Origin of the sequence: Xanthomonas campestris pv. asclepiadis, assembly GCF_020784175.1 — a bacterium.
Taxonomy (GTDB): Bacteria; Pseudomonadota; Gammaproteobacteria; order Xanthomonadales; family Xanthomonadaceae; genus Xanthomonas; species Xanthomonas campestris_D.
This window is the reverse complement of record NZ_JAJGQM010000019.1, coordinates 1-57,671: the sequence shown is the minus strand read 5'-3', so window position 1 is coordinate 57,671 and position 57,671 is coordinate 1. Positions and strand designations below refer to the sequence as shown.

43 protein-coding genes, 2 other RNA genes, 1 pseudogene and 1 riboswitch (1 of these 47 running past the window's edge) are annotated in these 57,671 nt (G+C 66.2%); of the genes and pseudogenes, 24 read left to right on the top strand and 22 right to left on the bottom strand.

Annotation, left to right across the window (positions count from 1 at the left end):
• A protein-coding gene (locus tag LL972_RS10825) for an NADP-dependent malic enzyme (protein ID WP_228327606.1) crosses the window boundary here: on the bottom strand, positions 1-572 show its 5' end (the start). Its footprint begins 1,738 nt before the window's first position; only the first 572 of its 2,310 coding nucleotides appear in the window; the start codon lies at positions 570-572; its stop codon lies beyond the left edge, outside the window.
• 198 nt (positions 573-770) lie between these two features.
• The gene (locus tag LL972_RS10820) at positions 771-2,117 is read right to left on the bottom strand and encodes a dicarboxylate/amino acid:cation symporter (RefSeq protein ID WP_228327605.1); all 1,347 of its coding nucleotides are present in this window, start codon (positions 2,115-2,117) and stop codon (positions 771-773) included.
• A gap of 286 nt (positions 2,118-2,403) precedes the next feature.
• Here LL972_RS10820 and LL972_RS10815 point away from each other — a divergent pair, with 286 nt between their 5' ends.
• The 5 genes from LL972_RS10815 to LL972_RS10795 all read left to right on the top strand — a co-directional run bounded on the left by LL972_RS10815 (position 2,404) and on the right by LL972_RS10795 (position 11,829).
• Positions 2,404-3,576: an OprO/OprP family phosphate-selective porin gene (locus tag LL972_RS10815; RefSeq protein ID WP_228327604.1), complete on the top strand. Its 1,173-nt coding sequence runs from the start codon at positions 2,404-2,406 to the stop codon at positions 3,574-3,576.
• A gap of 225 nt (positions 3,577-3,801) precedes the next feature.
• Positions 3,802-6,447: a hybrid sensor histidine kinase/response regulator gene (locus LL972_RS10810; RefSeq protein ID WP_228327603.1), complete on the top strand. Its 2,646-nt coding sequence runs from the start codon at positions 3,802-3,804 to the stop codon at positions 6,445-6,447.
• Positions 6,448-6,752: 305 nt separating this feature from the next.
• The gene (locus LL972_RS10805) at positions 6,753-7,589 is read left to right on the top strand and encodes a DUF1460 domain-containing protein (protein ID WP_228327602.1); all 837 of its coding nucleotides are present in this window, start codon (positions 6,753-6,755) and stop codon (positions 7,587-7,589) included.
• Between the two features lie 345 nt (positions 7,590-7,934).
• A complete protein-coding gene (locus LL972_RS10800; protein WP_228327601.1) occupies positions 7,935-10,055 on the top strand; it encodes a TonB-dependent receptor in 2,121 nt (706 codons plus the stop codon).
• A gap of 703 nt (positions 10,056-10,758) precedes the next feature.
• Positions 10,759-11,829, top strand: a complete 1,071-nt coding sequence (locus tag LL972_RS10795; protein WP_228327600.1) for an aldo/keto reductase — start codon at positions 10,759-10,761, stop codon at positions 11,827-11,829.
• A 107-nt stretch (positions 11,830-11,936) separates the two neighbouring features.
• On the opposite strand, the gene LL972_RS10790 is transcribed toward LL972_RS10795, so the two are convergent.
• From LL972_RS10790 to LL972_RS10775, 4 genes are all read right to left on the bottom strand, one after another.
• Positions 11,937-12,575 (bottom strand): response regulator, encoded by a 639-nt coding sequence (locus LL972_RS10790; RefSeq protein ID WP_024938967.1) that lies wholly within the window; start codon positions 12,573-12,575, stop codon positions 11,937-11,939.
• A gap of 193 nt (positions 12,576-12,768) precedes the next feature.
• Positions 12,769-13,818, bottom strand: a complete 1,050-nt coding sequence (locus LL972_RS10785; protein WP_228327599.1) for an ABC transporter substrate-binding protein — start codon at positions 13,816-13,818, stop codon at positions 12,769-12,771.
• Positions 13,818-15,203 (bottom strand): sensor histidine kinase, encoded by a 1,386-nt coding sequence (locus tag LL972_RS10780; RefSeq protein ID WP_228327598.1) that lies wholly within the window; start codon positions 15,201-15,203, stop codon positions 13,818-13,820. The genes LL972_RS10785 and LL972_RS10780 overlap by 1 nt, the downstream gene beginning before the upstream one ends.
• The gene (locus LL972_RS10775) at positions 15,196-15,900 is read right to left on the bottom strand and encodes a response regulator (protein WP_228327597.1); all 705 of its coding nucleotides are present in this window, start codon (positions 15,898-15,900) and stop codon (positions 15,196-15,198) included. The genes LL972_RS10780 and LL972_RS10775 overlap by 8 nt, the downstream gene beginning before the upstream one ends.
• A gap of 242 nt (positions 15,901-16,142) precedes the next feature.
• Between LL972_RS10775 and LL972_RS10770 the strand changes: the two genes are divergently transcribed.
• The 3 genes from LL972_RS10770 to phbB all read left to right on the top strand — a co-directional run bounded on the left by LL972_RS10770 (position 16,143) and on the right by phbB (position 19,800).
• The gene (locus LL972_RS10770; RefSeq protein WP_228327596.1) at positions 16,143-17,336 is read left to right on the top strand and encodes an OprO/OprP family phosphate-selective porin; all 1,194 of its coding nucleotides are present in this window, start codon (positions 16,143-16,145) and stop codon (positions 17,334-17,336) included.
• Between the two features lie 238 nt (positions 17,337-17,574).
• Positions 17,575-18,903 carry a CitMHS family transporter gene (locus LL972_RS10765; RefSeq protein WP_228327595.1) on the top strand — a complete coding sequence of 443 codons (1,329 nt, stop codon included), beginning with the start codon at positions 17,575-17,577 and terminating at the stop codon, positions 18,901-18,903.
• Between the two features lie 156 nt (positions 18,904-19,059).
• Positions 19,060-19,800 (top strand): acetoacetyl-CoA reductase, encoded by a 741-nt coding sequence (gene phbB / locus LL972_RS10760; protein WP_228327594.1) that lies wholly within the window; start codon positions 19,060-19,062, stop codon positions 19,798-19,800.
• A gap of 4 nt (positions 19,801-19,804) precedes the next feature.
• Here phbB and LL972_RS10755 read toward each other — a convergent pair.
• A non-coding RNA gene (locus LL972_RS10755) (sX9 sRNA) lies at positions 19,805-19,880 on the bottom strand.
• Between the two features lie 308 nt (positions 19,881-20,188).
• Between LL972_RS10755 and LL972_RS10750 the strand changes: the two genes are divergently transcribed.
• A complete protein-coding gene (locus LL972_RS10750; RefSeq protein ID WP_228327593.1) occupies positions 20,189-21,220 on the top strand; it encodes a LacI family DNA-binding transcriptional regulator in 1,032 nt (343 codons plus the stop codon).
• Positions 21,221-21,364: 144 nt separating this feature from the next.
• Here LL972_RS10750 and LL972_RS10745 read toward each other — a convergent pair whose 3' ends face one another.
• The gene (locus tag LL972_RS10745; RefSeq protein ID WP_228327592.1) at positions 21,365-22,684 is read right to left on the bottom strand and encodes an MFS transporter; all 1,320 of its coding nucleotides are present in this window, start codon (positions 22,682-22,684) and stop codon (positions 21,365-21,367) included.
• Between the two features lie 267 nt (positions 22,685-22,951).
• Between LL972_RS10745 and LL972_RS10740 the strand changes: the two genes are divergently transcribed.
• Both LL972_RS10740 and LL972_RS10735 read left to right on the top strand, forming a co-directional pair.
• Positions 22,952-25,408: a TonB-dependent siderophore receptor gene (locus LL972_RS10740; protein WP_228327591.1), complete on the top strand. Its 2,457-nt coding sequence runs from the start codon at positions 22,952-22,954 to the stop codon at positions 25,406-25,408.
• Positions 25,409-25,442: 34 nt separating this feature from the next.
• The gene (locus tag LL972_RS10735) at positions 25,443-27,362 is read left to right on the top strand and encodes an alpha-amylase family protein (RefSeq protein ID WP_228327590.1); all 1,920 of its coding nucleotides are present in this window, start codon (positions 25,443-25,445) and stop codon (positions 27,360-27,362) included.
• Between the two features lie 473 nt (positions 27,363-27,835).
• Here LL972_RS10735 and LL972_RS10730 read toward each other — a convergent pair whose 3' ends face one another.
• The 3 genes from LL972_RS10730 to rsgA form a co-directional block, all read right to left on the bottom strand.
• Positions 27,836-28,516, bottom strand: coding sequence for a type 1 glutamine amidotransferase domain-containing protein (locus tag LL972_RS10730; protein ID WP_228327620.1), 681 nt, complete (start codon positions 28,514-28,516; stop codon positions 27,836-27,838).
• A 238-nt stretch (positions 28,517-28,754) separates the two neighbouring features.
• Complete coding sequence (locus LL972_RS10725) at positions 28,755-30,017, bottom strand: flavohemoglobin expression-modulating QEGLA motif protein (protein ID WP_228327589.1); 1,263 nt, start codon at positions 30,015-30,017, stop codon at positions 28,755-28,757.
• A 2-nt stretch (positions 30,018-30,019) separates the two neighbouring features.
• The gene (rsgA, locus tag LL972_RS10720) at positions 30,020-31,111 is read right to left on the bottom strand and encodes a ribosome small subunit-dependent GTPase A (RefSeq protein ID WP_104648796.1); all 1,092 of its coding nucleotides are present in this window, start codon (positions 31,109-31,111) and stop codon (positions 30,020-30,022) included.
• 152 nt (positions 31,112-31,263) lie between these two features.
• Between rsgA and LL972_RS10715 the strand changes: the two genes are divergently transcribed.
• The 3 genes from LL972_RS10715 to LL972_RS10705 are packed head-to-tail and all read left to right on the top strand — an operon-like array spanning position 31,264 to position 33,887.
• Positions 31,264-32,535 carry a pyridoxal phosphate-dependent aminotransferase gene (locus LL972_RS10715; RefSeq protein ID WP_228327588.1) on the top strand — a complete coding sequence of 424 codons (1,272 nt, stop codon included), beginning with the start codon at positions 31,264-31,266 and terminating at the stop codon, positions 32,533-32,535.
• Positions 32,536-32,537: 2 nt separating this feature from the next.
• The gene (locus LL972_RS10710; RefSeq protein ID WP_228327619.1) at positions 32,538-33,158 is read left to right on the top strand and encodes an SGNH/GDSL hydrolase family protein; all 621 of its coding nucleotides are present in this window, start codon (positions 32,538-32,540) and stop codon (positions 33,156-33,158) included.
• A gap of 57 nt (positions 33,159-33,215) precedes the next feature.
• Positions 33,216-33,887, top strand: coding sequence for a methyltransferase (locus LL972_RS10705; protein ID WP_228327587.1), 672 nt, complete (start codon positions 33,216-33,218; stop codon positions 33,885-33,887).
• A gap of 34 nt (positions 33,888-33,921) precedes the next feature.
• Here LL972_RS10705 and LL972_RS10700 read toward each other — a convergent pair.
• The 3 genes from LL972_RS10700 to LL972_RS10690 all read right to left on the bottom strand — a co-directional run bounded on the left by LL972_RS10700 (position 33,922) and on the right by LL972_RS10690 (position 37,753).
• Positions 33,922-33,997: non-coding RNA, sX9 sRNA (locus tag LL972_RS10700), on the bottom strand.
• 486 nt (positions 33,998-34,483) lie between these two features.
• Complete coding sequence (locus LL972_RS10695; protein ID WP_228327586.1) at positions 34,484-36,673, bottom strand: TonB-dependent siderophore receptor; 2,190 nt, start codon at positions 36,671-36,673, stop codon at positions 34,484-34,486.
• 288 nt (positions 36,674-36,961) lie between these two features.
• Positions 36,962-37,753 carry a polysaccharide deacetylase family protein gene (locus tag LL972_RS10690; protein WP_228327585.1) on the bottom strand — a complete coding sequence of 264 codons (792 nt, stop codon included), beginning with the start codon at positions 37,751-37,753 and terminating at the stop codon, positions 36,962-36,964.
• 45 nt (positions 37,754-37,798) lie between these two features.
• Here LL972_RS10690 and grxD point away from each other — a divergent pair, with 45 nt between their 5' ends.
• Together grxD and LL972_RS10680 are read left to right on the top strand one after the other, a co-directional pair.
• The gene (gene grxD, locus LL972_RS10685) at positions 37,799-38,725 is read left to right on the top strand and encodes a Grx4 family monothiol glutaredoxin (RefSeq protein WP_228327584.1); all 927 of its coding nucleotides are present in this window, start codon (positions 37,799-37,801) and stop codon (positions 38,723-38,725) included.
• A 220-nt stretch (positions 38,726-38,945) separates the two neighbouring features.
• Complete coding sequence (locus LL972_RS10680) at positions 38,946-39,815, top strand: hypothetical protein (RefSeq protein ID WP_228327583.1); 870 nt, start codon at positions 38,946-38,948, stop codon at positions 39,813-39,815.
• A gap of 275 nt (positions 39,816-40,090) precedes the next feature.
• On the opposite strand, the gene LL972_RS10675 is transcribed toward LL972_RS10680, so the two are convergent.
• A complete protein-coding gene (locus LL972_RS10675) occupies positions 40,091-40,651 on the bottom strand; it encodes a DUF924 family protein (protein ID WP_228327582.1) in 561 nt (186 codons plus the stop codon).
• A 140-nt stretch (positions 40,652-40,791) separates the two neighbouring features.
• On the opposite strand from LL972_RS10675, the gene LL972_RS10670 reads away from it, so the two are divergent.
• The 6 genes from LL972_RS10670 (at position 40,792) to LL972_RS10645 (ending at position 46,597) form a co-directional block, all read left to right on the top strand.
• Positions 40,792-42,192 carry an amidohydrolase gene (locus LL972_RS10670; RefSeq protein ID WP_228327581.1) on the top strand — a complete coding sequence of 467 codons (1,401 nt, stop codon included), beginning with the start codon at positions 40,792-40,794 and terminating at the stop codon, positions 42,190-42,192.
• Positions 42,189-43,469 (top strand): amidohydrolase family protein, encoded by a 1,281-nt coding sequence (locus LL972_RS10665; RefSeq protein WP_228327580.1) that lies wholly within the window; start codon positions 42,189-42,191, stop codon positions 43,467-43,469. The genes LL972_RS10670 and LL972_RS10665 overlap by 4 nt, the downstream gene beginning before the upstream one ends.
• Before the next feature lie 139 nt (positions 43,470-43,608).
• Positions 43,609-43,863, top strand: a complete 255-nt coding sequence (locus LL972_RS10660; RefSeq protein ID WP_228327579.1) for a hypothetical protein — start codon at positions 43,609-43,611, stop codon at positions 43,861-43,863.
• Complete coding sequence (locus LL972_RS10655; protein ID WP_228327578.1) at positions 43,860-44,276, top strand: DUF2809 domain-containing protein; 417 nt, start codon at positions 43,860-43,862, stop codon at positions 44,274-44,276. Before LL972_RS10660 ends, LL972_RS10655 begins: the two co-directional genes overlap by 4 nt.
• A 144-nt stretch (positions 44,277-44,420) precedes the next feature.
• Positions 44,421-44,747 (top strand): hypothetical protein, encoded by a 327-nt coding sequence (locus LL972_RS10650; protein WP_228327618.1) that lies wholly within the window; start codon positions 44,421-44,423, stop codon positions 44,745-44,747.
• A 248-nt stretch (positions 44,748-44,995) separates the two neighbouring features.
• The gene (locus LL972_RS10645) at positions 44,996-46,597 is read left to right on the top strand and encodes a rhamnogalacturonan lyase B N-terminal domain-containing protein (RefSeq protein ID WP_228327577.1); all 1,602 of its coding nucleotides are present in this window, start codon (positions 44,996-44,998) and stop codon (positions 46,595-46,597) included.
• Positions 46,598-47,060: 463 nt separating this feature from the next.
• Here LL972_RS10645 and LL972_RS10640 read toward each other — a convergent pair whose 3' ends face one another.
• Positions 47,061-47,876, bottom strand: a complete 816-nt coding sequence (locus LL972_RS10640; RefSeq protein WP_228327576.1) for a GH12 family glycosyl hydrolase domain-containing protein — start codon at positions 47,874-47,876, stop codon at positions 47,061-47,063.
• 479 nt (positions 47,877-48,355) lie between these two features.
• Between LL972_RS10640 and LL972_RS10635 the strand changes: the two genes are divergently transcribed.
• Positions 48,356-49,300: a DegV family protein gene (locus LL972_RS10635; protein WP_228327575.1), complete on the top strand. Its 945-nt coding sequence runs from the start codon at positions 48,356-48,358 to the stop codon at positions 49,298-49,300.
• A 1,341-nt stretch (positions 49,301-50,641) separates the two neighbouring features.
• On the opposite strand, the gene LL972_RS10630 is transcribed toward LL972_RS10635, so the two are convergent.
• From LL972_RS10630 to LL972_RS10605, 6 genes are all read right to left on the bottom strand, one after another.
• Complete coding sequence (locus LL972_RS10630; RefSeq protein WP_228327574.1) at positions 50,642-52,222, bottom strand: CocE/NonD family hydrolase; 1,581 nt, start codon at positions 52,220-52,222, stop codon at positions 50,642-50,644.
• A 336-nt stretch (positions 52,223-52,558) separates the two neighbouring features.
• Positions 52,559-53,533, bottom strand: a complete 975-nt coding sequence (gene thiL, locus LL972_RS10625; protein WP_228327573.1) for a thiamine-phosphate kinase — start codon at positions 53,531-53,533, stop codon at positions 52,559-52,561.
• A 110-nt stretch (positions 53,534-53,643) separates the two neighbouring features.
• Complete coding sequence (gene nusB / locus LL972_RS10620) at positions 53,644-54,123, bottom strand: transcription antitermination factor NusB (protein WP_228327572.1); 480 nt, start codon at positions 54,121-54,123, stop codon at positions 53,644-53,646.
• The gene (gene ribH / locus LL972_RS10615) at positions 54,120-54,584 is read right to left on the bottom strand and encodes a 6,7-dimethyl-8-ribityllumazine synthase (protein WP_228327571.1); all 465 of its coding nucleotides are present in this window, start codon (positions 54,582-54,584) and stop codon (positions 54,120-54,122) included. The genes nusB and ribH overlap by 4 nt, the downstream gene beginning before the upstream one ends.
• 254 nt (positions 54,585-54,838) lie before the next feature.
• Positions 54,839-55,978, bottom strand: a complete 1,140-nt coding sequence (ribB, locus tag LL972_RS10610; RefSeq protein WP_228327570.1) for a 3,4-dihydroxy-2-butanone-4-phosphate synthase — start codon at positions 55,976-55,978, stop codon at positions 54,839-54,841.
• Complete coding sequence (locus LL972_RS10605) at positions 55,975-56,577, bottom strand: riboflavin synthase (RefSeq protein WP_228327569.1); 603 nt, start codon at positions 56,575-56,577, stop codon at positions 55,975-55,977. The genes ribB and LL972_RS10605 overlap by 4 nt, the downstream gene beginning before the upstream one ends.
• Before the next feature lie 162 nt (positions 56,578-56,739).
• A riboswitch (FMN riboswitch) is annotated at positions 56,740-56,918 on the bottom strand.
• Positions 56,919-57,135: 217 nt separating this feature from the next.
• On the opposite strand from LL972_RS10605, the pseudogene LL972_RS10600 reads away from it, so the two are divergent.
• Positions 57,136-57,600: pseudogene (locus LL972_RS10600) on the top strand (hypothetical protein); the annotation flags it as partial.
• Positions 57,601-57,671 lie beyond the last annotated feature (71 nt).

Genomic DNA, 57,671 nt, shown 5'->3' with positions numbered 1-57,671 from the left:
AGCTTGACCTCTTCGATCTTCTTGCCGGTGACCACCAGTGCGTTGAGCACGGCGGCGCCGACGATGATCGCGGTGCCGTGCTGGTCGTCATGGAACACCGGGATGTTCATGCGCTCGCGCAGCTTGCGCTCGACGATGAAGCACTCCGGCGCCTTGATGTCTTCCAGGTTGATGCCGCCGAAGGTCGGCTCCAGGCTGGCGATGATGTCGACCAGCTTGTCCGGGTCGTTCTCGTTGATCTCGATGTCGAACACGTCGATGCCGGCGAACTTCTGGAACAGCACGCCCTTGCCTTCCATCACCGGCTTGGAGGCCAGCGGGCCGATATTGCCCAGGCCCAGCACCGCGGTGCCGTTGGTGATCACCGCCACCAGATTGCCGCGCGCAGTGAGCTCGCTGGCCTGGGTGGGTTCCTCGACGATCGCCTCGCAGGCGAAGGCCACGCCCGGCGAATACGCCAGCGACAGGTCGCGCTGGGTCAGCATCGGCTTGGTCGCGGTGACCTTGATCTTGCCGGCCGGCTGCTGGCGGTGGTAGTCGAGGGCGGCCTGTTTGAAGTCGTCGTTGGACATCGGCGTTGTGGGTCTCGAAGGCGCAGGAGGGCTGAATTCTACCCCCCTGCCTGAACATGGGCCTGTCGCGCAGCTGTCGCGGCGGCAGGAAGATCGCATGCCACAACGCGTCATGCATTGCGGCCGGTGCTGACTGGATGTGGAAACGGCCCTGCATCCCGCCGGCAGCGCCGACGGAATACAGGGCCGTAGGAAGCATCAGCGCGCGCTGATCGGGGCGACGACGTCGGTCGAGGCCACCGGTGCCTGCAGCGGCGGCGAGCCGCCATCCAGCACCAGCTTGAGCTGATCGCGGTCCAGCGCATTTTCCCAGCGCGACACCACCACCGTGGCGACCGCGTTGCCGATGAAGTTGGTCAGCGAGCGGCACTCGCTCATGAAGCGGTCCACGCCCAGGATCAGCGCCATGCCGGCCACCGGCACGTCCGGCACCACCGACAACGTGGCGGCCAGGGTGATGAAGCCGGCGCCGGTCACGCCGGCCGCACCCTTGGAGCTGAGCATCGCCACCGCCAGCAGGGTGATCTGCTGACCCAGGGTCAGGTCCACGTTGGTGGCCTGGGCGATGAACAAGGCGGCCAGGGTCATGTAGATGTTGGTGCCATCCAGGTTGAACGAGTAACCGGTCGGCACTACCAGGCCCACCACCGACTTCTCGCAGCCGGCCTTTTCCATCTTCTCCATCAGCGAGGGCAGCGCCGACTCCGATGAGGAGGTGCCCAGCACCAGCAGCAACTCGGCCTTGAGATAGCGGATCAGCTTGAGCACCGAAAAGCCGCACAGACGGCAGACGATGCCCAGGATCACCAGCACGAAGAACAGCGAGGTCAGGTAAAACGAGCCCACCAGCCAGGCCAGGTTGACCAGCGATTCCACCCCGTACTTGCCGATGGTGAAGGCGATCGCACCGAATGCACCGATCGGCGCGGCCTTCATCAGCATGTGCACCAGGCGGAACACCGGCGCGGTCAGCGCTTCCAGAAAGCTCAGCACCGGGCGGCCACGCTCGCCGACCAGGGCCAGCGCGATGCCGAACAGCACCGCCACGAACAGCACCTGCAGGATGTTGCCATCGACGAACGCGCTGACCAGCGTGGCCGGGATGATGTCCATCAGGAAGCCGACCAGGCTCAGCTCGTGCGACTTCTGCACGTAGGTGTTGACCGCGCTCTGATCCAGCTCGGCCGGGTTGATGTTCATGCCGGCGCCGGGCTGCACCACGTGCGCCACGATCATGCCCACGATCAACGCCAGCGTGGAGAAGAACAGGAAGTAGGTCATCGACTTGGCGAAGACCCGGCCCACCGTCTTGAGGTGGGTCATGCCGGCGATGCCGGTGACGATGGTCAGGAAGATCACCGGGGCGATGATCATCTTCACCAGCTTGATGAAGGCATCGCCCAGCGGCTTGAGGCTTTCGGCGAAGGCCGGCTCGAAGTGGCCCAGCAGGGCACCTAGGACGATCGCCACCACTACCTGGAAGTACAGCTGACGGTAAAACGGGACGGGCGCCGGCAAGGGGCCGGCAGGCTTGCTGATGTGCATGACGCCACTCCGAGGGAACATAGAGGGGGCCTGAGCAGGCACCCGGTGCGGGCATTCTGGCCGTACGTCACAGCCCGAGCCGATAGCCCATTGGTACTACGCACTGTCCCCGGGCTGAACGTCGCCTTACACTTCAGCCGCGCCACCACCGGCCGTTAATTTCGTTTAACGCAGACACCGATTCCTGTGTTGTTGGCCGTCCGGAACCTGCGCGCTTGCTGAAGCTGTTCAGTGCGACCGCCATGGCAGGACGCCCGGCCCCTTCTCCTTGCCGAAGACCACACCTATGCGCCTCAATCCGCTCGTTCTCGCGTTGGCCATCGCCGCCGCGCCCGCTGCCGCCAATGCGGCCACCTCGCTGGAAAACTGGCCAACCAAGTACACCTTCGGTGATGGCACCGAGCTCGGCCTGACCGGCAACTACGCCTACGACGACAACAACTTCTCCGGCGACGACCGCCTGGAAGACCGCACCGATTTCCGCCGCAAGGAATTCGGTGCCACGCTCAAGAAGAAGGGCGTCTACGACGCCATGGTGTATTTCGACTTCGAAGCCAAGCTGTGGCTGGACGTGTTCTTCCGCGTCGAGACCAAGGCCCTGTTCGGCCAGGATTACGGTCGCGTGCGGATGGGCTACATGAAGGTGCCGGTGGGCCTGGAAGCGGTGCAGAGCTCGCGTGCGGGCAGCTTCATGGAACTGGGCCTGCCGGTCCAGGCGGTGTTCCAGGGCCGTCGCACCGGCGTGGAATGGACGCTGGAGCGCCAGCAGTATCTGCTGCAGGCCGGCGCGTACGGCGGCAAGGATCTGCAGGGCGACAACCCGGGCACCACCCAGGCCGTGCATGCCGCCTGGACCCCGTTCAAGGCCGAAGGCGACGTGCTGCATCTGGGCCTGGCCGGCTCGGTGGAAAACCCGCGCGGCTTCAGCGACGGCCGCGGCGTGTCGTTCAGCCCGCGCGTGCGCCTGCGTGCCCGCCCGGAGGCCGGCCTGACCGACGTGCGCCTGATCGACACCGGCACCATTCTCGATGTGGACCACGTGATCCGCGCCGGCGTGGAAGCGGTGTGGATCCACGGCCCGTTCTCGCTGCAGAGCGAAGCGCTGCGCGCCGAGGTGGCGCGTAACGACAACCTGCCGCATTACATCGCGCAGGGCCAATACCTCTACGGCACCTGGACGCTGACCGGCGAATCGCGCACTTATGCCGGCGGCGTCCCGGGCAACATCAAGCCGGCGCACGACTACGGCGCGGTCGAGCTGACCGCCCGCTACAGCCGCCTGGACCTGGAAGACAACCGCGTCAGCGGCGGCCGCCAGCACGACACCACCATCGGCGCCAACTGGTACCTCACCAGCCACTTCAAGTTCCAGGCCAACTACAGCTGGGTGGATGCCACGCGCAACGGCGTGCATGAAACCCCGCACGTGATGGAGTTGCGCGCGCAGGTGCAGTTCTAAGGCTGATTGCGCAGAGGTGACCCGGGCCGTGTCGGCCGCGCGTTGCCTTCGCCTGACCGCTTCAACGCGGTAAGGCGGCAACCCAACCCAGCGCACGTGCCCCTGCGGCCGCCTCCTTTCGGGGATGCGGCCGCAGGCGTTTGTGGGTGCGGCCGTGTCGGCGCCTGGCGCGGGCCCTGTGCCGCCAGCTCCACGATGCAGCGGCGCACCGCCATACTTGTCGGCATGTACGCCTCGCAACGCCGCCGTCTGCTGCTCACCCTGACCATCGTGTTGGGCGGCATGCTGGTGGCCATGCTGGCGGCCGGGCACTTTGTCGAACAGAACGCCCTGCACGAGGAAAGCGCCACCGTGCGGCGTCAGCTGCGCCTGTACGCGCAGGCCCTGCAGCAACGCATCGATCGCTATCGCACCCTGCCGCAGATCCTGGCGCTGGACCCGGAACTGCGCGCGGCCGTCTCCGGTTCGTTGTCGGCCGCGCAGGTGGAGCGGCTCAATCGCAAGCTGGAGCGCGCCAACAACGTCACCCAGGCGTCCACGCTGACGCTCATCAACCGCGACGGCATTGCATTGGCTGCCAGCAACTGGCGCGCGGCGCGCAGCAACGTGGGCGTGGACTACGCCTTCCGCCCGTATTACCAGCAGGCACTGTCCAACGGCAGCGGCAGTTTCTACGGCATCGGCATGACCACCAGCGAGCCGGGCTATTTCCTGTCGCAGGCCATCGTCGACGCCGACGGCCAGGTGCAGGGCGTGGTGGTGATCAAGATCGCGCTGGCAGCGCTGGAACGCGAGTGGCTGCAGACCCCGGACATCGTGCTGGCTTCCGACGCGCACGCGGTGGTGTTCCTGGCCAGCCGCCCGCAGTGGCGCTATCGCATGCTGGCACCGCTGAGCCTGCGCGACCGCAGCGAATTGCGCAGCACCCACCAATACGCCGACCAGGGCCTGCTGCCGCTGCGGCGCCGGCTGATCGAGCAGACCGGCAACGGTGGCGTGCTGGCCCAGGTCAGCGACCCACCGCTCGCCGGCCCGGTGCTGTGGCAGACCCTGGAGGTGCCCGAAAGCGGCTGGCGCCTGCATCTGCTGCACGACACCCGCGCCAGCGCGGCGGCCGGCCGCGCCGCGGCGATCGCCGCGGCCGGTGCGTGGTTGGCGTTGGCGCTGCTGTGGTTGTTCGTGCAGCAGCGGCGGCGCCTGTCCGCACTGCGCCAGCGCAGCCGGCACGAGCTGGAAACGCTGCTGCAACAACATGCCGAAGAGCTGCGTACCGCGCAGGATGGGGTGGTCACCGCCGCGCAACAGGCCAATGCCGGCCTGAGCCGCAGCCTGGAACACCTGCCGCAGGGCGTGGTGGTGATCGACGAGGCGCTCAATCTGGTGGCGTGGAATTCGCGCTATGTGGAGCTGTTCCGCTTCCCGCCCGAACTGCTGAAGATCGGCCGGCCGATCGAAGACCTGTTCCGCTTCAACGCACGCCGCGGCCTGCTCGGACCGGGGCCGATCGAAGCGGCAATCGAACGCCGCCTCAATCATCTGCGCAGCGGCAAGCCGCATATGCGCGAGAGCGAGAAGGAAGACGGCACCGTGCTGGAAATTCGCGGCAATCCGCTGCCCGATGGCGGATTCGTCACCAGCTATGCCGACATCACCAGCTACAAGAACGCCGCGCGCGAACTGCGTTCGCTGGCCGATGCGCTGGAACACCGCGTGGCCGAACGGACCCGCGACCTGGCTGCGGCCAAGCGCGAGGCGGAGAGCGCCAATCGCTACAAGACCCGCTTCGTCGCCTCGGCCGTGCACGACCTGCTGCAACCGCTCAACGCCGCGCGCATGTTCGTCTCGGTCCTGCGCGGACAGGTGCGCGAGGCCGGCAGCGCGCGCGTGGTCGACAACATCGAAGGCGCACTCGCCGCGCAGGACGCCATCCTCAACAGCCTGCTGGACATCTCGCGGCTGGAGGCCGGCAGCCTGAAGACCCAGGTGCGCGATTTCGCCATCGCCCCGCTGCTGGAAACGCTGGCCCGCGAGTTCGGCATCCTGGCCGAAGACCGCGGCCTGGTGCTGGACTGGGTGCCCACCTCGGCGGTGGTATTGAGCGATGAAAACCTGCTGCGGCGCATCCTGCAGAACTTTTTATCCAACGCCATCCGCTATACCCCGCGCGGGCGCGTGCTGATCGGCTGCCGCCGTCGCGGCGGCTGGCTGCGCATCGAAGTGCATGACCAGGGGGCCGGCATTCCCGAGGCCTTGCAGGAAGAGATCTTCGAGGAATTCCGGCGCCTGGACGACGGCGTGGCCAATGACCGCGGCGCCGGTCTGGGCCTGGCCATCGTCGAGCGCATCGGCCGCCTGCTCGGCCACCGCATCGGCCTGCGGTCCACCCTGGGCAGCGGCAGCGTGTTTTCGGTGACCGTGCCGCTGGGCGAACGCGCTGCGATCGTCAGGCAATTACCACCGCCCACCACCACCGCGGAAAACGCCAACGACCCGATCCTGCACGGCTGCCGCGTGTGGTGCGTGGACGACGACCCGCGCGTGTGCGAGGCCAGCCGCGCCCTGCTGCAGCGCTGGGAATGCCGCGTGGACTTTGCCGGCGGCCCCGACGAGGCATTGGCCGCCGCCAACGCCGACGAGGTGCCGGAGCTGCTGTTGCTGGACGTGCGCATGGGTGAGCACTACGGCCCCATGTTGCTGCCGCAGTTGGTGCAACGCTGGCAACGCGAACCGCGCGTCATCCTGGTCACCGCCGAACCCGACCCGGCGCTACGCGAACACGCGCTTGACCTGGGCTGGGGATTCCTGACCAAGCCGGTGCGCCCGCCCGCGCTGCGCGCATTGGTCACCCAGATGTTGCTGCGGCGCGGGTGAGTTGCGCAGTCGGCAGCATCGACAGGCAGGAAAGGGCTGCGTTGGGTGTGTCGCGACGCTTCCGGCCTGCTTGCCGCCGAGAGGCCGCATGATGGCGCGCCGTGCTGCACGCCTCCCATGCGGCGATTTCCTGGCCGTGCAGGGTCTGGCGAGTTTCGCCGGATCGTTTCAGCGTACCGAAGTGCGTGCTGCCTCAAGCGCGCGTTGGCGATGGCGCTACAGTGCGTGTGTCCATTGCTGCCCACGTCTGCATCGTGCACAGCTCACCTGCCGATGTTTCTCCCCCGGAAACTTGTGGAGCCCTCATGTTCAGGCCTGCCTCCGTGATGTTGACCGCGTTGCTCGCCGCAGGTTGCGCGGCGGAGATGCCCGTGCAGGCGTCCACGCCATCGGCGACCGTGCCGCCCTCCGGCCCGGTGCGCGCTGACATGGACCCGTACACCTTGCAGACCCTGGACCGCGTGCTGCACCAGGCATCCACGCATCGCGGCGTGAGTCCGGGGCATCTGATCAAGCTGCTCTCGGCGGAATTTCTCGGCACGCCGTATCAGGCCAACATGCTGCAGGGCTCGGCCACCGTGCCGGAGCGGCTGATCATCGACTTCAGAGGCCTGGATTGCTTCACCTATCTGGACTATGTCGAAGCGGCGCGCCACGCCCATTCGCAGCAGGATTTCGTCGATCGCGTGGTCCTCACCCGCTACGTCGATGGCGTCATCGGCTTCACCTCGCGCAAGCACTTCTTTTCGGACTGGGTCGCACGTTCCTACCCGCTTGCCGACGACATCACCGCAACGCTCAGCCCCAGGGCCGTGAGCGTGGACAAGACACTCAACCTCAAAGCCGACGGCAGCAACTATCTGCCCGGATTGCCGCTGGTGCAGCGGTCCATCACCTACATCCCCGCCGCCGATGTGGACAGCACGGTGGTCCGGCAACTGCGCACCGGCGACTATGTGGGCAGGTACTCGCCGGCGCCCGGGCTGGATGTCAGCCATGTCGGCATCTTCGTCATGACCGACCGGGGCCCGGTGTTGCGCAATGCCTCATCGCGCCCGGAAAACGAAAAGGTCGTGGACTCGCCGTTCATGGAGTACGTCGCCCGCACGCAGGGCATCGTCGTCTACAGGGCCAGGCCCTGATCCCGGTCGCGATGCGGGCAACCGCCAGTCCGGCGGCAGGCATCGTCTCGATCCGCTCCGTTAGTGCATTGCCGGAGCCACACCGTGTCGGTGGGCGTGGGCGCCCATCTCTCGCTGCAGCGCGCACTGGGTGAACGTGTGATGCCAACGCAGCGTGCGGATCTGCACGATCGCCGCTGAGCGATCGCATGGATGTCGGCGCGACGCCGGCACTCGCGTACCCAGCCGGCAGCGTGCCGGGCACCCGGGCGACTGCACCTGCTACACTATCGAGAACGATTCCCATTTGATTTTGCGTAGCGGAGCATGTCGCGTGCTCCGTCAGCGCCTTGGAGTTCTTACTCGATGAAGCTTTCCGCCCATGGATCGGCCGGCATGCCGTTCGTTGCCACCCTCTGCCTGTTCGCCTCCGCCACCGCTTCCGCACAATCGGACGTCACAGACACCCTGGACACAGTGGTGGTCGCCGCCTCGCGCTCCAACATGACCGTGGCCGAGTCGCCGCAGACGGTGCTGATCATCGACAAGGCGCAGATCCAGCAGCAGTTGACGATCTCCAGCAATTCGTCCGACGTGCTCGCCAACCTGATTCCCTCGTACACGCCCAGTCGCGGCAAGATGAACGGCAGCGGCGAAACCCTGCGCGGGCGCACGCCGTTGATCCTGATCGACGGCGTGCCGCAGTCCAACCCGATCCGCCCCACCGGGCGCGAAGCACACACCATCGACTATGCAATGGTCGAGCGCATCGAAGTCATCCAGGGTGCCAATGCCATCAACGGGCTGGGTGCCACTGGCGGCACCATCAACATCATCACCCGGCGCCCGCAGGACGGCTCGCTGAATCAGCACATCGACGTGCAGGCCACCGCGCCCACGTCCGAGACGCGTGCGGAAACCACCAGCGGCGAGACGCGTTACCGCGTGGACGGCCGCACGGACAAGCTCGATTACCTGTTCTCGGCCAGCTACAGCGACCAGGGCCTGTATGTGGACGGACAGGGCCGGCCGATCGGCGCCGACAACACCCAGGGCGACCTGATGACGTCCAAGAGCTACGACGTACTGGCCAAGCTCGGCTACGCGCTCACCGACGCGCAGCGCCTGAGCGTCAGCGTCAACCGCTACCGCATCAAGAACGACAACGACTACATCGGCATCGCCGGCAACCGTGCGCAAGGCCTGCCCACCACCTCGGTGCGCGGCACCCCGCAAGGCACCGCGCCCTGGAACGATGTGCTGACCTCCAGCCTGTCGTACACCCATGACGACCTTGCCGGCATGCAGCTGAGCGCGATGGTGTTCAACCAGGAGTTCGAAGGGCTGTTCGGCGCCGACAACTCGTCCACGTTCCAGGATCCGCGCATCGCATCGGTCGGCACGCTGTACGACCAATCGCGTTCGGTCGCCTCCAAGTGGGGCAGCAAGATCAGCCTGACCAGGGACGATCTGCTCGACAACCGGCTCAAGCTCACCGGCGGCGTCGACCTGCTGGCCGACACCGGCAAGCAGGATCTCTACGGCACCGGGCGTACCTATGTGCCCGAATCGGACTACCGCAACCTGTCGCTGTTCGTGCAGGGCGAATACAAATTGCTGCCCGAGCTGACCCTGCATGCCGGTGTGCGCCGCGAAGAAGCCGAGTTGAAGATCGACAGCTACCAGACCCTGTGGCGCTACAACCGGGTTGATGTCGAAGGCGGTACGCTCGACTTCAACCAGAGCCTCTACAACGCCGGCCTGGTCTACACGCCGGTCGAGGGTGTGAGCGTTTTCACCAGCTATTCCGAAGGTTTCGGCATGCCGGACGTGGGCCGCGTGCTGCGCGCGATCAACACGCCAGGCACGCGCGTGGCCAGCCTGAGCACGCTGGAGCCGATCCTGACCAAGAGCGTGGAAGCGGGCACCCGCCTCACGCGTGGCGCCTTCGATGCGGACCTGAGCTACTTCCAGTCCAACTCGGACCTGGGCACGCGCGTGGTGCCGATCAACGGCGCCTTCATGATGAGCCGCGAAAAGACCCGCGTGCAGGGCGTGGACGCCAGCCTGGGCTATCGCCTGGATGCGGCACATCGCCTGCGCCTGTCCTACGCCTACACCCGTGGCCGCTACGACAGCGATAACGATGGGCAGCTGGACGCACGCCTGGATGGGCTCAACGTGGCGCCCAACCGGGTGATCGCCTCGTGGTCGGCGCAGTGGACGCCGAAGTTCTCCTCGTTCGTGCAGGCCCAGCATGCCTTCAGCCAATCCTTCGACGAGGCCGACAAGCGCTTCAGCGGCTACACGCTGGTGGATGCGACCTTCAACTACGCGCTGCCGCGTGGCGCAGTGCGCATGGGTGTGTCCAACCTGTTCGACAAGCAGTACATCACCTACTACTCGCAATCGGCCCTGGTCGAACCGCTGCGCTACTTTGCCGGGCGTGGCCGCACCATTACGCTGGGGTATTCGCTGGATTTCTGATGGCGTGGCGTGATTGTCAGCAGCGCGCGCGATACGTCTGCGCAAGCGTGCTGCTGCGCATGGATGCCGATTCGTCGCGTCGTTTATATGCAGTCAACAGCCTAGTCTGTCGAGGGCGCGGTGCCCTCGCCGCTTGCAGGACACGCCGTGAATCCGTCCGTGGAGGCTCGGTGGCGGCATCCATGCCGCCACACGGTCCCGCAATCGGCGAGGACACCGCACCAGACAGTTTGCCGGCTGCTTTATTGAAAACCATGCACACCGACCATCTCGAAGGGTCCTTGCCCGCCCATCGTCGCGGGACCTTGAGCGGCATGGATGCCGCGCCAGAGCCTTATCTGTTCGGATTCTGGCAGTTTGGGCGTCGAGAGCCGGCGTGTCCCGCGAGGGTAGGCAGGCAAGGGCCCTGCAGCGCAGTCGCGGATATCAGCATCTTGGTCGCTCAATCGCCACCCCAGAAAGGCGCATCTGCGCCCGCTGCGCGCGTGTTCGTTGGCGCCCTGCAATCGACGCGGCAGCGCCCCACGCAGATCGAATCAAACGCTGCGATGCATGCGGCTGCGGCTGCGGCTACGTGACGATGCTGCGTTGACGATCCGGAGGATCGGGCAAGGATGCCGGATCACCAGGCTCACGCCGACCCGGCGGCCCGCGGCACAGTGCATTGCACGACGCACAACGCCACTATCGGGAGACACACCGCATGAGTCAGACACTGTCGCTGGACCACTATCGCCTGCTTGGCCGCTCCGGGCTGCGCGTCTCGCCGCTGTCGCTGGGCACCATGACCTTCGGCGAAGCCTGGGGCTGGGGCGCGGATGCGGGCGAAGCCAGGCGCATCTTCGATGCCTATGCAGACCGCGGCGGCAATTTCATCGACACCGCGGTCAACTACACCAACGGCGGCGCCGAGCGCATTCTCGGGACGCTGATCAAGGACCGCCGCGAGCGCTTCGTGCTGGCGACCAAGTTCACCATGGCGCGCGATGCGGACAACATCAATTCCGGCGGCAATCATCGCCTCAACCTGATCCGCTCGGTCGAGACCAGCCTGCGCCAGCTCCACACCGACCGCATCGACCTGCTGTATCTGCACGCCTGGGATTTCACCACCTCGCCGGACGAAGTGATGCGCGGGCTGGAGCATCTGGTGCAGTCGGGCAAGGTGCTCTACCTCGGCATCTGCAACACCCCGGCCTGGCGCGTGGCGCAGTTGCAGACACTGGCCGATCTGCGTGGCTGGTCGCCGCTGGTGGCGTTGCAGATCGAATACAGCCTGGTCGAACGCAGCGTCGAACACGAGTTGCTGCCGATGGCACGCGAACTGGGCCTGGGCGTATTGCCTTGGTCGCCGCTGGGCGGCGGCATCCTGACCGGCAAATACAGTCGCGCCGATCTCTCCGACGACAACGCGGCAGAGGTCTCGACCAGCCGCAAGGGCGTGATCGCCTCGACCGGGCATCTCAATGCACGCTCGCTGGAGATCGCCGATGTGGTGGGCACCATCGCCGACGAACTGGGCGCCTCGCGTTCGCAGGTGGCGCTGGCCTGGACCTTGCGCAACCCGGCGGTGGTCTCGCCGGTGATGGGCGCACGCACGCTGCAGCAGGCCGAGGACAACTTTGGCGCGCTGGAGATCGTGTTCAGCGACGACCAGCTGGCGCGGCTGGATCAGGTCAGCGGCCTGGCGCCGATCTTCCCGGAGCGTTTCATCGGCCGGCCGATGGCGCAGCAGCTCATCTACGGGACGCATAAGCTGCAGTTGCGCAACTGACCAAACCGGGGTGCAGATGGGCAAGGATCTGCGCCACCATCGCTGCACCGCGCCTGCTCGCTGCAACCCGGCGCTGACCGCACTCCGCAAGGCGTTTGCCGGAGGGATCAGCCCTCGCCTTCCGGCTCCAGCGCCTTGACCAGCACCGCCGCCTGCGTGCGGCTGTAGCAGTCCAGTTTCTTCAGGATGGCGGTGACGTGCACCTTGACGGTGTTCTCGGCCAGCCCGAGTTCGTGTGCGATCTGCTTGTTGAGCAGGCCATCAGCCAGGCTCAGCAGCACGCGGAATTGTTGCGGGGTGAGCTGGGCCAGCTTGGAGGCTAGTTGCGCGTCGGCCTCCGAGCGCTCGGCAGTCATCGGCGGGAACCAGGTGCCGCCCTCCAGCACGCTGGCCACCGCGGTGCCGATCGATTCGGCCGGGGTGGATTTGGGAATGAAGCCGGCCGCGCCGAACTGCTGCGCGCGCCGGATCACGCGTGGGTGATCGTTGGAGGAGATCACCACCACCGGGATGTCCGGATGCTCGCCACGCACGTGCAACAGCGCCGAGAAACCGCGTGCACCCGGCATCGCCAGGTCCAGCAGCACCAGCTCGGCCTGTGGGTGCGAGCGCAGCATTGCGCTCAGCGTGGCGGCGCTGGAGGCTTCCACCACATCGGCCTGCGGCAGGGTCTGCTGCAGCACATGGATCACGGCGGCACGGAACAGCGGGTGGTCGTCGGCGACGAGGATGGTGAGATCGGCCATCCGCCAAGTCTGGCACATGGCTGTGTCGGTTTCCCGCGCCAGGCGTCCACCGCCACCCCGTTGCACGGGCGTCAGGCTTGTCGGGCAGCCAGCGTGTGCGTTGTGAGCGCCGCTGCCACGTCCTGCAGACGCAAGGCACGTAGCGCGCGCCGCGCTGGCGCGCAGCCGTGCTCGCGGGTCGTCAGCGCCCGCCCTAGCGCGGCGGCTGCGTGCTGGCGCGCCAGGCGTCCAGAAACTGCCGCCGCTTGAGCTTGTCCAGATACACCAGCAGGCCCGGGCCCAGCGGGATCGGGCGGAACGGCGGCTGCGCCGAGCCGCCACGCCCGCCGGCGGCCGGCAGGATCGGCATCAGCCGCGCCTCGCGCGAGAGCACCTGCTGGCCACGTGGCGACAGCAGGTAGTCCAGGAACCGGCGCGCCTCCGGCGCATGCGGTGCGGTCCTGGGGATCACCGCCGTACGCAAGGCCACCAGCGTGTAGTCCTGCGGCTGCACGATGCCGAGCGGCGCGCCGGCGTCGATTCGCGTCTGCGCATAGGAGCCCAGCACGTTGTAGGCCAGCAGCAGCTCGCCCCGGCTGACGCGGTCGAGCAAGGTGCCGGTGCGTTTTTCGAGCCTGACCTGGTTGGCCCCCAACGCGGCCAGCAGCGCACCGGCGATGCTGCCGACCTGCCCGTCCTGGGTGGCAAACAGATAACCTACCCCGCTGCGCTCGACATCATAGGTGCCGACCCGGCCGCGCAGCGGCGCGTCGGGTGCGCGCAACAGGGCCAGCAGCTGCCGGCGTGTGTGCGGCACGCGTGAGGCCGCCAGCTTGCGCGTGTTGTAGACGATCGCCACCGGCTCGTAGCTGATGCCGAATACCTCGTGCCGCCACTGCGCCCACGCCGGCAACGCTTCGGTCTGCGCGGAGCGATGTGCCAATGCATGCCCATCGTTGACCAGCTTGGTCTGCAGATCCATGCTGGCGCTGATCAGCATGTCTGCAGCAGGTGTGGCCTTGCCTGGATGCAGATAGCGGTCATAGATGTCCCAGGCGATCACGTCCTCGTAGATCACCTGTGTGCCCGGATGCAGGCGCTGGTAGTCCTGGATGACCGCGCCGAACACTTCCAGATCGGTGGAGCCCTGCACGCGCAATTGCGCCTGCACCGGGCCATGCGCGGGAAACACCCGTACATCGCCTGGCGCGGCGCGCGCCATAAACGGCGCCAGCAACGCCACCATCAGCAACAGCGCGCGCATCACCGCGTTCCTCCAGGAAAATGCAACGAGGCGATCAGCCCGCCGCCAACGCGGTTGCTCAGATCGATGCGCCCGCCGTGCGCTTCGACCACGCGCTTGACGATGGCCAGCCCCAGCCCCGCGCCGCCGGCCGGTGCCTCCGGCCCGCGGACGAAACGCTCGAACACGCGCTCGGCTTCGGCGGCGGGGATGCCGGGGCCGTGATCGGCGATGGTCAGCACGTGATGGCTGCCGTCGCTGGTGAGCGCCACCTGCAATGGCGCCCCGGCGCCGTATTTGCAGGCATTGTCGATCAGGTTCTTCAGCGCCTCGCGCAGCAGCAGGACGTCGCCGCGCAGCAGCGCCGGCTGCGGGTCGATCGCCAGATGCACGCGCGGGGCGCCGTCGCCACGCGGCAATGCCTCGTGCAAGGCCTGGTGCAGCACCTCGGCCAGATCCACGGTGGCAAAGCGCTGCAGATTGGCGCGATGGATCACGCTGGCATCGCTGAGCAATTGATTGAGCAGCCGGCTCATATGGCTGGCATTGCGCTCGATCGCCACCAGGCTGCGTTGCATCTCGCGTGGGTCGTCGTCGTCCATCGCCAGTTGCGCCTGCGCGCGCAAGGCGGCCAGCGGCGTGCGCATCTGGTGCGCGGCTTCGGCCATGAAGGCGCGCAGGGTTTCGTTGCTGGACGACAACCGCGCCATGAAGCGATTGAGCGCGGTCACCATCAACTGCATTTCCTGAGGTGCCGGCACGCTCAGCGGTTTCAGGTCGGAGGGTTCGCGCCGCGACAGATCGCGCTCGATGCGCTGCAACGGACGCAGGGCGCGATACACGCCCAGCCACACCAGGCCCAGGGCCAGCAGCGACAGCACGCCGATCGCCACCAGCGCGTTGAGCACCACATCGCGTGCCACCGCATCGCGCGCGCGCCGGGTCTGACCGACCTGCACGCGCACCTCGCCCTGCCCGGAGGCCGATGCCACCCGATGCATCACCACCGCAAAGCGCACCGGCTCGCCGCTGTAGTCGGCATCGAACAGCACCGGGCGCTCGTCGCCGGGCGCGCGCGCCGGCAACGGCAGCCTGTCCTCGCCGGTGATGGTGCGGCCTTGCGCATCGAACACGCGGTAGAACACGCGGTCTTCCGGTGCCATGCCGAGCAGGTCCAGCGAGGCGTACGGCAGGTCCACCTGCCAGTCGCCGCCGACCAGCGCCACGCTGTCGATGATCGACAGCGCCGAAGACACCAGCAGATGATCGTAGGAGCGGTTGGCGGCGCGCTCGCCGTAGTCGCGTGCGGCAAAGAACAGCACCACCGCACCGAGCAACGACAGGCTGCCCAGGTACAGCAACAGGGTGCGCCGGATCGACGGTGCCACCATCCGCGGCTCAGCCATCGAGGCTTGGCTCCACCGGCGCATCATGCGGATCGGCTTCCTCGAGCTTGTAGCCGGCCCCGCGCACGGTGACGATGCGCAACGGCGCGCCCGCCAGCTTGCGACGCAGGCGGCCGACATACAGCTCGATCGCATTGGGCCCGGCATCGTCGTCGAAACCGAACAGGCCGTTGCCGATCTCGTCCTTGCCCACCACCTGGCCCAGGCGTCCGATCAGGATCTCGAACAGGCGATACTCGCGGTTGGGCAACTCGATCGGCGCCCCGTCCAGCGCTAGCGTGTGCGCGGCGTTGTCGAACACGAACCCGCCGATCTGCACCACTTCGCTGGCCTGCCCGCGATTGCGCCGCAGCAGCACCCGGCAACGCGCCTCGAACTCGCGGAAATCGAACGGCTTGCCCAGGTAATCGTCGGCCCCGACATCCAGCGCCTGCACGCGGTCTTCGATGCCATCGCGAGCGGTCAGCATTAGTACCGGCGTGGTATCGCCACGCTCGCGCATCCCGGCCAGCACACGCAATCCATCCAGCTTGGGCAGGCCAATATCCAGCACCACCAGATCAAAACTCTGATAGCGAAGCACACTCGCCGCCGCCAACCCGTCGGACTGCCAATCCACCGCATGCCCGCTACGGCGCATGCGCCGCACGATGGCATCGGCGAGGTCGGCGTTGTCTTCGACTAGCAGCAGGCGCATGAGGCGGGGATTGGGGAGTTGGGATTGGGGATTCGCAAAGGCGGTTGGCCGCGGCCGGAAGGTAACAGGCCACGCAAACAAAAGCTTCTTTGACTCTTGCCAATCCCCAATCCCAACTCCCCATTCCCGCGCCAACGACAGGTCCATGACAGCTTCGCCGGACTAGGCTGCTGCCAACGCGCCGCAGCGTGCTTGTGCGGTGCATCGCTGAACGTGATTCACACATGTACCTGGGAGGGTCTGTGAGCAACGACACCTTGCGTCTGTGCGTCTTCACCGCCTGCGCTGCGCTGTGTCTGGTACCGGCGGCGCAGGCGGCCGAGGGCGACGGCCCGGTCACCGCCGAGGTGGGTGGGCGCGTGCACTGGGACTTCACCATGTTCGACAACGACGAACGCGGCACGCCCGAGCGCAACGACACCCAGTTCCGCCGCGTGTGGCTGGATGTGGCGGGCAAGTTCTACGGCTTCACCTACAAGGCCGAAGCGGAATTTGCCGGCCTGCAATACGAGTCCGGCAGCCGCGGCATCCTGGCGCGCGATGTGTATGTCGCCAAGAAATTTTCCGCCGGTACGCTGACCGTGGGCCAGTTCAAACAGTACTTCTCGCTGGACGATCGCACCGGCTCCAACTACGGCCCGTTCCTGGAACGCGGATATGCGGCAACCACGCTGGCGCCAATCTACCGCAAGGCAATCTCCTGGCAGGCCAATCGTCCCGATGCGACCTGGTCCACCGCGGCCTACAGCCTGGAAAGCATCGACAACTCCTCCACCAAGGGCGGCGCGCTCGGCACCCGGCTGACCTTTGCACCGGAGATGGGCGAGGCGCGGCTGCGCCACCTGGGCGTGTCGCTGGCGCACGAGCGCTATTCGCATCCGGGCAGCGGCGGTGCGGCGCCCCTGCTGATCCGCCCACGCCCGGAAAACGATCTGGCCAACAACAGCCGCATCACCCTGGCGCGCTTTGCCGATGGCCGCGATACCGATTTCGACAAATGGTCGCTGGAATACGCCGAAGTGCTGGGCCCGTGGTCGTGGCAGAGCGAATTCAGCGGCGGCCTGCTCGACGACGGCGGGCAGCATGCCAAGGTGTTGGCCAGCTACGGCCTGGTCAGCTGGTTCGTCACCGGCGAGTCGCGCGGCTACGACCGCAAGACCGGCCGTTTCAGCCGCATCAACACGCCCAATCGTCCCTCCGGCGCGTTCGAGCTGGCCTTGCGCTACGACTACATGCGCGGCGACCAGCATCTGGATGGCCAACCCGATTTCATCAACGCCAGCACGCAGTCGTGGACGCTGGGCGGCAACTGGTATTTCAAGCCGAACCTGCGCGTGATGCTCAATGTGATCGACAGCCGCAACCGCGACCGCAGGGTCGATGCGGTGGTCGATCACACGCTGGCAGTGACCGGCCGGTTCCAGTACGACTTCTGATGACGTGCATGCGCGCACCGGCATTCAAGGCGATTGGCAGTACCGGGCGCGTTGCGCTGCGCAAGCGCGCCGTTGCCGTCACTGCTGCTCCGGCGCATCGAAAGCCGTGGCCGGTGCGACACACGACGATGCGCTCAGCCGGCGCTAATGCTCCGCATCCACGGCATCGCCGCTGCATGCGCTGCGCAGCGGCGCGCTCCACTCTCCCCCTGTTGTATGCCTCAAAGGATGTGCCCGCATGCTGACCGCGCTCGGTTTCGGAATGGTGATCACCTTCATGTACCTGATCATGAGCAAGCGGCTGTCGCCGCTGGTGGCTTTGATCACGGTGCCGATCGTGTTCGCGCTGCTGGGCGGCTTCGGCACCGGCATCAACGAGATGATGCTCGACGGCATCAAGAAGATCGCGCCCACCGGCGTGATGCTGATGTTCGCCATCCTCTACTTCGGGGTGATGATCGACGCCGGCCTGTTCGATCCGCTGGTTGGCCGCATCCTGCGCCTGGTCAAGGGCGATCCGCTGAAGATCGTGATGGGCACGGCGATCCTGGCGATGCTGATCTCGCTCGACGGCGATGGCTCCACCACCTACATGATCACCGTGTCGGCGATGCTGCCGCTGTACCAGCGCCTGGGCATGAACGCGCTCAACCTCACCTGCGTGACCATCCTGGCCAGCGGCGTGATGAACCTGACCCCGTGGGGCGGCCCCACGGCGCGCGCCGCCACCGCCCTGCATGTGGATCCGGCCGATGTGTTCGTGCCGCTGGTGCCGGCGATGGCGATGGCGATCGCCGGCATCCTCGCACTGGCCTGGTTGCTGGGCATGCGCGAACGGCGCCGCCTGGGCGTGGTGCGCCTGCCGGCCGACGGCAACTGGCTGGACACCAGCATCCCCGAAGAAAGCGACGCGCTGCCACGCGTGGAAGACACCGAGGACATGAAGCGGCCCAAGCTGCTGTGGGTGAACCTGCTGCTGACGTTGGCGCTGATGGCCGCGCTGGTGGTGGGCGTGCTGCCGATGCCGGTGCTGTTCATGATCGGCTTTGCGCTGGCGCTGATGATCAACTACCCCAACCTGGCCGAGCAGCGCCGCCGCCTGGTCAATCACGCCGGCAATGTGCTGTCGGTGGTGTCGCTGATCTTTGCCGCCGGCATCTTCACCGGCATTTTGTCCAACACCGGCATGGTCGAAGCGATGTCGCGCAGCTTCCTGGCGGTGATCCCGGACAGCTGGGGCCCGTATCTGGCGGTGATCACCGCGATCGTCAGCATGCCGTTTACGTTCTTCATGTCCAACGACGCGTTCTACTTCGGCGTGCTGCCGATCCTGTCCGAGGCCGCCGGCCACTACGGCATCACCCCGGTGGAAATGGCGCGCGCCTCGCTGGCCGGGCAACCGGTGCATCTGCTCAGCCCGCTGGTGCCATCGACCTACCTGCTGGTCGGCCTGGCCAAGGTCGACTTCGCCGACCATCAACGCTTCACGCTGAAATGGGCGGTGTTGATTTCGCTGCTGATGCTGGCGGGCGGGTTGGTGTTTGGCCTGTTTCCGTTGGCGCGCTGATCGCGCGCCGGGAATGGGGAATCGTAAGGGCGGCGCTGTGCTGTCGTGTCGATTACTGACTTCCACATGGAAGACCAGAGACCGCAAAGGCGGCTCCTGCGCTACCGATTCCCCACTCCCGATTCCCCATTCCCAAACTCCGAAGGAGTTCAAGCAATGACACTTCGCATCGCATACGTCACCAGCGGCATGGGCAGTGTGGGTACCGCGATCTGCCAGAAGCTGGCGCGCAGCGGGCATACCGTGGTCGCCGGTTGCGGGCCCAATTCGCCGCGCAAGACCTCCTGGTTGCGCGAGCAGCGCGAGCAGGGCTTCGAGTTCGTCGCCTCCGAGGGCAATGCCGCCGATTGGGATTCCACCGTGGCGGCGTTCGCCAAGGTCAAGGCCGAGGTCGGCAAGATCGATGTGCTGGTCAACAACGCCGGCGGTAGCCGCGACACCTTGTTCCGGCAGATGAGCCGCGACGACTGGAACGTGGTGATCGCCAGCAATCTGCATTCGCTGTTCAACATCACCAAGCAGGTGGTCGACGGCATGACCACGCGCGGTTGGGGACGCATCGTCAACATCGGCTCGGTCAGTGCGCACAAGGGCCAGATCGGGCAGATCAATTTCGCCACCGCCAAGGCGGCGATGCATGGTTTCAGCCGCGCCCTGGCGCAGGAAGTGGCCTCGCGCGGGGTCACCGTCAACACCATCTCGCCGGGCTATATCGCCAGCGCATCGATCAGCAGTTTCCCGCCAGACGTGCTCGACCGCCTGGCCACCTCGGTGCCGATCCGCCGGCTCGGCAAGCCGGCCGAAGTCGCCGGGCTGTGCGCCTGGCTCGCCTCCGATGAGGCCGCCTACGTGACCGGCGCCGACTATGCGGTCAACGGCGGTCTGTACATGGGCTGAGAGCCGCTGACAGAACGTAGCGAGCGGTCGTCAGGTCGATGCGGACGGCACGCTTGAGTCGGATCGTGCGGAGGATACATGCGGGCTCCTAACACCGATCGCGCCGGCCGGGCGGTGAGCGCAGTCCTTGATAGTCGCGGTGAAGCTTCACCGCTCTGACGCCTCACTGCTCTGATGCTTGACTGCTCTGAAGTTTCACTGCTCTGAAGCCTCACCGCTCCAAGTCCCGCGCTAGTCGTGGCCGCTGTCATGCACGCCCCGCGCGCCCGACACTTGCATGCAGGTGCGTGATTGCATTGCCCAGCGCGCACAAGCGGCCGCCACTGCGTTGATCAACCCGCCTCCAGTGCGAACTGATTACACTCGGGGTTTTCCGCACTGCGCTGACATGGCCAAACCTTCAGAACGCGCCACGCCGGGGCCCCGCCCGCAGATGGCCGACATCGCCCGCATGGCGGGGGTGTCCGAATCCACCGTGTCGCGCGCCCTGGCCGGCAGCCCGGTGGTGGCCGAGCGCACGCGTGCCTACATCAAGCAGATTGCCGCCGATGCCGGCTACCAGGTCGATCCGATCGCGCGCAGCCTGCGCGCCAAACGCTCCAACACGGTGAGTGTGGCGGTGCCGATGATGCATGCGCTGGACCAGCCACTGTCGGACCCCTTCATGATGACGATGCTGGCGCTGCTGGCCGAAGAACTGACCGGGCGCGGCTACAGCATGCTGCTGTCCAAGCTGGACCGGCATCAGGACGGATGGGTGGAACAACTCGCACGCGGCAGCCGCTCCGATGGCGTGATCGTGCTGGGGCAAAGTTCCGAACATGCCGCGCTGGACGAAGCCGCGCGCGATGGCCTGCCGATGGCGGTCTGGGGCAGCCGCATTGACGGGCAGTCGTACATCAGCGTGGGCAGCGACAATTTCCAGGGCGGCGCGTTGGCCACCGAACATCTGATCGCCAGCGGCCGTCGCCGCATCGCCTTTCTCGGCGACGACCAGTTGCCCGAGGTTGCACCACGCTTTGCCGGCTATCGCCATGCACTGCAGCGGCACGGGCTGGAGTTCGATACGCGCCTGCATGCGCGCAGCCACTTCCTCAGCGAAGACGCCTACCGCCTCACCCGCGCGATGCTCAAGAAGACCGATCCGCCGGATGGGCTGTTCGCCGCCTCCGACGTGATTGCGGTCGGCGCGATCCGCGCCCTGGTCGAAGCCGGGCATCGCGTGCCGCAGGACATCTCGCTGGTGGGCTTTGACGATATTCCGCTGGCCGCCTACAGCCAGCCACCGTTGACCACGGTGCGGCAGGACCTGGGGCTGGCCGCGCGCCTGCTGGTGGACCGGCTGCTGGCGCTGATCGGCGGCGAAGCGGTGGAGTCGGTGGAGATGCCGGTGAAGCTGGTGGTGCGTGAGTCGGCTTGAGGCCGGGAATCGGGAATCGGGAATCGGGAATCGGGAATCGTAAGAGCGTGCGTGCTGGCGTGCGGTGCATAGCTACGCGTTGCTGTCCGCGTGATCGCGGTCGGTTGATTCAGTACGCAGCGACACAGATGTAACGCGTCGCGGTTACACCACTGCTGTCTTGGGCTTGCGGACGCGTACGCACAGCATCGCCACTGCCGCTGCCAGCATCAGCGCGCCGGCCAGGCGGATCACGTTGCGCGGGTCGCCGTGCAACAGCCACGCGTAGTACAGCGGCAAGGTGACGATCTGGATCAGCATCGGCAGCACGATGAACAGGTTGAACAGGCCCATGTACACACCGGTGCGCTCGGGCGGAATGCTGTCGGCCAGCATCAGGTAGGGGTTGCCCATCATGCTGGCCCAGGCCAGGCCGATGCCGATCATCGGCAGCAACATCAGCCAGCGGTCCTGGATGCCCGGCAACACCCACATGCCGACCCCGGCCGTGACCAGGCAGGCCGCATGCGTGTACTTGGGGCCGATGCGGCGCACCACCGGCACCATCGCAAACGCTGCCAGAAACGCGATGAAGTTGTAGAACCCGCCGATCTGCCCATTGACCAGGCCGGCCTGGCGGAAGCCATGCGAGTTGGCTTCGGTGGTGCCGAACAAGCTGGTCGACAGCGACAGCACGATGTACTGCCAGTAGCAGAAGATCGCATACCACTGGAACAGCATCACCGGCGCGAGCTGGCGCATGGTCGGCGGCATCGCGCGCAGGGCGCCGTAGATTTCGCGCACGGTGGCGCCCAGGCCGGCACCGGTCTGGCGCATCCGCGCGATCTCTGCCGGCGCAAGCACCGGCTCGCGCACGCTACGCGCGGTGAGCAGGATCGAGGTCGCAGAAAACCCCGCACCGATCACGAACGCGGCGATGGTGACATAGGGAATGTGGTGCGCATTGGCGGCGTCCTGGTTCATGCCCATCCACACCAGCAACGGCGGGGTGAGATAGGCCAGCGTCTGCGCAAGCCCGGTAAACGCGCTTTGGGTCAGATACCCAAGTGACCGCTGCGGTGGCGCCAGCACATCGCTGACCAGCGCACGGTATGGCTCCATCGCCACGTTGTTGGCCGCATCCAGGATCCACAGCAGGCATACCGCCATCCACAACGCGGTGCTGAACGGCATCGCCAGCAGGCACAGGCTGCACACCAGCGCACCCAGCACCATATACGGCATACGCCGGCCCCAGCGTGTCACCGAGCGGTCGCTCCACGCACCGACGAACGGTTGCAGGACCAGCCCGGTGATCGGCCCGGCCAGCCACAGGTACGGCAGGCTGGCGTGATCGGCGCCCAGATAGTTGTAGATCGGGCTCATGTTGCTCTGCTGCAGGCCGAAGCTGTATTGCACGCCGAAGAAGCCGGCGTTGAGCGCCAGGATGCGCGCGAAGGAGAACGGAGTGGCGGTCGACGACATGCAAGGCCCTGGGCATCGGTGCGGCTCCCAGTGGCCGCAGCGCACTGTACCCTGCCGTCTCTGCAATCGATTGTAACGCTGCGCCGCAACACGCTTTCGCTTTCAAAAACACAAGCTCGCAGGCGCCGAGACGATGCTGCAGCGCAAGATTGCAATCGATTGTATTGCGGCGTATTACTGCGCTCGCACTGCAGGCCACACGGCCACTCCCTGGGAGGGGACGATGCAGGCGTCGGCCTACCACCATCCGTGAAAGAGAGAACCGCAATGCCCACCTTGCACACCCTGCGCCTGCACGCCCTGGCCTGCGCGGTCGCCTCCTGCCTGTGCGCGCCCGCCGCGCTGGCGCAGGACGCGACCACGGCCGCACCCGTCACGCCGCCGGCCGCCGACAGCGCCGCGGTCAACCTGGATTCGGTGTTCGTCACCGGCACCTCCACCGCCACCACCAAGTTGAAGTCCAGCGTGTCGGTCAGCACCGTCGGCGCCGAGGCGATCGAACAATCGGCGCCACGCAGCACCGCCGAAATCTTCCGCAACATTCCCGGCATCCGCTCCGAATCCAGCGGTGGTGAGGGCAACGCCAACATCGCCGTGCGTGGCCTGCCGGTTGCCTCCGGCGGCGCCAAGTTCCTGCAGCTGCAGGAGGACGGCCTGCCGGTGATGGAATTTGGCGATATCGCCTTCGGCAACTCTGACATCTTCCTGCGCTCGGATTTCACCCTGGACCGCATCGAAGCCATCCGCGGCGGCTCGGCATCGACGTTCACCAGCAACGCGCCCGGCGGCATCATCAACTTCATCAGCAAGACCGGCGACACCGCAGGCGGCAGCGTCGGCGTGAGCCGCGGCCTGGATTACGACAACACCCGCGTGGACTTCGACTACGGTGCGCCGTTCGCCGAAAACTGGCAGTTCAACATCGGCGGCTTCTTCCGCCAGGGCGATGGCGTGCGCGATGCCGGCTACACCACCGACAAGGGCGGCCAGCTCAAGGCCAACCTGACCCGGCTGTTCGAGAACGGCTACGTGCGTATCTACGGCAAATACCTCAACGATCGCGCCGCCGGTTACCTGCCGGTGCCGACCTCGGTGCGTGGCCGCGACGGTTCGCCGGACCTAGGCGGTTTCGCCGGTTTCGATCCGGGCAACGACACCTTGTACAGCCGCAATTTCCGCAGCGATGTCGGCCTGGACGGCAACAACCGGCCGCGCCGCACCGACCTGGGCGACGGCATGCATCCGATCTCGCGCACCATCGGCGCCGAGGCCTGGTTCGACCTGGGCAACGGCTGGAACCTGAGCGAGAAGTTCCGCATCGCCGACAACAGCGGCCGCTTCGTCAGCCCGTTCCCGGCCGAGGTTACCGATGCCGCCACGCTCGCCGCGTCCATCGGCGGCGCAGGCGCGCAACTGGTGCAGGCCAGCGGCCCGGACGCCGGCCAGGCCTACACCGGCAACGCGATCCGCACGCATCTGTTCAACGTGGCGATCAACGACCTGGGCAACGTCACCAACGACCTCAGCGTCTCGCGCGAGTTCGGCGGCGACGGCCGCACGCTCAACCTGCGCATGGGCTATTACAGCTCGCGCCAGACCATCGACATGGATTGGACCTGGAACTCCTACGTGCAGAGCCTGGGCCGCGACTCGCGCCTGCTCAACGTGGTCGATGCCGGTGGCGTATCGCGCTCGCAAAACGGCCTGTATGCGTACGGCACTCCGTTCTGGGGCGATTGCTGCAACACCCGCAGCTACGACGTGCGCTACGACGTCAACGCACCCTATCTCGCGCTCACCTTCGACAGCGGCAAGTTCAGCATCGACGGCAGCCTGCGTTACGACATGGGCGATGCACGCGGCAACTATGCCGGCACCGCAATCGCGCAGAACCTGGACGTCAACGGCGATGGCGTGATCCAGCCGGTGGAACAGCGCGTAGCCACGGTCGACACCGCCAACGCACGGCCGGTGGATTACGACTGGAATTACCTGTCGTACTCGCTGGGCAGCAATTACCTGATCAACGACGACCTGGGCGCATTCGCGCGCATCAGCCGCGGCGCACGCGCCAATGCCGACCGCCTGCTGTTCGGGGTGATCCGCGACGATGGCTCGGTCTCCTCCGATGAAGGCGTCAACGTGGTCCGCCAGGCCGAAGCCGGCCTGAAGTGGCGCCGCGACGGGCTGAGCCTGTTCGCCACCGCGTTCTCGGCGCGCACCGAGGAACAGAACTTCGAAGTCACCAGCCAGCGCTTCTTCAACCGCAGCTACGAGGCGCACGGCGTGGAGCTGGAAGCCAGCTACCGCCACGAGGGCTTCACCGTCAACGGCGGCCTGACCTGGACCGATGCGGAGATCTCCAGGGACCAGATCACTCCGGAAAACACCGGCAACGTGCCGCGTCGTCAGGCCGATGTGGTGTGGCAGCTCACCCCCAGCTACCGCGGCGACGGCTACCAGTTCGGCGTCAACCTGATCGGCACCACCGATGCCTACACCCAGGACTCCAACCAGTTGAAGATGCCGGGCTATACGCAGGTGAACCTGTTCGGCGACTACCGCGTGACCGACGCACTCACCTTCGCGCTCAACGTCAACAACCTGTTCAACACCTTTGGCCTGACCGAGGCCGAGGAAGCCAGCATCCCGGCCAACGGCATCATCCGCGCGCGCTCGATTGCCGGCCGCACCACCAGCATCAGCCTGCGTTACGACTTCTAAGGACCCCTCGCCGGGTTCGTCCCGGCGCTTGCCAATGAGCACCTCCCCCACCGATTTCACTGCAGTGCGCGCGGCCTTTGCCGCGCCGCTGGACCCGCAGCGTGCGAGCACGCTGTTGCCACGCTTCGACCGGCACGCGCCGCGCCTGCTCGACGCGCTACAAGCGCTGTATGGGCAACGCCCGGACTATGCGTCGTGGCTGACGCTGTGGTTGAGCGCGCTCGGCAGCAGCGCGCAACAGCGGCCACAGCCACTGCAACAGCTCGACACAGCGCGTCAGCCCGGCTGGTTCGGCGGGCAGCACATGCTGGGCTACAGCGCGTACGTGGACCGCTTCGCCGGCACGCTGCAAGGGGTGGCCGAACGCGTGCCGTACCTGCAGGAGCTGGGCGTGCGCTATCTGCACCTGCTGCCATTCCTGCGCGCACGCGCCGGCGATAACGACGGCGGCTTTGCGGTCAGCGATTACGGCCAGGTCGAACCGAGCCTAGGCAGCAACGACGACCTGGTCGCGCTGACCACGCGCCTGCGCGAGGCCGGCATCAGCCTGTGCGCGGATTTCGTGCTCAACCACACCGCCGACGACCACGCCTGGGCGCAGGCGGCGCGGGCCGGCGATGCGCGCTATCTCGATTACTACCATCACTTTGCCGACCGCAGCCTGCCCGACCAGTACGAAACCACGCTGGGGCAGGTGTTCCCGCACACCGCACCCGGCAACTTCACCTGGGTGGACGCCACCGGCCGGTGGATGTGGACCACGTTCTATCCCTATCAGTGGGATCTGAACTGGAGCAACCCGGCGGTGTTCGGCGAGATGGCGCTGGCGATGCTGCAGCTGGCCAACCTGGGCGTGGAGGCCTTCCGGCTGGATTCCACCGCCTACCTGTGGAAGCGCCCCGGTACCGACTGCATGAATCAACCCGAGGCGCACACCTTGCTGGTGGCGCTGCGCGCGGTCACCGATATCGTGGCGCCGTCGGTAGTGATGAAGGCAGAAGCCATCGTGCCGATGACGCAACTGCCACCCTACTTCGGCAGTGGTGCGGACCAGGGCCACGAATGCCATCTGGCTTATCACAGCACGTTGATGGCGGCCGGCTGGTCGGCGCTGGCGCTGCAACGCGGCGACATCCTGCACAACGTCATCGCGCATAGCCCGCCGCTGCCAGCCAACTGCGCATGGCTGAGCTATGTGCGCTGCCACGACGACATCGGCTGGAACGTGTTGCAACACGAAGCGGCGGGCAATGCCGTGCAGCCGCCGTTCGCGCTGCGCGATGTCGCGCGTTTCTATGCCAACCAGGTGCCGGGTAGTTATGCGCGCGGCGAGAGCTTCCAGAGCAGCGGTGATGGCGTGCACGGCACCAACGGCATGGCCGCGGCGCTGGCCGGCATCCAGGCCGCGCAGGAAGCGGGTGACGCGGCGGCGCTAACCATGGCAGTGGATCGATTGGTGTTGCTCTATGCCATCGCACTGGCGATGCCCGGCGTGCCGTTGATTTATATGGGCGACGAACTCGCCCTGCCCAACGATATCGGCTACCGCGACGATCCGCAGCGTCGGCACGAAGGCCGCTGGCTGCATCGCCCGGCGATGGATTGGCAGCTTGCAGCACAGCGCGAAGATGCGGGCAGCCTGAGCGGCACGGTGTATCGCCGGCTACGTGGATTGATCCGGCAACGTGCCGCGCTGCCCGCACTGGCTGCCACTCAGGCGCTGGGCAGCATTGCGCTGGGCGATTCACGTCTGTTTGCGTTGACCCGTGGCGATGACTTTGTGGCCGTGCACAACTTCGGCGAGCAACCGCTGACGGTGGAGCTTGCCGCGATCGGCAATGGCCGGTGGAAGATGTTGGCGGATGGCGGCCAGACCGCTACCGAATCGCTGGGCGATGACTTGCGGCTGGTGCTGCCGGCTTATGCGGTGCGCTGGCTGGAGCGTATTGCTTGAACGATATGGTGCAGGTTTGTAGCGCTACTGCAGGGCGGACGATCTGCGGCTAGAGCGGACGATCTGTGGCCTGGCTGCAGGGCCCTCGCCCGCCCACCATCGCGGGACACGCCGCAAGTACGTCCTTGTAGGCTCTTACGCGGCATCCATGCCGCGTAAGGTCCCGCGACGGTAGGCGGGCAAGAGCCAATCTGGATGGTCGGTGTGCTTGGTTGCAAGCACTTGATTGCGTCGGGGTGTCGAATGCTGCGGTATTCCGAAAGTGCACCACGAAAGTCGCTAAAACTCCTGCACTCACCGTCGGATGGATGCGGCCGACGCTCGGCACCGGCATCTACCACACGTACGCTCCGATTGCTCCGCACCGTCCGCACCTCGCTGGCGAATGATCGCTAGGTTTTTTTCCGCTCCAAATCAAGCGCGGCGGGGTCTTCCGGTGGCCGTCCTTGCATCACCGTGGGACAACCGAAGAATCAGCGCTTCGACAACTCGAGCAACGCTTCGGCCGCCTTTTCCGAAGACGCGGGGTTCTGGCCGGTGACCAGCATGCCGTCCGTGACCACATGCACGCCCCAGTCGGCGCTTTTCTCGTAGCGGCCGCCGAGCTCGGTCAGCACGTCTTCGACCAGGAACGGCACGATCTTGGTCAGGCCCACGCCCTCTTCTTCGCCATTGGTGAAACCGGTGACGCGGCGGCCGTTGACCAGCGGCTTGCCATCGCTGCCCTTGACGCGGCGCAGCGCGCCCGGTGCGTGGCACACCAGGCCATGCGGCTTGTTGGCCGCGGCGAACGCTTCGATCAGCGCGATCGAATCCGCGTCTTCGGCCAGATCCCACAACGGACCATGGCCGCCTGGGTAGAACACCGCATCGAAGTCCTCGGCCTTCACGTCCGACAGGCGATGCGTACTGGCCAGGGCCTTTTGCGCGTCGGGGTCCTGCTTGAAACGCTTGGTCGCTTCGGTCTGCGCATCGGGCTCGTCGCTCTTGGGATCCAGCGGCGGCTGGCCGCCCTTGGGCGAGACCAGGGTGATGTCGGCGCCGGCATCCTTGAACACGTAGTACGGCGCGGCGAACTCTTCCAGCCAGAAGCCGGTCTTCTTGCCGGTATCGCCGAGCTGGTCGTGGGACGTGAGCACCATCAGGATCTTCATCGCATTGCCTCGTGTCATGGCCCGTCTCGGGCGAGGCAACCAGTGTCCGGATCAGCCCGTTGCAACATCGTGTAGAACGCGTCTGCGCGACGCATGCGGTTCAGCGCCACTTGGGGCGGCGATGCAATCCAGGCGGGCGGCTACGTCGCCCAGCATCCACGAGTGAGGTGCGACTAGCGGCAGCGCGCTGCGCGCTTGCACCTGCCCGGCGCCTGTTCGCAAGCTGGCGTAACGACGCTCAGACATTCATCGCCGGCGGCTGCAGCTGATCCATGCGGATGCGGTTGGCGAACAACGAAAACGCCAGCATGCCGGCCAGCCCGCTGACCCGGCTCACCCACGGCGGCAACCAGCGCGGTGCGACCAGCACGCCGCTGTCGAACAAGGGCGCAAGGCGCGCCACATCGCCCAGCGCCATCTTGCCGGCGAACAGGTAGCGGCATAGCTGCAGCTGGTCGCGCTGCAAGGCATGCCGGAAGAACGTATGCACCGCGACCAGCCCGCGCAGGTACACCGTGTCCTTGGTGAAGGCGCCGCCGCCGGAGGTCGGCACGCCGCGGAATACCCGCTGCGCCGAGGAAAAGCTCTCCGCCGCGCTCTGCCCGCCGGCAGTGAAGTAACGGAACACATCGATGAAATCCGCGCCCGAGCGCGCCATCGCAATCGCCTCGATGCGCAGGCTGATGCGCTTCATGCGTTCGATGTCGATGCTGCCGGTGATCTGCTCGGCAAAGGTGGCCAGGCCTTCCTGCGTGGCGGTGGTGCGCGGCGAGGAAATGCCCAGGCTGGGCAGGTGCAGCTGCGCGCGCCCGTTGAGCGCGGTGAGCGAATGCACCAGCGCCTCGTGATGGAACAACTGCGCACGGTCGTAATCGCTGAAGGTGGCGCCCGTGCGCAGGCGGATGCGGTGTGCACCTGCGGCCGCCTTGGCCAGCAGATCCGGATCCAGCGTGACGGTGATGACGCGCCCTTCGAAGAACGCGTCCAGATCGTTCTGCAGTTGCATGCGCAAGGCGGTGGCCGACACCGGCACCTGCTCTTCGGGCGCCAGCAGCTCGCGGTCCAGCTCCTGCGCGATCTGGATGAAATGCCGCGCCGCCTCGCGCGTGCTCGGGCCGTTGCCCGGCATCGGGTCGTCGGGCACGCCGAACAGCTGCGCCGAGTAATCGCTGACTGCGGAAGTGCCCAGCGACTCCAGCAGGCCGGCGGCCAGATCCCAGCTATGGGTCGAATCGATCAGGTAGGCGCCGATCGGATGGTGCGGGTCGGCCGCCCTGGCGATCGCGGACAGTTCGCGCCGGGTGTCGCCAAAGTCCAGCGCCGGGTACTCCACCTGCGGCAGCTCCGGTTGCCCGCGCGCCACGCTCTGCAGGAACGGCTCCTGCAGCGAGCGCGGCCAGCTCGCCAGGGCGAGCAGGCGCACGCCACGCACGGCCTTGACCAGGCGCGCATCCAGCGCCGCGTGATGGACGATGTCCGGCGGGCCCTTGCGCGATGGCATGCTCAGCGTCGCCCGGTGCGATCGACGCTGGCGGGCCGCCGGCCCGATCCCTTGCCCCGGTTGTTCTGCGCCAGGCGCGTGGCGAGCTTTTCGGCCGCCGCGGCCACTTCCACGCGCAGCTTCATGTAGTTGGCCACCCGTTCCGGGTCCAGCGTATCGGCCTCGATCGCCGCACGCACCGCACAACCAGGCTCGGCGATATGCGCGCAATCGTTGAAACGGCACTGCGCCGCCAGGGCCTCCACATCGGAGAAACCGCCCTCGGCCAGGTCTTCTTCGCCGGTGGGCTTGAGCTCGCGCATACCGGGCGTATCGATCAGGCACGCACCGGACGGCAGCGGAATCAAAGCACGGTGCGTGGTGGTATGCCGGCCGCGCGAATCGTTCTCGCGCACCGCATTGGTCTTCATCTTCTGCGACCCGAGCAAGGTATTGGTCAGCGTCGACTTGCCCGCACCGGACGAGCCCACCAGCACTGCGGTGCGGCCATCGCCCAGCCACGGCCGCAGCGCCGCCACGCTCTCGGGATCCTTGGCATTGACCGCGCGCAACGGGATGTTCTGCGCCTCCAGCTCCTCCAGCACCGCCAATGCATCCTCGGCGTACTCGGTCTGGTCGGCCTTGGTCAGCACCACCACCGGCTCGGCACCGCCGCCGCCGACCAGCAGCAGATAGCGTTCGATGCGGCGCGGATTGAAGTCCGCATCCAGCCCGCACACGATGAACACCGTATCGATGTTGGCCGCGATCACCTGCTGGTGGTAATGCTCGCCGGCCGCACCGCGCTTGATCGAGGTGCGCCGCGGCAGCAAGGCCACGATGCGCTTGCCCTCCATCAGCACCCAATCGCCCACCGACGCCCGCTCATGGCTGGGAAACCGCGGCCGCTGCCACTCCGGCAACGACTCGGCCTTGAGGCTGGCCTCCGGCGTATCGGCCACCACATAGCCGGTGCGGTGCTGCTCCACCACCCGCGCCGGCAGCGCCTGCGGATGCGCGGCGAAGAGTGCCTGCCAGGCCGGGTCTTCGGCAGGGCCAGGCCAGGGCCAGCCGATGGATTGGAGGGTGGGGTAATCGGGGGGTGCATTGCTCATGGGGCGATTCTAGCTGGCTGGCCGCAGCGGCTTGTGCAATCGGCCCTGCGCCGGCCCTGAAGCGCCCCTTGACATCGTTGCCGATGCAAGCATGTCCGCCTGCCCTATTTCCGCTACCATGCCAAGCCTCACGCCTACAACCGGCCCGTCGCATGTCCACTGCCCCGCAAAAGCCGCTCGCCATCCGCGAGCGTCTGTCCGAAGTCCGCTACGAAATCCGGGGCGAGCTGGCGCGACGAGCGCGGGAACTGGAGGCGCAGGGCCGCAAGCTGATCAAGCTCAATATCGGTAATCCAGGCGCGTTCGGGTTTCGTGCGCCGGAGCATCTGCAGCGCGCGATCGCCGACGACATGGGCCGCACCGATCCGTACACCCATCAGCAAGGGCTGCCGGAGGCACGCGAGGCGATCGCCACTGCGTATGCGCGGCGCCAGCATCCGGATGCGCATCCGGACCGCATCTTCGTCGGCAACGGCGTCAGCGAGCTGATCGACCTGTCGCTGCGTGCGCTGCTCAATCCCGGCGACGAAGTGCTGGTGCCCTCGCCCGACTATCCATTGTGGTCGGCCGCCACCATCCTCAACGATGGCCGTCCGGTGTACTACCGCTGCGCGCCGGAAAACGGCTTCCAGCCGGACCCGGTGGAGATCGAGACGCTGGTGTCCTCGCGCACCCGCGCCATCGTGCTGATCAATCCGAACAATCCCAGCGGTGCCAGTTATTCGCGCGAACTGCTGGAGCGCATCGTGGCCATCGCCAGCAAGCACAACCTGCTGCTGATGGTCGATGAGATCTACGACCAGGTGCTCTACGACGACGCCGCCTTCGTGCCGGTCGCGCCGCTGGCCGGTGCGCATCCGTGCATCACCTTCGGCGGCCTGAGCAAGGTGCACCGCGCCTGCGGCTGGCGTGTGGGCTGGGCGCTGCTGTCGGGCGAGCAGTCGCGCATCAACGACCTACGCAACGCGATGGACCTGCTCGGCGCGCTGCGCCTGTGCGCCAACGTGCCGGGCCAGTACGCCATCGATGCGGCCGTCAACGGGCCGGACACCATTTCGGCGCTGTGTGCGCCGGGCGGCCGTCTGTATGAAACCCGCCGTGCGGTGATCGAGGCCTGCGAGGCCAGCGAGCACCTGTCGCTGGTGGCGCCGGCCGGTGCGCTGTATGCGTTCCCGGCGGTGGTCGGCCCGGCCGCGCGCAACTTCGACGACCATGAATTCGCGCTCGACCTGATGAACGAGGAAGGCGTGCTGGTGGTGCCGGGTTCCAGCTTCAATGTGCCCTACCGCCACCACTTCCGCGTGACCCTGATGCCGGAAGCGCCGGTGATGCGCGATGTGTTCGCACGCATCGACCGTGCCCTGGCACGCCGCGCCGAGGCGGTCACCAAGGTGGTGCCGCTCAAGTCGCGCAGCGTGGCGTGACGGTGGTGGCCGGCACGCCGCTGCGCTATCTGGCGCTCGGCGATTCCTACACCATTGGCGAAGGCGTTGCCCCCGAGCAGCGTTGGCCGGTGCAACTGGTCGACGGTTTGCGTGCCTACGGCTGGAATGTGGCGCCGCCGCAGATCATCGCCACCACCGGCTGGACCACCGACGAGCTGCAGGCCGGTCTCGATGCCGCTGCGCCGCAGGGGCCGTTCGATCTGGTGAGCCTGCTGATCGGTGTCAACAATCAATACCGCGGACGTTCGCTGGACGCGTACCGCAGCCAGTTCGATGCGTTGTTGCTGCGTGCAATCGAATTCGCCGGCGGTGTTGCAGCGCGCGTGTTCGTGCTGTCGATTCCGGATTGGGGGCTGACCCCGTTTGCGCATGCGCACGGCGGCGATGCGGCGCTGATCGGTGCCCAGATCGATGCCTTCAACGACGTGGCCGCCGAACGTTGCGCTGTACGCTCGGTGCGTTTTGTCGACATCACCGCCACCAGCCGCGATGGCGGCGACGCTGCCGACATGCTGGTCGACGATGGCCTGCATCCCTCTGGCGCCATGTATGCGCGCTGGACCGTATTGGCACTGCCTGCAGCGCGCGATGCCCTAAGCTAGCCGCGCAACACGCCTCACTGCCAAGGACCGACATTGCACAGCACCGCCACCCAACCCATGAGCCGCACGCAGGCGCTGGCGATCGCGCGCGCATTTCTGCCGCCGCATCCGCTGGGCAATCGCTACGACTACTACTACACCCAGGCCAAGCTGCGCACGGATCCGTTGTATCCGGGCGTGCTGGCCGAATTACGCAGCACCAACGCACCAGTTCTGGATCTGGGCTGCGGGCTGGGCCTGCTCGCGCACGCATTGCGCGCCGATGGCCAGGCACTGGCGTATCACGGGGTGGATGTGGACGCGTCCAAGATCCGCCGCGCGCAACACATCGCGCAGCGCTCGGCGTTGGGCAATACGCAGTTCGCCGTGGTCGATCTGAGCGTGGCGTGGCCGCAACATCGCGGCAGCGTGACCATTCTGGATGTGCTGCAATATCTGCAGGCCGACATGCAGGCCAGCCTGCTGCGCAGCGTGGCGCAGATGCTGACGCCGGGTGCGAAGCTGGTGATTCGCAGTGCACTGGGCGATGCCAGCAGCCGTGGTCGCACCAGCCGCGTGACCGACGTGCTGGCGCATCTGAGCGGATGGATGCAGCGCATGCCGCGCAGCTATCCCACCCGCGACAGCCTGCAGGCGCAGCTGGATACCGCCGGTCTGCGTGCTACCTTTGCGCCGTTGTATGGCAACACGCCATTCAACAACTGGTTGATCGTGGCCGAGCCGCGCTGAGGCCGTGCACAACGTGCCTGGCTCGCTTTAGAACGACTGACAAAACGTAACGCGCGGTCGTCGGACGGATGTGGACGGCACGCAGAAACCGGGGTGTACGCGTAGCACATGCCGCAACGGGCACCGGCCGCGCAGCCGTTTTGACAGCCGCTGTTGACGTCATGCGGATGATCCTGGGCCACGTTGTTCGAGGGCGGTGCACCACCGCCCCAGAGAATCCGCTGGTTGCCTTGTTGAAAGCTGTGCACACCGACCATCTCGACAGGTCCTTGCCCGCCCACCGTCGCGGGCTCTTACGCGGCATGGATGCCGCGTAAGAGCCTACAAGGACGTACTTGCGGCGTGTCCTGCGAGGGTGGGCGGGCAAGGGCCCTGCAGCGAAGTCGCAGAGTAGCCGCTCTACAACTGATCTATCCGCGCCGACCAATCACTTCGGGACAACCAAGTCATCGAGTCACCGCGCCGTTTAGATGCAGGCAAAGGCCTGGTTAGCCGAGTGCGCGGCACCCTCACCGCTCGCGGGACACGCCGTGAATCCGTCCGTGGAGGCTCGGTGGCGGCATGGATGCCGCCAAAGCGTGTCCTCCAGAACAAGGTCAGAACTTCCAGGACAGCGTCAGCTCCACATCGCGCGGGTCGCCGTAGATCAACTGGCTTTGATAGACGATGTTGGCGTAGTACTTGCGGTCGAACAGGTTGCGCACGTTGAGCTGCGCCGACCATGCCTGGTTGATGTCGTAACGCGCCATCGCGTTGGCCAGCACCACGCTACCCTGCGTCAGCCGCTGCGTGCTGCCCTGTGGCCCGGACATCAATTCGTGGATGGCCGACTGCCAGCTCAAGCCACCGCCCACGCGCCATGGGCCGGTCTGCCAGCTGGTGAACAGGGTGGCCTCGCGACGCGGGCTGGTCGGATTGACGTCGACACCGCTGGCATCATTGGCATCGAACTGGGCAAAGCCGAACGCGATCCGCCATTGCGCGGACAGCTGACCATCGAGCTGGAACTCCACGCCCTGGCTGACCGTGCCCTTCGCCGCGAGGAAGGCCTGAGTGGTGGTGCCGGGCACCAGTTGCCCGGGATCGTTCACCGCCAGGTTGTCCTGCTCGATCCGGAACAACGCCAGCGCCGCCTTGAGCTGGCCGCCGAGGTATTGGCCCTTGGCGCCGACCTCGTAGCTGTTGCCTTCCAGCGGGGCGAGATAGCGCCCGCCGCGATCGCGGTTGTTTTGCGGCTTGAAGATGCCGGTATAGCTGGCGTAGAGCGAATGGTGGTCGTCCACGTCCAGGATCAGGCCGGCGTACGGCGTGGTGCGGCCGCGACGCTCGTAGGTATTGGCCGGCACCAGTTGATCGGTGTTCTCCCAGTCGGTGACGCGTGCGCCGACGATGGCCGTGAGCGCGTCGGTCAGGCTGAAACGGCCGGCAGCGTAGGCGGCCACCTGGCGCACGTCGCGTTCTTCGCCCTTCACCAGCGGTGTCCATTGCGGCTGCGCCATGCTGCCGGTCCAGGCGTAGACGCTTTCGGCCGTCAGTGACTGTGACGGCTCGGGCCCGTTGGACCAGCTGCGCACGTTGCGGTTCATCCAGGTGGCACCGGCGATCAGCTCGTGGTTGCGGCCCCACCAGGTCAGCGGCACGCTGAGGTAGGCATCCAGGCTGTTTTGCGCAGTGAGTGTGGGATAGCGCCCGCCAAAGTTGGTGGCAAGGCCCAGGCCGGTAGCGCGATCCGGGTAATCGAAGTAGCCGAACAGCACCGACTTCCAATCGGTTTCGAACCGTTGATGCGAGTACTCCACGTGCAGCTGCACACCGTTGTCGAAGCGATGGGTCAGGCCGGCGAATGCGTTGGTGGTATCGGCCACGCCGCACGCCCAGCGCGGCGTAAAGGAATCCGAACGCGCAAAGTGGGTACGGCTGCCATCGCTGGAGTAAGCCGGCACTCCACCCCAGGTGGTGCCGCGACCATCGTTGCGCTGTTTGTTGAGGCCGATGTAGCCGCTGGTGGCATCGCTGAAATCCGCATCGACAATGCCGTAGAACAGCGACGATTGCTTGCTGTAGTAATCGCGGAACGACTGCTTGTCTTCGTAGCTGGCAACCACCCGTCCACGCACGTTGCCGGCGGCGTTCAAGGGCGATTGCAGGTCGAGCGTGCCGCGATAGCGGTCCCAGCGCCCTGCCGACAGATCGACCCGACCGGTGAGCACATCGCTGTCGGCATGCTTGCGCACCAGATCGATCGATGCGGCCGGGCTGCCCGCGCCGGTGGTCAGGCCATTGGCGCCGCGGATGATTTCCACCCGGTCGTAGATCGCCATGTTCTGCTGCACATCGCCGGTGTAGTCGGTGGGAATGCCGTCGATGCGGTAGTAGTCCACTTCGAAGCCGCGCGCGTTGATGTAGGTGCGCTCGGTGTCCCAGGTCGGCGAGTTGAAGCCGGCGACGGTGTCGGTGACGTCCTGTAGCGATTGCAGGTTGCGGTCGACGATCTGCTGGCGGGTCACCACCACCACCGACTGCGGCGTCTCGCGCAGCGACAGCTCCAGCTTGGTCGAACTGCGCGCGACATCGGCGGTGTAGGAATCGGTGCCTTCGGTCGCGGCACCGCGATGGGCCTGGATCTGCAGGCGGTCCAGATCGACCGGGTCGCGCGTGCTCGATTGCGCCGCAGCCGCCAATGGCCATGCGCAGGCCAGCGCCAGCAGGGAGGACGCCAGCGGGAGCTGCGGCGAACGGAGATCCGCACGCATGGGCGTGCGCGCAGAGACGATGCGATGGGACATGGGGTCAGCCTCAAGAGCGGATATGGCCGTCGATGACGGCTTGAGGCTGGCGTCGGCAGCGCCATCGAAAGGCGCATACCGTTTGCTGGCTGGGGGCGCATGTTCGATCCGCGTTAAATCGCTGTCAATACATGCGTGGATCAATGCCGCGACTCAAGGTCGCTAGCTCCGGGCAATCCGGCAGACAAAAAACGACGCGTCGTACCGAAGCAGGTCCCGCCGGCAAGGACGATGGATCCATCAATGTGTGGGCTCGCTCCACGTCATCGCCAACGCTGTCCGCAGACCTCAGTCCGGACGCCGCCCCGTCAGGCCGCGCGCGCGCATCGCTTCCAGCACGCCGCGCAGGATGGTCAGGTTGTGGCCGTGCGCGGCGCCTTCGTGCAGCAGCACGATGGCGCCGGGGCGCAGGTCGCGCACGATGCGGGCCACGGTGGTCTCCGGCTCGCAACGCACCCCGTCGAAACCGCGCGCGCTCCAGGCCACGCGGGTCAGTCCGTGCGCACGCAGCGGCGAGGCGACGAAGGGATTGGTCATGCCCACCACCGAGCGGTACAGCCGTGGCGCCTGCCCGGTGATGGTGGCCAGCACGCGCTGCGCCTGACCGATTTCCTGCGCCATGCGATGCGGTCCCAGCGCCCAGAACCAGGCCTGCGGATGGGTATGGCTGTGGTTGCCGATGCCGTGCCCGCGACGCACGATCTCGCGCACCAGTTCAGGCCGCTGCTCGGCGCGTGCGCCGACCACGAAGAAGGTGGCCTTGGCGTCGAAGGCGTCCAGCAGCTCCAGCATCGCCGGGGTGTCGTCGGAGGGGCCGTCGTCGATGGTCAGCCATACCTGCGGGGCGCGGCCCGGCAGGCGCGCCAGCACCGGCGCGTACAGACGCGCGCGCGGCAGGAACACCGGCACCACGAACGCCGCATGCGACACCAGCAACGCCGGCACGCCCCAGACCCAGCCCAGATGCCACCACAGCAGCGCCACCGCTGCCTGCGAGAGGGCCAGCAGGCCGACCCAGCGGTAAGGGTGCGAGGGGATGCGATACAGCGTTTGAAGCGTGGTCATGCCGCATGATGCCATGCGGCGTAGAATGCCCGGACTCCACGATCTGACCGAAGTGCTGCCATGTCCCTCGATCCCGCCCTGCGTTCCCGCATCGATACGCTGCTGCAATCCAGCCGCGTGGTGCTCTTCATGAAAGGCCAGCCCGGCATGCCGCAGTGCGGTTTTTCGGCCAAGGCGGTCGGCGTGCTGGACGGCCTTGGCATCGACTATGCCCACGTCAACGTGCTGGCTGACCAGGAGATCCGCGAAGGCATCAAGGCCTACGGCGACTGGCCGACCATTCCGCAGCTGTATGTGGACGGCGAGTTGATCGGCGGCAGCGACATCATCCTGCAGATGGCCGACAGCGGCGAGTTGAGCAGCATGCTCGGCCTGCAGGCGCCAGACCGGACTCCGCCCAAGATCACCATCACCCCGGCTGCGGTCGAGATGCTCAAGGGTGCGCTGGCCGATGCGCCGGATGCCTCGCTGACGCTGTCCATCGATGCCAACTTCCAGCCCAACTTCCAGCTGGCACCGACCAACCCGAACGCCATCGCCGCCGAGTCCAACGGCCTGCGCGTGCAGTTCGATCTGGCCAGCGCCCGCCGCGCCGACGGCATCACCATCGACTGGGTGGACGACATCCGTGGTCGTGGCCTGGCCATCGACAATCCCAATGCGCCCAAGCCGGTGCAAGAGTTGTCGGTGCGCGATGCCGACGACCGCCTGAAGGCCGGTACGCTGACCCTGGTGGACGTGCGCCCGGCCGACGAACGCGCCCTGGCCACGGTTGCCGCGCCGTTCCGCACGCTGGATGCGCACGAGCGCGCCGCCATCGAGCAGTTGCCCAAGGACACCCCGCTGGCGTTCCTGTGCCACCGCGGCGGGCGCAGCCTGCAGGCGGCCGAGCACTTCCGCGGCCTGGGCTTCAGCAACGTCTACAACGTCACCGGCGGCATCGACGCCTGGTCGGACGAAGTGGACAACGGCGTGCCCAAGTACTGAGGCCAGACGGCGGAACGCCAGGAGGGCACGGCCGGTGTCAATCATCTGCATGCAGCGTGCAGACACTGCAGTTCCTGCACGCCATCCGCACCCAACGATGGCCCGCCGGAATCGGCCGCCAGGGTTTTAAGCCGCGTTTGCTACATTGCACACCCCGAAACGGGCGCTCCACGGAGCGTCCGTTTTTTCATGGATCGCCACTCACAAGGACTTCGCTGCAATGCACACTCGCCTGCTCTCTCTTGCACTGGCCGCGCTGTTGCCGCTGGCCACACAGGCCGCCGAACCGGCGCGCGCGGTCATGCTGGTACAGACCTACGACAGCCAGCCGACCGAAGACCCGCTGGAATACATTCCGGTGTGGCTAGGCAGCGGCGTAGCGAAGGAGTCCAGCATGCCCAGGTCGCTGCTGAGCCAGCCGCTGCAGGTCTTCAATGCGGGCGTGTCCACCGGCAACGTGCGGCTTGCGTCGCTGAGCATCGACGACAACAGCATGTGCGGCGGCACGGCAAAACTGCGCCTGAAGGGCACCGGCACGCTGTCCAATTCGCCGTTGTTGGCGACGGTGGATCTCAATCCCGGCAAGCGCTTTGCGACCCGCAATGCCACCGCTGCCGAACAGACCGAGCTGTTGCGCCAGGTTGGCGAGACCGCGCAGCTGCGCAAGAGCGTCAAGCCTGCGGCGCTGGCCCAGGCGTTGACGGCATTCACTGCCGATCGTGCGCAGGATCTGGCGGCGCTGCAGGTCTTTACCGACACCCGGCAGCCGCAGCGACGCGTGGCCGTGCTGACATCCAATCACCCGACCAGGACCGGAAACCCGGACAACCCGACCGGCGTCCTCGTGGTGCTTGCGATATTCGAACACGACGGCAGCCGCTGGCAGTTCCGCAAGGGCAGCACGGCCAGCGGCTGCGACGATTGCGAAGACCTGCCATTGCGCACGCATCTGCTGCAGTTTGGCGATATCGACGGCAACGGCACGCTCGACTTCGTGCTGTCGGAAAGCGGCTACGAGAGCTACGGCTTCTATCTGCTGCTGGGCGAAGGCACCAACTGGCGTTCGGAAAGCTTGATGGGCGGCTGTTGATCAGCCTTAGCGCGATGACCGATGCCGAATCGGTATCTGCCATCGCGCTGCATGACCGGCGGGATCCAGAAAAAACGCTGCTCGTCCTCGTGCAAGTCATCCGCGCATCGGCGGCGCGAAGCCATTGATATAACGGCGTGACCGCACGATATCGATCAGCGGTCTACATCGCGCGCAGGTGAGTCATCAACCGATCCGCCTGCCCAGACGCAAGTGCGCAGTGCGGAAAGGCCGCAGCGGCGTGCAAGCGCGCAGGCCACAACCGCCGCCATCCCTCAGCCGGCAAATCCACCGTCGTCGAGAAACCGCTGCTCTTCGGCGGTGGTTTCACGCCCCAGCACCGCATTGCGATGCGGGAAGCGTCCGAAGCGCTGGATGATCTGCTGGTGCTCCACCGCCCAGCGCGTGGTTTCTGCATCGTCCAACGCGGTGATCAGCTGCACCGAACGCGCCTGCTCCTGCAGGTCTTCAGCATGCTCGAACGGCAGATAGAAAAACAGCCGCAACTGCGCCGAGACCTGCTGATCGAAGCCGCTGGCGAGCGCCTGCCGCGCGCAGGACAGCGCCAGGCCGTCGGTGGCGTAGGCATGCGCGCTGCCGCGGAATGCGTTGCGCGGGAATTGGTCGAGCAGGATCAGCAAGGCCAATGCATCCTCCGCGCGTTCCATCCAGTGCGCATACTCGCCACGCGCCGCCGCAAAGTGCTGTTCGCTGAAATGCTGGCGGAAGTTGGCATCGAACGCATCGTTGTGGGTGAACCAGCGGGCCGAGCCGGCCAGCTCCCAGAAAGCCAGCACCACATCGGCCTGTTTGTTGCGTTCTGATTTGACGATCATCGACGTGTCCCCTGACGAATACGGCATAGCATGCCCATGCGCATGTGATGAGGCCGCCGCCACCGGCAATGCAGCACTTGGCAAGCACGCCGCCGCCGGCTAGGTTTGCGGCTGACGTTTTCGTTACACCGGGGAAATCCATGCGTTCCATCCTGTTCGCCGCCCTTGGCGCGGCGCTGCTGTGCGGGCCTGCGTCTGCGGCATCGCGTTTCGTGCAAGACCCCTACCCCAGCACCTACCACGCGCTTGCGTCCGCTCCGGTGCTGATCCAGCACGCCACGGTGCTCACCGGCACTGGCCAGCGGCTGGACGACGCCGACGTACTGCTGCGCGACGGCAAGGTGGCCGCGGTTGGGCGCGGGCTGGAGGCGCCGGCCGATGTGCGCCGCATCGACGGCACCGGCAAGTGGGTCACCCCCGGCATCATCGATGTGCACTCGCATCTGGGCGTGTATCCCAGCCCCGGCGTCAGCGCGCATAGCGATGGCAACGAGATGACCGCACCGGTCACCCCGAACGTGTGGGCCGAGCATTCGATCTGGCCGCAGGATCCCGGCTTCGGCACCGCCCTGGCCGGCGGCGTCACCTCGCTGCAGATCCTGCCGGGCTCGGCCAATCTGATCGGCGGGCGCGGCGTCACCCTCAAGAACGTGGCCTCCACCACCTACCAGGGCATGAAGTTTCCCGGTGCGCCCTGGGGCCTGAAAATGGCCTGCGGCGAGAACCCCAAGCGCGTGTACGGCGAAAAAGGTGGCCCTGCCACCCGCATGGGCAACGTGGCCGGCTACCGCGCCGCCTTCATCGATGCGGCCGAGTATCTGCAGAAGAACGCACCCAAGAAGAAGGCCGAAAAGAAGCGCCATTGGTGGAGCCGCGGCGGCGACAACGACAGCAGCGGCGATGCCGGCGGCAAGCGCGATCTCAAGCTCGATACGTTGGCCGGCGCGCTCAACGGCGACATCCGCGTGCATATCCACTGCTACCGCGCCGACGAGATGGCGACCATGCTGGACCTGTCCAAGGAATTCGGCTTCCACATCGCTGCCTTCCACCACGGCGTGGAAGCCTACAAGCTGGCCGACCGGCTGGCGCAGGACAATGTCTGCGGCGCGCTGTGGGCCGACTGGTGGGGCTTCAAGATGGAAGCCTTTGACGGCATCCAGGAAAACATCGCGCTGGTCGACCGCCCGGCCAACAGCTGCGCCATCGTGCATTCGGATTCGGAAGAAGGCATCCAGCGCCTGAATCAGGAAGCGGCCAAGGTGCTCGCCAACGCGCGCCGCAGCGGCATGGATATCCCACCCGAACGTGCGATCCGCTGGCTCACCAGCAACGCGGCCAAGGCGCTGGGCATCGAGCAGCAGACCGGCGCACTGGAGCCGGGCAAGATGGGCGATGTGGTGGTGTGGAACGGCAATCCCTTCAGCTCCTACGCGCTGGCCGAACAGGTCTACATCGACGGCGCGCAGGTCTACGACCGCCACGATCGCCGCTTGCAGCCGGTGTCGGACTTCATGCTCGGCCAGGAGGTGGCACGATGAGCCGCGCAACCTTCGTTCGCCCGCGTCTGCGCGCGATCTCCGCAGTGGTCTTGGCAGCATTGGCATTGCCCGCATTCGGCCAGCAGGTGCTGATCCGTGGCGCGACCGTGCATACCGCCACCGCACAAGGCACGCTGCGCAATACCGATGTGCTGGTGCAGGGCGGCGTGATCCGCGCGATCGGCAGCAATCTGGCCGTGCCCACCGACGGCCGCGTGGTCGAGGCTAAGGGCCGTCCGCTGACGCCGGCCTTGTTCGGCGGCATCACCGAGATCGGCATCGAAGAAGTCTCCGGCGAAGACAGCACCGTGGACAGCGGCGTCAAACTGAGCGACCAACCGATGCGCCCGGAATTCGACGTCACCCTGGCCTACAACCCCGACTCGGTGCTGGTGCCGGTGGCGCGCGTGGAAGGCATCGGCTTCACTGCATTGGGCGCGACCACCAGCGGTGCCTTCATCGCCGGGCAAGGCGGCGTCGTACGGCTGGACGGCAGCCCGGACCCGCTCGGCCCGCATGCCTTGTTCATCCGCATCGGCGCGGCGGCATCCGATCTCACCGGCAGCTCGCGTGCCGCGCAATGGATGCTGCTCGACCAACTGGTGGCCGAGGCGCGCGGACGCGTGCCGGCCGATTCGCCGCACGCGCTGCTGACTCCGGTCGGCCGCAGCGTGCTGGCCAAATACCTGGCCGGGCAAGGCCGCATCGTGGTGCAGGTGGAGCGCGCCGCAGACATCCGCCAGCTGCTGCGTTGGGCGCAGCGCGAAAAGGTACGCATCGCCATTGCCGGCGGCACCGAGGCCTGGAAGCTCGCGCCGCAACTGGCGCAAGCCAACGTGCCGGTGCTGGTGGACGCGCTGGCGGACCTGCCGTCCACCTTCGACCAGATCGGTGCGACGCTGGAAAACGCCGCACGCCTGCGCGCGGCCGGCGTGGAGGTGAGCTTTGCCCAGAGCGGCGATGCCTCGCACAACGCGCGCAAACAGCGCCAACTGGCCGGCAATGCGGTGGCCAACGGCTTGCCGTGGGAAGCCGGCCTGGCTGGCCTGACCCGGGTGCCGGCAGAGATCTTCGGCGTGGCCGATCGCATCGGCAGCATTGCGGTCGGCAAGCAGGCCGACCTGGTGCTGTGGGAAGGCGACCCGCTGGATGTCGCCCACTATGCCGAGCAGGTGTGGCTGGGCGGTCGCGACATGCCGATGCGCTCACGCCAGACCGAGCTGCGCGAGCGTTACATGCAACCGGCCGGCGCGTTGCCGCGTGCTTATCTGAAGTGAGCGTATGCGGCGCGCCTTTGCGCGCGCCGCAGTGGCGATACCGCCACATTGCGACAGCCGCCGTTGCCGGATGCGCTGGCACACTGCATGCCCTGCTCGCCGGCACCGTGCCGGCGGCATCGTCTGCCAAGGATTGCCCATGCGCGTGTTATGCATCCTGATGTCATCGCTGGCGCTGCTTCCACTCGGGGCATTCGCCCAGTCGGGCTGGGTCGACGGGCAAGGCCAGTCGGTTGCCGCCTCGCCCAGCCGCAATACCGCGCAGGACTTCGGCGCAAGCCTTCCGGTGACCTCCGATGTGGACCGGGAGCAACAACGGAATACGCCCGATCGCGTGCCGCAGGTCAAGGCGGTCGCTCATGTCGGCCCCGGCGACGCGCTGTTCGCGCAATGACACGCATGCCATCGGGTGTGCGCAGCGTCTATCTGCTGATCGCACTCGCCGTGCTTGTCATCGAAGTGGCGATCGGCGCGGGCACACTTGGCGGGCCCTGGGTGCGCGGCAGCCTGGGCGATGTGCTGGCGGTGATCCTGGTGTATTGCGGGTTGCGCGGTGTGCTTGCGTTATCGCCCCGCCGGGCGAGCGTGCTGGCGGTCGCGATCGGATGCCTGATCGAAGGGCTGCAGGCGATGCACCTGGCCGACCGGCTCGGGCTGCGCCCGGGCAGCGCGGCCTACATCGCGCTCGGCAACACCGCCACCCTGCACGATCTGCTGATGTATCTGGTCGGCGGCGGCGTGGCTTACATCGGCGATGTGGCGTCATGCCGTGTCGCTGCGTCTTCCCGGCGGCATACGCCGCATTGATGGACTCCTTCGGGCCTAGCGCATGTTTTCCGTCTCCTCATCGGCACTGATCGACAGCATTGGCGTCCTGTCTCTGCAGCGGCAGCAACGGCGTGCCTGCGCCGCCGCTGCGTCGCAGTGAGCTCGCTGTTTCAAGGCGGCGGCTTGCGCTCGATCGATCGCGTCGTGTTGCGCCAGGCGCCGGCCAATCTGCTACGCGGTCTGGAAGCGGTCGGCGGGCGGCTGATCCTGACCGCCGATGCGCTGCATTTCCAGCCGCATCCCTACAACATACAGACCCGGTCGCTGACCGTGCACCTGACCCAGATCGCAACAATGCAACTCCGCTGGACACGCTTGTTCGGCCTGCTGCCGGTGGCGCCGACATCGCTGGCGGTGCAGCTGCATGAGGGCGGCGAGCACCGTTTCGTGATCGGCAAACGCGAGCAGTGGATGACGGCCATTGCCTCGGCGCGCGATGCCCTGCGCTGACGCTTGCGCCGACAGCCGCAGTCGCGCTGATCCACAAGATCGCAGTGCCCGGCTGCCACATCGCAATGTCCTGGCTTCTTCCCGCAGGTATCCGCATCCCAGACGGAGCGTGAACTGCACTGCGTTTCAGCATTGAATCCTGTACGCGCTGCACGCTCTGCGGGTCCGGCCATCGCCGCCGTTGTCCAGCCAGCCTAGCATCGCGCGTCGGCACCGTAGCGACGCCCTACCTCGGCGTGGAGATAGACATGCCCCGCACTATCCTGCGCATCCTGGCGTGCGCCCTGTTCCTGTACGGCGGCGCCAGCGCGCCGGCCATCGCCGCATTTGGCGTCACCCGCAGCGGCAACCGTGTCGTTGTCGATACCGGCGCCGAGCTGGTGTTTTCGATCAACGCCAACAACGGCGACATCGTGTCGATGCGCTATCGCGACAACGAGCTGCAGACCACCGAGTCGAAGGGCTCGCATATCTCCTCCGGCCTGGGCAGCGCCAGCGTCGAGGCGCGCGTGGTGGGCGGGGCGATCGTGGTTTCGGCCAAGGCCGGCGACCTGAGCCAGTACTACATCGCGCGCAAGGGCCGCAACGCGATCTACATGGCCACCTATGCACCGACCTTGCTGCCGATCGGCGAGCTGCGCTTTGTCGCCCGCTTGAACGTTGCCAAGTTGCCGAATGCGCAGCAGGAACCCGACTCCAATGTCGGCAGCCCGGTGGAAGGCGAGGACGTGTTCCTGCTGCCGGACGGACGCACCAGTTCCAAGTTCTATTCGGCGCGCCGCATGATGGACGACAAGGTGCACGGCGTCAGCGGTTCGGGCGTGGCGGTGTTCATGCTGATGGGCAACCGCGAGCGCAGTTCCGGCGGGCCGTTCTTCAAGGACATTGCCACGCAGAAAACCCGCGTGACGCATGAGCTCTACAACTACATGTATTCCGATCACACCCAGACCGAAGCATTCCGCGGTGGCCTGCATGGGGTGTACGGGCTGCTGTTCACCGATGGAGGAACGCCCTCCAGCGCGCAGCTCGACACCGCTTTCGTCGATGCAACGCTGGGCTTGAGTGGTTATCTCGCCAGCGACGGACGCGGCGCACTGGGCGGCCGGGTCAGTGGCGTGCTGTCCGGCCAGCCTGCGGTGATCGGCCTGCGCAACGACCAGGCCGAATACTGGGCCACGGCCAACGGCAGCGGCGATTACCAGATGGCCGGCGTGCGTCCGGGGCGCTACCGCATGACGCTCTACCAGAACGAACTGGAAGTCGCGCAACGCGATGTAGATATCCACGCCAATGCGACCGCGCAGGCGGCACTGCAAGCCACTATCCTGCCGGGAACGCTCAAGTGGCAGATCGGCACGGCCGATGGCACGCCGGCCGGTTTCCGTCATGCGGAGTTGCTACCGCGCGCGCATCCGTCCGACAAACGCATGAGCTGGACACCGGTGACCTACACGGTTGGATCGAGCAGTGCGGGCAGCTTTCCGGCGGTGCAGTGGCGCAGTATCAACACCCCAACCCGCATCGACTTCACCCTGGGCTCCAGCGAAGTGCGCGGCTACCGTCTGCGCATCTTCGTGCCGCTGACCCAGGTTAGCGCGCGGCCGCAGATCAGCGTCAATGCGCGTTGGAATGGCCCGGTGTCGGCCGCGCCCACGCAGCCCAAGACACGCGGCATCACCCGCGGCACATGGCGCGGCAACAACACGCTGTACGAGGTGGATATCCCGGCATCCGCGCTGCAATCCGGCAGCAACCGGATCGAGATCGGCATCGCCTCGGGATCGCCGGACAACGGCTTTCTCAGCCCCGCTGTGGTGTTCGACAGTATCCAGCTGGTGGCGCTGTAAGCAGCCCTGCAATCCGGCGAAACGGATGGCCGAACGCGTGCGGGGCGCAAGCCGCAGCGCAGAGACAGCAGCGAAGGAAAACCGTCGTGCACTTGCGTGGGGTGGACTCCGATGGTGGATGGTTGGATACAGGTCCCCACCGCAACGGCGCAACACCGCGCGGTGGATGACCGACCCTTGCGCATCCGGCACCACGACGCAGGCGCGCGGTGTTCCGAACGTCCACGCACTGACGGGGCGCAGATGTGGTCATCCATGCGAACCGGTCACCGTGGCCTGATCCAGTACGCGAGGCATGCAATGCATGCGCCGCGCACACGCCACCTCATTGACTTTCAAGCGATCGGCAATCGTCGACGATTGGCAGGCCGCGCAAGCACTGCTGAGACCGGCGTGCGTTGTCGTGCACGCCGGTCTCCGACGCCAACTGCACCCTCAGCCATGCGGCCGATGGACGCTGTACTTACTGCGCATCCAGCGTCGCACTCACCTTGGCCCAGCCGTTGCCGCGGACCACTTCGAAACCGGCTTCGACTGCGTGCAGGTACATGCTGTTGTTGTAGCGCCCATCCTTGGACCGGTTGGTCTGCAACCAGTTGAGGAAGGGCTTGGCGTCCACGTTGAGGCTGCCGCTGGTCTTGAGCGTGGCCTGCCCGGCGGTGCCGGTCGGGATGAAGGTGTAGACGTAATAGCCGGCACCGGAGTTGAAGCCCTCCCACAGGTCGAAGGTGCGCCCGCCCGCGGTGATCACCTTGCTGGCAGTCAGTGTGCCGATCGGCCAGGAGTTGTGGTCGCCCCAGATCATCACTTCCAGCTGCGGGTTGCCCTTGGCGGTATCCCAGCGGAAGAAGATGTCGTAGGCAAAATCGCCTGCGAGATTAGTCCCACCAGCGCTGTAGGTGAACTTGAGCGGGATTTTGCTCAAGGAAGAAATCTGCCGCGGAAACAGCGTGTCGCTGGTCGGGTTCCAGTCGTAATGCCAGCCCCGCACGATCGCCGGGTAGCCGTAGAGATTGTAGTCGGCGAAGTTGAAGGTGACGGTCAGCTCGGGCGTACTGCCGGTGCCGAACGTGCCCTGGATGATGTTGTTGGGATCGTTGAAATTGTTGACCCAGGCGTAGTGGTTGCCGAAGATCTTGTAGGGACCGGCCAGCGCTGCCGGCGCCAGGGCCACCAGACCCACGGCGAGTGCAGCCTTCCACCAGCGCGATGCGCGCCGCCGCGTAGTAGGCGCCTGTGTGCTGGTCTGAGTGAGGATGCTGGATTGGCTGTTTTGCATGTTGACTCTCTCCGTGTGGGTTCAGCGCGGCGATGCCGGTGCGGCAGCGTCGAGAAGCCGCTTTGCAGCGGTCGCGTCGGACCCTAGCAGCGGGGTTGTGACGGGAGCTATAGCAATTGCGGCAGGCCTCGCTCGTCATCTGCGATAGCGGGCGCTACCCAGCAACCGAAGCGTGCGCCGATCCTCAGTTCGCAACGCAAATCGCGGCATGACAGGATGTATCGGTCATCTGCATGACGGCACGGTGCACGCGAATGGTGCAGAGCCACATGGGTGTGATCTGCGTTCTGACCGCGCCCGCGGCTGCTTGCTGCAGGCCCATGCTCACGCGTCGAGCTTGTCTGATTGCTGGTGTCATTCTTCCATCCGGTGGTCTTTGGCGTACGTCACCCAGCTTTCAATCAGCAGCCCTACTCGCCTCCGCGGTTTTGCGATAGCGTTCGCAAGCACAGATAACGCAACAGCCGGAGGGGGCGACGATGCGCATCGGAATCGTGGTGGACAGTGCCTGCGATTTGCCGCAGGACTTCATTCAACGCAACAACGTCATCGTCTTGCCGATCAGCGTACGCATCGGCGAAGCGGTGCTGGCCGATCACCGCGATGAGGAAGCGACGCTGAGCTTTCTGCAGGCGCATGTGGCCGAGCGCGGGCACGAAGCGGAAACCACGCCGTTGTCGGTCAATCAAATTCGCAATCTTTTCTTGCAACGGCTGGTCATCGACTACGACCATGTGTTCTGCCTGACCATCTCCAAGCTGCGCAGCCAGATCTTCGACAACGCGATGCAGGCCAGCTTCGCGATCCTCAACGATTACAAGCCGATCCGGCAGGCCGCCGGCCACACTTCGCCGTTTGCGCTGCGCGTGATCGATACACTCAACCTGTTCGCCGGCCAGGGCATCACTGCGGTGGAAGCGGTACGCCTGCGCGAGCAGGGTCAAGGCGTGGCGGCAATTCGCAGCCGACTCGAACAACTGGCCGAGCACACCTACGGCTACATGATTCCGCGCGATCTCTACTACCTGCGTGCGCGTGCACGCACCAAGGGCGATCGCAGCGTGGGCCTGATCGGCGCCGCGCTCGGTAGCGCGCTGGATATCAAGCCGGTGCTGCGCGCCTACCGCGGCGTCACCGAGCCGGTCGCCAAGTTGAAAGGCTTCGAGCCGTCAGCGGAAAAGCTGTTCGGCTTTGCCGTGCGCAAGATCCGCGAGGGCTTGATGACGCCGACCGTGTGCGTGGGCTACGGTGGCGAGCTGGCCGAGTTGCATGCCCTGCCCGGTTACGCTGCCTTGCAGAACGCCTGCCAGACGCACAACGTGGAACTATTCGAAGGCGTGATGAGCCTGACCGGCATGGTCAACGTCGGCAAGGGCGCACTGGCAGTGGCGTTTGCGGCGGAACCGCATACATTCTCGGCATGAAAACATGGTCGAGGGTGCGGTGCCCTTGCCGCTTGCAGGACGTGCAAGTCTATAGCTGACCTATCCACGCGACCCGGATCTCCAAGACACGAAGACATAAAAGCAACCTAAATTCTGAGTCACGGCTTCGTTTAATAAATGCGTTCAAAAGCCCGGTTAGTCGAGGGTGGGGTACGCTCACCACTTGCGGGACACGCCGTAAATCCGTCCCTGGAGGCTCCTCGGCAGCATCCATGCCGCCAAGGGTCCCGCAACCGGCAAGTACACCGCACCAGAAAGTTGGTTGGTGGTTGGTGGTTGGTGGTTGGTGGTTGGTGGTTGGTGGTTGGTGGTCGGTGGTCGGTGGTCGGTGGTCGGTGGTCGGTGGTCGGTGGTCGATTGAAAATTTACCGATTGCCAGGCCTGCATTGGGCCGCTGAGAAGTTTTTGTAGCTTGACTTCTTAAAAGGCTGGCAGTTGCTATGTTTTCTTTGCGAAGCTAGCCGGACGTGCAGTGATCCAACAACGTACGTCGTGCACTGCTTGCAACCACGCACACCGATCATCTCGACTGGTCCTTGCCCGCTCACCGTCGCGGGATCTTAAGCGGCATGGATGCCGCGCTAGAGCCTAAATGGACGTACTTGCGGCGTGTCCCGCGATGGTGGGCGGGCAAGGGCCCTGCAGCCAAGCGCCAGATCGACTGCTCTACCGCTGATCTAACCGCGGTTTCCAAGCCCTTAGTACACAATGCACAAAGCAGCCGAGACCTGGAATGGTGGGATTGTTTGGCCGCGATCGGATGCTTGAATCAAAAACCTGGTGCGTCGAGTGCGCGGCGCCCTCACCGCCTGCGGGACACGCCGTGAACCCATCCCTGGGGGCTCGGTGGCGGCATCCATGCCGCCACACGGTCCCGCAACCGGTCAGGACACCGCACCAGACAGTTGGTCGGCGCTTGTTTGAAAAGCTGTCTGTCGTACGGTGTGCATCACGTGGAGCCGATGCTTCATGATCGAACGAGGCATCAGCACGGCTCTTACCATGCATACCGATCATTTCGACTGGTCCTTGCCCGCTCACCGTCGCGGGACCTTAAGCGGCATGGATGCCGCGCTAGGGCCTACATGGACGTACTTGCGGCGTGTCCTGCGATGGTGGGCGGGCAAGGGCCCTGCAGCCAGGCAGCAGCCCTGACGCTCTGCAAACATCCCGGCACTCGAAAGGACATCCCACCGATCAGGTTGGCCGTGTCCGGGTGGGTTGCCGTTACGCATTCAAGAAAAAGGCGATTGATCGGCGCGTACATCTGATCGTATGTACGCGACCGACAACTCACCGCGCCGTCAGCTCGGCGCAGCGTTACCGCAGCGGCACGTTCAATACCGAGGGCGTTGCCACCGGTGATGTAAACGTCACCGTGCCGCCGCCATCGCTGGCATCGGTATAGCGCGCGTCGTGCGTGTCGATCACCAGCACCAGGCGCTGCCCTGCCGGAATCTCCGCAGCCGCCGCTTGCAGCGGCCAATCCAGCGTCACTGCGCTGCCCGGCGTGACCCCGCGTAGCGAGTACGGCGCATGCGTGATCAGTTGCGCCACACCTAGCGCATCCATGCGATACAGATAGGCGAACAGACTTACTTTCGATTGGCTGGGTACCACGGTCACGCGCAGCGATGGACTGCCGGCCAGTCGCCGTAGCGTGTTCGATGGCGCACCCACCCACACTGCCGCGCCGATGCGATTGACCAACGGAATCGACGTGGTGACCGGCACACCGATGCCTTGCAACAGGCCACTGACCAGGACCACGCCCGAGTCGGCCAACGTCGGCACATCGGTGGCGATGCGCGATTGCCATCCGCTGGCGGTGCCGCCGATCAAGCCACCGGTGGGGCTGAGCAACCCGGCCGGTGCGGATAGCCCCAGGCGCGTGTTGCCCTGCTGCACCGACGCCCAGTCCGGGTATTCCAGCCATTGTCCTGCGCGCGGCGACAGCCGCACCGGCGCTTCTGCATCCACCCCGTTACGCACTTGCTTGAGATGACGATCGAACCAGCGCGTGGTCGCCGTATAGACCTCGTTGGGCAGGCCTAGCGCGCCCGGCAGTTCTGCCGTGGCGTGATCGCCCTGGCTGAGCAGCAATTGCTTGGGCCCGCGCAGCTGGTTGAAGAACGCGATGGTCTGGTTCGGCGGAAACAGGCCATCGTTGAAGGCATTGCCCAACAGCACCGCGGTGCCCCGCGCGTTGAGCGCGGCCACGTCGCTCGCCGGGCTGCGCGACGCGGCCTGCGGCAGGAAGCCCTGCACTGCGCCGTCGTAATCACCAACGGCAACCCGTGTGCTGATCTGCGCCAGATCCGGGCCGGGACGGCCGGTCAACGCGCCGGCACCGACCAAGAGTCCAACGCCTTGCTGGCTGACGGTGCGATTGGAATATAGCGACGCTTCCAGGTCCGCCCAGCCGCTGAGCGCAGCCACGGCCTTGATGCGCGGATCGCGCTCGGCTGCCAACAGGCTGATGCCCGCGCCGTAGGAGATGCCCGATGCACCGATCGCATTCGGGTTGGCCGGCGTATGCGCCAGCGCCCAGTCGATCACCGCGCTGACGTCTTCCACCGTGTCGGCGCCGGCGATATCGATCTGCCCGGCCGAATCCCAGAACCCGCGCGAGGTATAGCTGACGACCACGTAGCCATCGCTGGCCAGTTGGGTCGCGCGGCCCAGGTACTCCAGATTCGGCAGCGACCAACTGGCCGGCATCACGACCAGCGGAAACGGCCCGCTGCCCTGCCCCTGAGGCACCAGCACCAGCGCGCCCATCGGCGCGCCGTCCCAACCGGGGATGCGTTCGTAGGTCTTGCTGAAGGCGCCCGCCACCGCCGACGCCGATGCCACCAGCAACGCCAGTGCGGCGATGCCTCCGATCCAAGGCTTGTTCATGGTTCTCTCCCACGCAAGGCCGGGCCGGGATGGCCCAGCGGCAACTGCCATGCATCCGTGGTTCGGGGGAGAACGTCGCGAACGTACCAGACGGTACGGTATGGCTCAAGGGCCGGGAATCGGGAATCGGGAATCGGGAATCGGGAATCGGGAATCGGGAATCGGGAATCGGGAATCGGGAGGCGGGAGGCGGGAGGCGGGGGCGGGGGCGTAGGCGCCGCAATCGCGGACACGTGCTGAAGTGCAAGCCGGCGGGCGCCATCGTATGGTCGATCCCGACCCGCAGACGTTGGCTGCACTGCAGCAGGCCCGCGCAACGCCTCCCGCGCGAACGGCTCAGCCCACGAAGTGCTGATACCCGCGCTGCGGCGGCTGCCATGGGTTGCCGTCGGCGTCGTGGACCACCACGCCCGGCGTGGCGACGATCTGGCCGATACGTGTCACCGCGACTGCGGCGAAGTCCATCGCCTGTACCACCGCCTCGCGGTGTTGCACGGCGGCGGTGAAGCACAGCTCGTAGTCGTCGCCGCCGCCGAGTTGCCAGCCGACGCATTGCAGCGCACTGATCCCGGTGCTGCGCGGCATCGCCGGCAACGCCGTCAGCGCCAGCTGCGCGCCCACGCCGCTGCGTTCGCACAGATGCCCCAGATCGGCCAGCAAGCCATCGGAGACATCCACACAGGAATGCGCAAGCCCACTCAGGCGCAGCCCGGCCTGCACGCGCGGCTGCGGGCGCAGCAGGCGGCCGCGCCACTGCTCGTGCAGCGGATCGGCCGCCGCGCAGGTCACGTCCAGCTGGCCGGCCTGCCACAGCGACAAGGCCGCGGCCGCCTCGCCCGGCGCACCGGTCACCCACACATCGTCGCCCACGCGCGCACCGTCGCGACACAACGCCGCACCCGGCGGCAGGCTGCCGATCGCGGTCACTGCACACGACAACGGCCCGCGTGTGGTGTCGCCACCGACCAGTGCAATGTCATGCGCATCGGCCAGTGCAAAGAATCCATCGGCAAACGCGTCGACCCATTCGGCATCGTCGTGCGGCAACGACAGCGACAAGGTGCACCAGCGCGGTTGCGCACCCATCGCGGCCAGATCGGACAGATTGACCGCCAGCGTTTTCCAGCCCAGATCCTCGGCGCGCGTCTCGTGCGGAAAATGCACGCCCGCATTGAGCGTATCGGCAGTGATCGCCAGCTGCTCGCCCGGCGGCGGCTGCAGCAACGCCGCATCGTCGCCAATGCCCAACGGCACATCCGCACGCGCCGCAATGCGCGCGCGCAAGCGGGCAATTAGATCGAATTCGGGCATGGGGGCGGGAATCGGGAGAAGGGAATCGGGAATCGCAAAAGCGCGTCGGGAAGTATCGGAAATGGTGCTCTTACGATTCCCCATTCCCGACTCCCCATTCCCGCGGCGCCTCAGGCGCCGCTGGCGCCCGACTCCACCTTGCGCCACTCCACCGAGGCGCGATCCAGCACGCCGTTGACGTAGGTGTGGCCGTGCTCGGAGCCGAAACGTTTGGCGGTTTCGATCGCTTCGTTGATCACCACGCGGTACGGCACGTCCTGGCGATACAGCAGCTCATAGGCCGCCAGGCGCAGCACCGCGCGCTCGATCGCGTCGACTTCTTCCACGCCGCGATCCAGGTACGGGGTCAGCGCGGTATCCAGCTCGGCGCGGTTGCTCAGTACGCCTTCGACCAGGCTTTCGAAATAGGCCAGATCGGCCACTTCGTGCGCCTGCTCATGCGCAAACTGGGAGATCACCTGCTTGGCGAACCCGCCGGAAATCTGCCAGGCATACACCGCCTGCAAGGCACGCCGACGCGCGCGCGAACGCAGCACCGGGTCGATGCCGTCGCGACGGACGTGGCGGGCATGTCCACCGGACTTGCTCATGGCAACAACTCCATCAAATTGACCAGTTCCAATGCCGCAAGCGCGCATTCTTCGCCCTTGTTGCCATGGCTGCCGCCGGCACGCGCCTCGGCATCTTCCACCCGCTCGACCGCCAGCACGCCGTTGAGGACCGGCACGCCGGTCTGCAACTGCACGCTCATCAGGCCTTCGGCGCACAGGTCGGCGACGTGTTCGTAGTGGCGGGTGTCGCCGCGGATCACGCAGCCCAGCGCGATGATCGCCGCATGCTGGCCGGATTGTCCCAGGCGGTTGGCCGCGATCGGAATTTCCCAGGCGCCCGGCACGCGGACCACGTCGATGGCGTCCTCGCCGATGCCGTTGCCGGCCAGGCTCTGGCGCGCACCGGTGACCAGCGCGTCGGTGATGCGGGCATTCCAGCGGCTGGCGATGATCGCAAAGCGCGCGGAGGTGGGGCGGAGATCGCCTTCGTAGTGGGTCATGCGGGTCGGCAACTCGAGGGGGCGGCAAGTTTAACAGCTGCCGGGGCCTGGCCCGGCCGGTGCGTGACGGCCAGAGGTGCCGAAGCAGACCCGGCCATGTGTGACGAACGCGACTTGGAGGGGCGGCACAGGCTGGCGCAGCCTGCAGATGGCGTGGTCGATGCGCAACAACTGCAGGAACCGCTCGACCGACACGGTTCCTGCTGCGCGTCCGGCAACGGCCGGAGCGCCGACTCCAGGCGGCCAGCCCTCCGTCAGGGCAGCGCGGCAGCCGGCACCGAACGCATGCCTTCGCCAGCGTGGCATTCCAGATATTCCACCACCTCCAGCCCGAATCCGGCCAGGCCCACCTGACGGCGCGGCGTGCCCAGCACGCGCAGCTTACCCAGGCCCAGCTCGGCCAGGATCTGTGCGCCGGCGCCATTGCGTCGCCACTGGCTGACGTCCTTGGCGTTGGTGGCCGCTTCCGGTTGCTGGCGCAGCCGCGCCAACAGGGATTCGCTGTCGCGCGGTGCCGACAGCACCACCATCACGCCCTGCCCCTCGGCGGCGATCGCACGCAGCGCATCGGTGGCCGCCACGCCGAAGTCATCGCGCTGCCAGTGCAGCAGATCGGCCAGCGGGTTTTCCACCTGCACGCGCACCAGCGTGGGCGTGGCCGGATCGGCGATGCCGCGCACCAGCGCAAAGTGCAGGTCGTGTGCGATGCGGTCGCGATAGGTCACCAGCGTGAACGGGCCGAATTCGGTGCTGATCTCGCGCTCGTCCACACGCTCGACGGTGTGCTCGTTGGCCAGGCGATAGGCGATCAGATCGGCGATTGAACCCATCTTCAGCCCGTGCTCGCGCGCGAACACTTCCAGCTGCGGGCGCCGCGCCATGCTGCCGTCTGGGTTGAGCACTTCCACCAGCACGCCGGCCGGTTCCAGCCCGGCCAGCATCGGCAGGTCGCTGGCCGCTTCGGTGTGACCGGCGCGGGTCAGCACGCCGCCGGGCTGGGAGATCAGCGGGAAGATATGCCCCGGCTGGCTCAGGTCCTGCGGCTTGGCATCCGGCCGCACCGCGGTGCGTACCGTGTGCGCGCGGTCGTAGGCGGAGATACCGGTGGTCACGCCCTCGGCCGCCTCGATGCTGACGGTGAAGTTGGTCTGGAACTGCGCGGTGTTGTTGCGCACCATCGGCGCCAGGCCCAGCTGCGCGCAGCGCTCGCGGGTCAGCGACAGGCACACCAGCCCGCGCGCGTGGGTCACCATGAAGTTGATGTCCGACGGCTTGACCAGCTCGGCCGCCATGATCAGGTCGCCTTCGTTCTCGCGGTCCTCGTCATCGACGATGACCACCATGCGGCCCGCGCGCAGTTCCTCGATCAATTCCGGAACGGGTGCGAAATTCATGCCGCACCCCGCGTGCCGAGCAGGCGTTCGACGTAGCGCGCCACCAGATCGATCTCCAGATTCACTGCCGCGCCGACCGCCGTCCGCGCAAATGCAGTGTTGGCCACCGTGTGCGGAATCAACGCCACTTCGAAGCCGTCCTCGTCCACCTCGTTGACGGTCAGGCTGACTCCGTCCACGCAGATCGAGCCCTTCTTGGCGACATAGCGCAATACCGACGACGGGGCGGCAAACCTCCAGCGCTGCGCCCGTGCATCGCCATGCACCGACTGCACCTGGCCCAGGCCATCGACATGGCCGCTGACCAGATGCCCGCCGAGACGGTCGGTCGGGCGCATCGCACGCTCCAGATTGAGCAACGCGCCTTCCGGCAAGGCGCCCAACGTGGTCAGCGACAGGGTTTCGGTCGAGGCATCGGCCTGGAAGCTGCCCGCATCGAAGGCGATCACGGTCAGGCACACGCCGTTGACCGCGATGCTCTCGCCCAGTTGCACCGCGTCGAACGGCAGGTTGCCGGTGGCGAAGGTGAAACGCACATCGCCGCCTTGCGGCTGGCGCGCTGCCAGATGGCCGACGCCTTCAATGATTCCGGTAAACATCAGCGCACCTCCGTTTGCAGTGATGACGGAGCGGACGCAGTGCGGTGGAAGATCGCGACGCAGCGCGACGGGTGACACATGGACATAGTCGTTTCTCGCAGGAGTTGAGCGAAAAACGCCACAAGGCAAACAGGCGCGCGCACAGCCGCGAGGCTGCGCGTTGGCCGTCTTCTTTCATCCGGACTATACCGTCGGCCCCGGCATCGCACCGGATCTGCTGACCTTGCGCAGCAGGAGTTTCGCGTGGATTCGCTTAACTCCGATGCGCAAGCGCTCGCGGGCTCGCACGCTTGCGCATGCACACCGCCGGTGGGGAATCGCACCCCGCCCTGAAGACGTTCGTGATTACCGGCGAACCGGCCAGCGCAGTCTAACAGGGCACATCGGCGCGCTTGCTGAGCATTCGCTAAGGCTGGCAGGACACTGCGTCATGTCGGGAAATCCCCCATAGCCAGGATTGTGAAGGATCTGTTAATTTACGCGCCGCGACGGGAGACGTCGCTTTTCCATCCCGCAACGGGACGGAGACACGGACATCAATTCGGAGAGAGACATCCAATGCGTAACACCCTGATTCTGGCTGCCCTGCTGGCCGCCGCACCGTTTACCGCATCGGCCGAAGGCCTGAGCTATTCCTACGTCGAAGGCGGCTGGAACCGGACCGAAATCAACGTCAACGACGATTCGGACGATATCGACGGTGGCTACATCCGCGGTTCCTGGCAGATTGCCCAGCCGGTCTACCTGCTGGCCAGCTACGAGCGTGCCACCAAGGATTACAACCTCGGCAGCGGCTTCGTGATCGACGGCACCCTGCAGCAGGCCACGCTGGGTATCGGCTACCGCCAGGAAATGACCGAGCGCGTCGAGTTCACCGCCGACATCAGCGTGCTGCGCACCAAGGTCGAATCCGACCTGCGCTTGCGCGGTCGTTCGATCGACAATGCGTCCGACTCGACCAACCTGGGCTTCGCCAACCTGGGCCTGCGCGGCAAGCCCTCGCCGCGCACCGAAGCCTGGGTAATCCCCCCGCCCATTAGCTGACGCCAGAAGTGGAATTTTCTCGTCCCCTTTCCCGAGGAGGTTCCATGAAG

Bases quoted from the DNA above. Each gene is read 5' to 3' on its own strand.
- LL972_RS10820 (WP_228327605.1), bottom strand. From the start codon at position 2,117: ATGCACATCAGCAAGCCTGCCGGCCCCTTGCCGGCGCCCGTCCCGTTT.
- LL972_RS10815 (WP_228327604.1), top strand. From the start codon at position 2,404: ATGCGCCTCAATCCGCTCGTTCTCGCGTTGGCCATCGCCGCCGCGCCC.
- LL972_RS10810 (WP_228327603.1), top strand. From the start codon at position 3,802: ATGTACGCCTCGCAACGCCGCCGTCTGCTGCTCACCCTGACCATCGTG.
- LL972_RS10805 (WP_228327602.1), top strand. From the start codon at position 6,753: ATGTTCAGGCCTGCCTCCGTGATGTTGACCGCGTTGCTCGCCGCAGGT.
- LL972_RS10800 (WP_228327601.1), top strand. From the start codon at position 7,935: ATGAAGCTTTCCGCCCATGGATCGGCCGGCATGCCGTTCGTTGCCACC.
- LL972_RS10795 (WP_228327600.1), top strand. From the start codon at position 10,759: ATGAGTCAGACACTGTCGCTGGACCACTATCGCCTGCTTGGCCGCTCC.
- LL972_RS10790 (WP_024938967.1), bottom strand. From the start codon at position 12,575: ATGGCCGATCTCACCATCCTCGTCGCCGACGACCACCCGCTGTTCCGT.
- LL972_RS10785 (WP_228327599.1), bottom strand. From the start codon at position 13,818: ATGCGCGCGCTGTTGCTGATGGTGGCGTTGCTGGCGCCGTTTATGGCG.
- LL972_RS10780 (WP_228327598.1), bottom strand. From the start codon at position 15,203: ATGGCTGAGCCGCGGATGGTGGCACCGTCGATCCGGCGCACCCTGTTG.
- LL972_RS10775 (WP_228327597.1), bottom strand. From the start codon at position 15,900: ATGCGCCTGCTGCTAGTCGAAGACAACGCCGACCTCGCCGATGCCATC.
- LL972_RS10765 (WP_228327595.1), top strand. From the start codon at position 17,575: ATGCTGACCGCGCTCGGTTTCGGAATGGTGATCACCTTCATGTACCTG.
- phbB (WP_228327594.1), top strand. From the start codon at position 19,060: ATGACACTTCGCATCGCATACGTCACCAGCGGCATGGGCAGTGTGGGT.
- LL972_RS10750 (WP_228327593.1), top strand. From the start codon at position 20,189: ATGGCCAAACCTTCAGAACGCGCCACGCCGGGGCCCCGCCCGCAGATG.
- LL972_RS10745 (WP_228327592.1), bottom strand. From the start codon at position 22,684: ATGTCGTCGACCGCCACTCCGTTCTCCTTCGCGCGCATCCTGGCGCTC.
- LL972_RS10740 (WP_228327591.1), top strand. From the start codon at position 22,952: ATGCCCACCTTGCACACCCTGCGCCTGCACGCCCTGGCCTGCGCGGTC.
- LL972_RS10735 (WP_228327590.1), top strand. From the start codon at position 25,443: ATGAGCACCTCCCCCACCGATTTCACTGCAGTGCGCGCGGCCTTTGCC.
- LL972_RS10730 (WP_228327620.1), bottom strand. From the start codon at position 28,516: ATGAAGATCCTGATGGTGCTCACGTCCCACGACCAGCTCGGCGATACC.
- LL972_RS10725 (WP_228327589.1), bottom strand. From the start codon at position 30,017: ATGCCATCGCGCAAGGGCCCGCCGGACATCGTCCATCACGCGGCGCTG.
- rsgA (WP_104648796.1), bottom strand. From the start codon at position 31,111: ATGAGCAATGCACCCCCCGATTACCCCACCCTCCAATCCATCGGCTGG.
- LL972_RS10715 (WP_228327588.1), top strand. From the start codon at position 31,264: ATGTCCACTGCCCCGCAAAAGCCGCTCGCCATCCGCGAGCGTCTGTCC.
- LL972_RS10705 (WP_228327587.1), top strand. From the start codon at position 33,216: ATGAGCCGCACGCAGGCGCTGGCGATCGCGCGCGCATTTCTGCCGCCG.
- LL972_RS10695 (WP_228327586.1), bottom strand. From the start codon at position 36,673: ATGTCCCATCGCATCGTCTCTGCGCGCACGCCCATGCGTGCGGATCTC.
- LL972_RS10690 (WP_228327585.1), bottom strand. From the start codon at position 37,753: ATGGCATCATGCGGCATGACCACGCTTCAAACGCTGTATCGCATCCCC.
- grxD (WP_228327584.1), top strand. From the start codon at position 37,799: ATGTCCCTCGATCCCGCCCTGCGTTCCCGCATCGATACGCTGCTGCAA.
- LL972_RS10680 (WP_228327583.1), top strand. From the start codon at position 38,946: ATGCACACTCGCCTGCTCTCTCTTGCACTGGCCGCGCTGTTGCCGCTG.
- LL972_RS10675 (WP_228327582.1), bottom strand. From the start codon at position 40,651: ATGATCGTCAAATCAGAACGCAACAAACAGGCCGATGTGGTGCTGGCT.
- LL972_RS10670 (WP_228327581.1), top strand. From the start codon at position 40,792: ATGCGTTCCATCCTGTTCGCCGCCCTTGGCGCGGCGCTGCTGTGCGGG.
- LL972_RS10665 (WP_228327580.1), top strand. From the start codon at position 42,189: ATGAGCCGCGCAACCTTCGTTCGCCCGCGTCTGCGCGCGATCTCCGCA.
- LL972_RS10660 (WP_228327579.1), top strand. From the start codon at position 43,609: ATGCGCGTGTTATGCATCCTGATGTCATCGCTGGCGCTGCTTCCACTC.
- LL972_RS10655 (WP_228327578.1), top strand. From the start codon at position 43,860: ATGACACGCATGCCATCGGGTGTGCGCAGCGTCTATCTGCTGATCGCA.
- LL972_RS10645 (WP_228327577.1), top strand. From the start codon at position 44,996: ATGCCCCGCACTATCCTGCGCATCCTGGCGTGCGCCCTGTTCCTGTAC.
- LL972_RS10640 (WP_228327576.1), bottom strand. From the start codon at position 47,876: ATGCAAAACAGCCAATCCAGCATCCTCACTCAGACCAGCACACAGGCG.
- LL972_RS10635 (WP_228327575.1), top strand. From the start codon at position 48,356: ATGCGCATCGGAATCGTGGTGGACAGTGCCTGCGATTTGCCGCAGGAC.
- LL972_RS10630 (WP_228327574.1), bottom strand. From the start codon at position 52,222: ATGAACAAGCCTTGGATCGGAGGCATCGCCGCACTGGCGTTGCTGGTG.
- thiL (WP_228327573.1), bottom strand. From the start codon at position 53,533: ATGCCCGAATTCGATCTAATTGCCCGCTTGCGCGCGCGCATTGCGGCG.
- nusB (WP_228327572.1), bottom strand. From the start codon at position 54,123: ATGAGCAAGTCCGGTGGACATGCCCGCCACGTCCGTCGCGACGGCATC.
- ribH (WP_228327571.1), bottom strand. From the start codon at position 54,584: ATGACCCACTACGAAGGCGATCTCCGCCCCACCTCCGCGCGCTTTGCG.
- ribB (WP_228327570.1), bottom strand. From the start codon at position 55,978: ATGAATTTCGCACCCGTTCCGGAATTGATCGAGGAACTGCGCGCGGGC.
- LL972_RS10605 (WP_228327569.1), bottom strand. From the start codon at position 56,577: ATGTTTACCGGAATCATTGAAGGCGTCGGCCATCTGGCAGCGCGCCAG.